The organism is Ruegeria sp. H4, from assembly GCF_056533065.1.
The window spans coordinates 389,850-446,362 of sequence record NZ_JBQFOC010000002.1 but is presented as its reverse complement, the minus strand read 5'-3'; the positions used below and the strand labels follow the sequence as shown (position 1 = coordinate 446,362).

Annotated in this window: 56 protein-coding genes and 1 riboswitch (2 of these 57 cut by a window edge); of the genes, 28 read left to right on the top strand and 28 right to left on the bottom strand. The window is 58.2% G+C overall.

The window, feature by feature from the left end; genetic code table 11:
* The 8 genes from ACR0KG_RS13685 to secG form a co-directional block, all read right to left on the bottom strand.
* Positions 1-676: the 5' portion of an ABC transporter ATP-binding protein gene (locus ACR0KG_RS13685; protein WP_480827591.1), read on the bottom strand. It extends 101 nt beyond the left edge of the window; the window shows 676 of its 777 coding nt (coding positions 1-676); it begins with the start codon at positions 674-676; its stop codon lies off the left edge, out of view.
* A 140-nt stretch (positions 677-816) separates the two neighbouring features.
* Positions 817-1,554 (bottom strand): phosphate/phosphite/phosphonate ABC transporter substrate-binding protein, encoded by a 738-nt coding sequence (locus ACR0KG_RS13680; RefSeq protein ID WP_480827590.1) that lies wholly within the window; start codon positions 1,552-1,554, stop codon positions 817-819.
* Positions 1,551-1,988 carry a tellurite resistance TerB family protein gene (locus ACR0KG_RS13675; RefSeq protein WP_480827589.1) on the bottom strand — a complete coding sequence of 146 codons (438 nt, stop codon included), beginning with the start codon at positions 1,986-1,988 and terminating at the stop codon, positions 1,551-1,553. The genes ACR0KG_RS13680 and ACR0KG_RS13675 overlap by 4 nt, the downstream gene beginning before the upstream one ends.
* A gap of 20 nt (positions 1,989-2,008) precedes the next feature.
* Positions 2,009-2,458, bottom strand: a complete 450-nt coding sequence (locus ACR0KG_RS13670; RefSeq protein WP_170532523.1) for a tellurite resistance TerB family protein — start codon at positions 2,456-2,458, stop codon at positions 2,009-2,011.
* Between the two features lie 42 nt (positions 2,459-2,500).
* Positions 2,501-2,794, bottom strand: a complete 294-nt coding sequence (locus tag ACR0KG_RS13665; RefSeq protein WP_353007966.1) for a DUF1330 domain-containing protein — start codon at positions 2,792-2,794, stop codon at positions 2,501-2,503.
* 74 nt (positions 2,795-2,868) lie between these two features.
* Positions 2,869-3,642 (bottom strand): isocitrate lyase/PEP mutase family protein, encoded by a 774-nt coding sequence (locus tag ACR0KG_RS13660; protein ID WP_480827588.1) that lies wholly within the window; start codon positions 3,640-3,642, stop codon positions 2,869-2,871.
* Positions 3,643-3,739: 97 nt separating this feature from the next.
* The gene (locus tag ACR0KG_RS13655; RefSeq protein ID WP_480827587.1) at positions 3,740-5,383 is read right to left on the bottom strand and encodes a CTP synthase; all 1,644 of its coding nucleotides are present in this window, start codon (positions 5,381-5,383) and stop codon (positions 3,740-3,742) included.
* A 159-nt stretch (positions 5,384-5,542) separates the two neighbouring features.
* Positions 5,543-5,908, bottom strand: coding sequence for a preprotein translocase subunit SecG (secG, locus tag ACR0KG_RS13650; RefSeq protein ID WP_170533101.1), 366 nt, complete (start codon positions 5,906-5,908; stop codon positions 5,543-5,545).
* A 151-nt stretch (positions 5,909-6,059) separates the two neighbouring features.
* On the opposite strand from secG, the gene nthA reads away from it, so the two are divergent.
* The 5 genes from nthA (at position 6,060) to ACR0KG_RS13625 (ending at position 9,429) form a co-directional block, all read left to right on the top strand.
* The gene (gene nthA, locus ACR0KG_RS13645; protein WP_480547852.1) at positions 6,060-6,674 is read left to right on the top strand and encodes a nitrile hydratase subunit alpha; all 615 of its coding nucleotides are present in this window, start codon (positions 6,060-6,062) and stop codon (positions 6,672-6,674) included.
* The gene (gene nthB, locus ACR0KG_RS13640) at positions 6,671-7,348 is read left to right on the top strand and encodes a nitrile hydratase subunit beta (protein ID WP_480547853.1); all 678 of its coding nucleotides are present in this window, start codon (positions 6,671-6,673) and stop codon (positions 7,346-7,348) included. The genes nthA and nthB overlap by 4 nt, the downstream gene beginning before the upstream one ends.
* Positions 7,345-7,683 (top strand): nitrile hydratase accessory protein, encoded by a 339-nt coding sequence (locus tag ACR0KG_RS13635; protein WP_480541017.1) that lies wholly within the window; start codon positions 7,345-7,347, stop codon positions 7,681-7,683. The genes nthB and ACR0KG_RS13635 overlap by 4 nt, the downstream gene beginning before the upstream one ends.
* A 214-nt stretch (positions 7,684-7,897) precedes the next feature.
* Positions 7,898-9,193 (top strand): adenylosuccinate synthase, encoded by a 1,296-nt coding sequence (locus ACR0KG_RS13630; protein WP_480541019.1) that lies wholly within the window; start codon positions 7,898-7,900, stop codon positions 9,191-9,193.
* A complete protein-coding gene (locus ACR0KG_RS13625) occupies positions 9,193-9,429 on the top strand; it encodes a DUF2842 domain-containing protein (RefSeq protein ID WP_480541021.1) in 237 nt (78 codons plus the stop codon). The genes ACR0KG_RS13630 and ACR0KG_RS13625 overlap by 1 nt, the downstream gene beginning before the upstream one ends.
* Positions 9,430-9,479: 50 nt before the next feature.
* Here the strand turns inward: ACR0KG_RS13625 and ACR0KG_RS13620 are convergent, their stop codons facing one another.
* Positions 9,480-11,003 (bottom strand): hypothetical protein, encoded by a 1,524-nt coding sequence (locus tag ACR0KG_RS13620; RefSeq protein ID WP_480547854.1) that lies wholly within the window; start codon positions 11,001-11,003, stop codon positions 9,480-9,482.
* Positions 11,004-11,154: 151 nt separating this feature from the next.
* Here ACR0KG_RS13620 and ACR0KG_RS13615 point away from each other — a divergent pair, with 151 nt between their 5' ends.
* Positions 11,155-11,832: a thiamine diphosphokinase gene (locus ACR0KG_RS13615; protein WP_480827586.1), complete on the top strand. Its 678-nt coding sequence runs from the start codon at positions 11,155-11,157 to the stop codon at positions 11,830-11,832.
* Here the strand turns inward: ACR0KG_RS13615 and ACR0KG_RS13610 are convergent.
* From ACR0KG_RS13610 to ACR0KG_RS13595, 4 genes are read right to left on the bottom strand one after another with little or no spacing between them, the layout of a single operon-like run.
* A complete protein-coding gene (locus ACR0KG_RS13610; protein ID WP_480827585.1) occupies positions 11,777-12,691 on the bottom strand; it encodes a DMT family transporter in 915 nt (304 codons plus the stop codon). The two genes, ACR0KG_RS13615 and ACR0KG_RS13610, sit on opposite strands and share 56 nt — an antisense overlap.
* A 44-nt stretch (positions 12,692-12,735) precedes the next feature.
* Positions 12,736-13,152 (bottom strand): GFA family protein, encoded by a 417-nt coding sequence (locus ACR0KG_RS13605; RefSeq protein WP_480547857.1) that lies wholly within the window; start codon positions 13,150-13,152, stop codon positions 12,736-12,738.
* A gap of 21 nt (positions 13,153-13,173) precedes the next feature.
* Complete coding sequence (locus tag ACR0KG_RS13600; RefSeq protein WP_480547858.1) at positions 13,174-14,550, bottom strand: L-serine ammonia-lyase; 1,377 nt, start codon at positions 14,548-14,550, stop codon at positions 13,174-13,176.
* Between the two features lies 1 nt (position 14,551).
* Complete coding sequence (locus ACR0KG_RS13595; protein ID WP_480547859.1) at positions 14,552-15,253, bottom strand: glutathione S-transferase family protein; 702 nt, start codon at positions 15,251-15,253, stop codon at positions 14,552-14,554.
* A 167-nt stretch (positions 15,254-15,420) separates the two neighbouring features.
* Here ACR0KG_RS13595 and rpiA point away from each other — a divergent pair, with 167 nt between their 5' ends.
* The 7 genes from rpiA to ACR0KG_RS13560 all read left to right on the top strand — a co-directional run bounded on the left by rpiA (position 15,421) and on the right by ACR0KG_RS13560 (position 22,789).
* Positions 15,421-16,209: a ribose-5-phosphate isomerase RpiA gene (rpiA, locus tag ACR0KG_RS13590; RefSeq protein WP_480547860.1), complete on the top strand. Its 789-nt coding sequence runs from the start codon at positions 15,421-15,423 to the stop codon at positions 16,207-16,209.
* A 126-nt stretch (positions 16,210-16,335) separates the two neighbouring features.
* Positions 16,336-17,694 (top strand): glutathione-disulfide reductase, encoded by a 1,359-nt coding sequence (gene gor, locus ACR0KG_RS13585; protein WP_480827584.1) that lies wholly within the window; start codon positions 16,336-16,338, stop codon positions 17,692-17,694.
* A gap of 72 nt (positions 17,695-17,766) precedes the next feature.
* Positions 17,767-18,912: an FtsH protease activity modulator HflK gene (gene hflK / locus ACR0KG_RS13580; protein ID WP_480827583.1), complete on the top strand. Its 1,146-nt coding sequence runs from the start codon at positions 17,767-17,769 to the stop codon at positions 18,910-18,912.
* Positions 18,912-19,808 (top strand): protease modulator HflC, encoded by an 897-nt coding sequence (gene hflC, locus ACR0KG_RS13575; protein ID WP_480827582.1) that lies wholly within the window; start codon positions 18,912-18,914, stop codon positions 19,806-19,808. Before hflK ends, hflC begins: the two co-directional genes overlap by 1 nt.
* The gene (locus ACR0KG_RS13570; protein ID WP_480541743.1) at positions 19,808-20,002 is read left to right on the top strand and encodes a DUF2065 domain-containing protein; all 195 of its coding nucleotides are present in this window, start codon (positions 19,808-19,810) and stop codon (positions 20,000-20,002) included. The genes hflC and ACR0KG_RS13570 overlap by 1 nt, the downstream gene beginning before the upstream one ends.
* A 150-nt stretch (positions 20,003-20,152) precedes the next feature.
* Positions 20,153-21,622 (top strand): Do family serine endopeptidase, encoded by a 1,470-nt coding sequence (locus ACR0KG_RS13565; protein WP_480827848.1) that lies wholly within the window; start codon positions 20,153-20,155, stop codon positions 21,620-21,622.
* Positions 21,623-21,802: 180 nt separating this feature from the next.
* Positions 21,803-22,789, top strand: coding sequence for a DMT family transporter (locus tag ACR0KG_RS13560; protein WP_480827581.1), 987 nt, complete (start codon positions 21,803-21,805; stop codon positions 22,787-22,789).
* Between the two features lie 195 nt (positions 22,790-22,984).
* Here ACR0KG_RS13560 and ACR0KG_RS13555 read toward each other — a convergent pair whose 3' ends face one another.
* From ACR0KG_RS13555 to ACR0KG_RS13535, 5 genes are all read right to left on the bottom strand, one after another.
* Positions 22,985-23,653: a Crp/Fnr family transcriptional regulator gene (locus ACR0KG_RS13555; RefSeq protein WP_480827580.1), complete on the bottom strand. Its 669-nt coding sequence runs from the start codon at positions 23,651-23,653 to the stop codon at positions 22,985-22,987.
* Between the two features lie 135 nt (positions 23,654-23,788).
* Positions 23,789-24,394, bottom strand: a complete 606-nt coding sequence (locus ACR0KG_RS13550; protein WP_480827579.1) for an inner membrane-spanning protein YciB — start codon at positions 24,392-24,394, stop codon at positions 23,789-23,791.
* A gap of 16 nt (positions 24,395-24,410) precedes the next feature.
* Positions 24,411-25,313: an EamA family transporter gene (locus ACR0KG_RS13545; protein ID WP_480827578.1), complete on the bottom strand. Its 903-nt coding sequence runs from the start codon at positions 25,311-25,313 to the stop codon at positions 24,411-24,413.
* An 87-nt stretch (positions 25,314-25,400) separates the two neighbouring features.
* Positions 25,401-26,540, bottom strand: coding sequence for a signal recognition particle-docking protein FtsY (ftsY, locus tag ACR0KG_RS13540; RefSeq protein ID WP_480827577.1), 1,140 nt, complete (start codon positions 26,538-26,540; stop codon positions 25,401-25,403).
* Between the two features lie 57 nt (positions 26,541-26,597).
* Positions 26,598-27,233: a lysoplasmalogenase gene (locus ACR0KG_RS13535; protein ID WP_480547868.1), complete on the bottom strand. Its 636-nt coding sequence runs from the start codon at positions 27,231-27,233 to the stop codon at positions 26,598-26,600.
* A 129-nt stretch (positions 27,234-27,362) separates the two neighbouring features.
* Between ACR0KG_RS13535 and ACR0KG_RS13530 the strand changes: the two genes are divergently transcribed.
* Positions 27,363-27,758 (top strand): hypothetical protein, encoded by a 396-nt coding sequence (locus ACR0KG_RS13530; protein ID WP_480827576.1) that lies wholly within the window; start codon positions 27,363-27,365, stop codon positions 27,756-27,758.
* 2 nt (positions 27,759-27,760) lie between these two features.
* Here the strand turns inward: ACR0KG_RS13530 and ACR0KG_RS13525 are convergent, their stop codons facing one another.
* On the bottom strand, positions 27,761-28,402 hold the full coding sequence (locus ACR0KG_RS13525) for a glutathione S-transferase family protein (protein ID WP_480547870.1): 642 nt from the start codon (positions 28,400-28,402) through the stop codon (positions 27,761-27,763).
* 3 nt (positions 28,403-28,405) lie between these two features.
* On the bottom strand, positions 28,406-29,890 hold the full coding sequence (gene xseA, locus ACR0KG_RS13520; RefSeq protein WP_480827575.1) for an exodeoxyribonuclease VII large subunit: 1,485 nt from the start codon (positions 29,888-29,890) through the stop codon (positions 28,406-28,408).
* 75 nt (positions 29,891-29,965) lie between these two features.
* On the opposite strand from xseA, the gene purD reads away from it, so the two are divergent.
* A complete protein-coding gene (purD, locus tag ACR0KG_RS13515) occupies positions 29,966-31,228 on the top strand; it encodes a phosphoribosylamine--glycine ligase (protein WP_480827574.1) in 1,263 nt (420 codons plus the stop codon).
* Positions 31,229-31,307: 79 nt separating this feature from the next.
* On the opposite strand, the gene ACR0KG_RS13510 is transcribed toward purD, so the two are convergent.
* From ACR0KG_RS13510 to ACR0KG_RS13490, 5 genes are all read right to left on the bottom strand, one after another.
* On the bottom strand, positions 31,308-31,931 hold the full coding sequence (locus ACR0KG_RS13510) for an FG-GAP repeat domain-containing protein (RefSeq protein WP_480827573.1): 624 nt from the start codon (positions 31,929-31,931) through the stop codon (positions 31,308-31,310).
* A gap of 131 nt (positions 31,932-32,062) precedes the next feature.
* Positions 32,063-32,386 carry a 2Fe-2S iron-sulfur cluster-binding protein gene (locus ACR0KG_RS13505; protein ID WP_039534845.1) on the bottom strand — a complete coding sequence of 108 codons (324 nt, stop codon included), beginning with the start codon at positions 32,384-32,386 and terminating at the stop codon, positions 32,063-32,065.
* A 195-nt stretch (positions 32,387-32,581) separates the two neighbouring features.
* The gene (locus ACR0KG_RS13500; protein ID WP_480827572.1) at positions 32,582-33,412 is read right to left on the bottom strand and encodes a TPM domain-containing protein; all 831 of its coding nucleotides are present in this window, start codon (positions 33,410-33,412) and stop codon (positions 32,582-32,584) included.
* A 115-nt stretch (positions 33,413-33,527) separates the two neighbouring features.
* Positions 33,528-34,217, bottom strand: coding sequence for a glutathione S-transferase N-terminal domain-containing protein (locus ACR0KG_RS13495; RefSeq protein WP_480827571.1), 690 nt, complete (start codon positions 34,215-34,217; stop codon positions 33,528-33,530).
* 23 nt (positions 34,218-34,240) lie between these two features.
* On the bottom strand, positions 34,241-35,176 hold the full coding sequence (locus ACR0KG_RS13490; RefSeq protein ID WP_480827570.1) for an alpha/beta hydrolase: 936 nt from the start codon (positions 35,174-35,176) through the stop codon (positions 34,241-34,243).
* Positions 35,177-35,308: 132 nt separating this feature from the next.
* Positions 35,309-35,386, top strand: a riboswitch (SAM riboswitch).
* Positions 35,387-35,451: 65 nt separating this feature from the next.
* On the opposite strand from ACR0KG_RS13490, the gene metZ reads away from it, so the two are divergent.
* Both metZ and folE2 read left to right on the top strand, forming a co-directional pair.
* Complete coding sequence (metZ, locus tag ACR0KG_RS13485) at positions 35,452-36,642, top strand: O-succinylhomoserine sulfhydrylase (protein WP_480827569.1); 1,191 nt, start codon at positions 35,452-35,454, stop codon at positions 36,640-36,642.
* A gap of 199 nt (positions 36,643-36,841) precedes the next feature.
* Positions 36,842-37,942, top strand: coding sequence for a GTP cyclohydrolase FolE2 (folE2, locus tag ACR0KG_RS13480; protein ID WP_480827568.1), 1,101 nt, complete (start codon positions 36,842-36,844; stop codon positions 37,940-37,942).
* Positions 37,943-38,357: 415 nt separating this feature from the next.
* Here folE2 and ACR0KG_RS13475 read toward each other — a convergent pair whose 3' ends face one another.
* Positions 38,358-38,786, bottom strand: a complete 429-nt coding sequence (locus ACR0KG_RS13475; protein WP_480827567.1) for a hypothetical protein — start codon at positions 38,784-38,786, stop codon at positions 38,358-38,360.
* A gap of 224 nt (positions 38,787-39,010) precedes the next feature.
* Here ACR0KG_RS13475 and ACR0KG_RS13470 point away from each other — a divergent pair, with 224 nt between their 5' ends.
* Positions 39,011-40,459 (top strand): TrkH family potassium uptake protein, encoded by a 1,449-nt coding sequence (locus ACR0KG_RS13470; protein WP_480827566.1) that lies wholly within the window; start codon positions 39,011-39,013, stop codon positions 40,457-40,459.
* The gene (locus tag ACR0KG_RS13465; RefSeq protein WP_480827565.1) at positions 40,459-42,033 is read left to right on the top strand and encodes a 5-guanidino-2-oxopentanoate decarboxylase; all 1,575 of its coding nucleotides are present in this window, start codon (positions 40,459-40,461) and stop codon (positions 42,031-42,033) included. Before ACR0KG_RS13470 ends, ACR0KG_RS13465 begins: the two co-directional genes overlap by 1 nt.
* Before the next feature lie 55 nt (positions 42,034-42,088).
* Here the strand turns inward: ACR0KG_RS13465 and ACR0KG_RS13460 are convergent, their stop codons facing one another.
* The gene (locus ACR0KG_RS13460; RefSeq protein WP_480827564.1) at positions 42,089-43,828 is read right to left on the bottom strand and encodes a serine protease; all 1,740 of its coding nucleotides are present in this window, start codon (positions 43,826-43,828) and stop codon (positions 42,089-42,091) included.
* Between the two features lie 207 nt (positions 43,829-44,035).
* Here ACR0KG_RS13460 and ACR0KG_RS13455 point away from each other — a divergent pair, with 207 nt between their 5' ends.
* Positions 44,036-44,965, top strand: a complete 930-nt coding sequence (locus ACR0KG_RS13455) for a glycine--tRNA ligase subunit alpha (RefSeq protein WP_480827563.1) — start codon at positions 44,036-44,038, stop codon at positions 44,963-44,965.
* Between the two features lie 8 nt (positions 44,966-44,973).
* Here the strand turns inward: ACR0KG_RS13455 and ACR0KG_RS13450 are convergent, their stop codons facing one another.
* Positions 44,974-45,606, bottom strand: coding sequence for a MarC family protein (locus ACR0KG_RS13450; RefSeq protein WP_480827562.1), 633 nt, complete (start codon positions 45,604-45,606; stop codon positions 44,974-44,976).
* 75 nt (positions 45,607-45,681) lie between these two features.
* Here ACR0KG_RS13450 and ACR0KG_RS13445 point away from each other — a divergent pair, with 75 nt between their 5' ends.
* From ACR0KG_RS13445 to folP, 8 genes are all read left to right on the top strand, one after another.
* A complete protein-coding gene (locus ACR0KG_RS13445) occupies positions 45,682-46,203 on the top strand; it encodes a DUF6446 family protein (RefSeq protein ID WP_480827561.1) in 522 nt (173 codons plus the stop codon).
* Between the two features lie 9 nt (positions 46,204-46,212).
* Positions 46,213-47,424: a sodium/glutamate symporter gene (gltS, locus tag ACR0KG_RS13440; protein WP_480827560.1), complete on the top strand. Its 1,212-nt coding sequence runs from the start codon at positions 46,213-46,215 to the stop codon at positions 47,422-47,424.
* 9 nt (positions 47,425-47,433) lie between these two features.
* A complete protein-coding gene (glyS, locus tag ACR0KG_RS13435; protein WP_480827559.1) occupies positions 47,434-49,653 on the top strand; it encodes a glycine--tRNA ligase subunit beta in 2,220 nt (739 codons plus the stop codon).
* A gap of 64 nt (positions 49,654-49,717) precedes the next feature.
* Positions 49,718-52,258, top strand: coding sequence for a putative PEP-binding protein (locus tag ACR0KG_RS13430; protein ID WP_480827558.1), 2,541 nt, complete (start codon positions 49,718-49,720; stop codon positions 52,256-52,258).
* A 186-nt stretch (positions 52,259-52,444) separates the two neighbouring features.
* A complete protein-coding gene (locus ACR0KG_RS13425; RefSeq protein ID WP_480547888.1) occupies positions 52,445-53,086 on the top strand; it encodes a cell wall hydrolase in 642 nt (213 codons plus the stop codon).
* A 73-nt stretch (positions 53,087-53,159) separates the two neighbouring features.
* Positions 53,160-54,530 (top strand): multicopper oxidase family protein, encoded by a 1,371-nt coding sequence (locus ACR0KG_RS13420; protein WP_480827557.1) that lies wholly within the window; start codon positions 53,160-53,162, stop codon positions 54,528-54,530.
* A gap of 101 nt (positions 54,531-54,631) precedes the next feature.
* On the top strand, positions 54,632-55,552 hold the full coding sequence (locus ACR0KG_RS13415; protein ID WP_480827556.1) for a dihydroneopterin aldolase: 921 nt from the start codon (positions 54,632-54,634) through the stop codon (positions 55,550-55,552).
* On the top strand, positions 55,549-56,513 hold the 5' portion of the coding sequence (gene folP / locus ACR0KG_RS13410; RefSeq protein ID WP_480827555.1) for a dihydropteroate synthase. It continues 34 nt past the right edge of the window; the window shows 965 of its 999 coding nt (coding positions 1-965); it begins with the start codon at positions 55,549-55,551; its stop codon lies off the right edge, out of view. The genes ACR0KG_RS13415 and folP overlap by 4 nt, the downstream gene beginning before the upstream one ends.

Here is a 56,513-nt window from a genome sequence, read left to right as displayed (position 1 = left end):
GCAGGAATACGACATGGCTTGAGATATCGGCGGCCATCTGCATGTCATGGGTCACGATGATCATGGTCCGGCCTTCTGCGGCCAGGTCCTTGATCACTTTGATCACTTCCTGTTCCAGCTCGGGATCCAGGGCCGAGGTCGGCTCGTCAAACAACAGTGCTTCGGGCTCCATGCACAATCCACGCGCTATGGCGGCGCGCTGTTGCTGACCACCAGACAGTTGCGCGGGGTAGACGTCGCATTTGTCGCCAATGCCAACCTTATCAAGATACTTGCGGGCGCTGTCTTCCACTTCGGCCTTGTCACGGCCCAAAACGGTGACCGGAGCCTCCATTACATTCTGCAAGATGGTCATATGTGCCCAAAGGTTGAATTGTTGGAACACCATAGACAGGTTAGTCCGAATGCGCAGAACCTGCTTGGGGTCCGCGGGGTGGCGGCCATGACCTTTGCCAGCCCATTGTACGGGTTCGCCTTTGAATAGGATCTCGCCTTGCTGGCTGTCTTCCAGCAGGTTGCAGCAACGCAGCAGGGTTGATTTTCCCGATCCGGATGATCCTATGAGCGACACCACATCCCCGCGCCTTGCAGTGATGTCGACACCCTTGAGCACCTCGAGATTGCCGAAGCTTTTGTGAAGGTTCTTGATCTCGATGACGGCTGATGGGTCTGACACGAAGGATCCCGTTGTTGCTGGTATTGATGCGCTAATAGGACGGAAAATCCGGCACAATGCAATGCGCAAATCACAGAATCAGGGATCGAATCTGCCGAATTGACCAGAGGTTATTGTCAAAATGAGTAGAGACTGTGCAATCAGGCTGCAGGTGGAGGGGGTGTGGGAACGGCCAGATATTCTTCGGCGGGAATATTGATCAACCCACGGATGTGAAGGAGGCGCTGGTCTTCTTCTGAGAGAGCGATGATGGCTGCGCGAACGGCATCTGCAATCTGATCCGGGTCCTGGGTAAGCGATGTTATGTAGGGCAGCGCGGGGGTTGGTGATGTGTGGACAACGTCGCGCAGATACCGGCCCAGATCCGTATGCTTCTTCAACAGCGCCCATGTCAGTGCATCCAAGGCGGCAAAATCTGCGTCGTGGTCGGCAACGGCTTGGGCGGACAGGGCGTGCCCGCCGGTTTGGATGAGCTCGGCGGGTTTCAAACCCAAATCATCCAGATGGGTGATCGGCGCAGCCCAACCGGATTGCGACAGCGCCTCGTTATAGGCGAACCGTCCCATCACTAGGTCGGCAAGGTCGCGCGGATCGTCGCATCGCGCCACAAAGACCGAGCAATAGTGACCAGCCGGACAGCCCGGCAATCCATAGTCCGGCGTTCCGACCAGTTGAACGTGGCCATGAAGGCGGGTGCGGTAGGGCATGCCGCAGGTCTGGGCGAATACCAGATCAGGGTCCTGCCAGATCTCCCAAACATCTCTATGTCGATCCAGTTGCGCCGGGCCAAATCCAAGATGGGTGCGGATCAGTGACCAGAATCGATCATTAGCGGCCTGCAGGGCAGGCATGTCATACATGCCCAGCATCGCTGTCACGATTGTGCAGCCTTTTGCCGGGCCAGCGCCGAATCCACATCGCTAACGCCCAGCAAGCTAACCACAAGGCGCAGCAGGGAATCTTCTTCGCCTGTGCGCTGCCCATCAGCCAAGGCGACTGACCACATGGCCTGCACGACGGCCAGCCGATCCTGGTAGGCAACGGCCTCCTTAATGGCACGGGTAAAGCGAACGGTATCGGGGGCTTCAGCCTCAAGATCTTCGGCACGTGCGCGCAGTCCGGCCGCTTCGAACGGGGACAGACCATAGCGTTGGGTCGAGATCTTATCGATCCGTGCCATCTCGGAATCGGCATAATCATTGTCGGACCGGGCGATGCGCACCAGCAAAGCCGTTAGCGCAAGACGGGCATCATGATCGGGAAGCGGGTCGGGAGCGGGCTGTGTCAGCCGGGACAGGAAATCACTAAACATGACACAGATATAGACGCGGGTTAGCTGGCTTCCAAGCGGCTTTGCACCCGTTCACGCGCAGCCTTGCTGTCATTGAAGCTAAGGCCCATCGCAGCGCGCGCCTCTTCAACGATCTTAATCTCACCCTCATCCGAGTCGCCATCGGCCAGAACGACCTCCCACAACGCATCCAACGCGGCAAGGCGTTCCTGAAGGTCAGTGGTTTCTCGGATCAGTTTGCCAAACGTATCCGTTTCTGGCGCGGCGGCATGGAGTTTTTCGCAGGTGGCGCGCACTTTGGCGGCCTCAATAGCATTATGCTCGTACAAACGTGCCAAAATCCGGTCGATCAGGCTGATTTCTTCCAGCTTATAGTCCCGATCCGCCTGCGCCACGCGGACCATCAAAGCGCCCAACGCCAGTTCGGCATCAGGATCGGGCAAATGCTCGGTCTGTGGCGGTCGAAACGCCTGAAAGAACTTCTTCAACATAAGGGCAGATTACCCCATATTTTGTGGTGCGCCAAGCGGCGACTACCCGTCATAGCCCTGAATGATCACAAGATCGCCGTTGGATACTGGATCACGCAGGCTTTTGGCGTATTGATAGCCCTCACTTTCATAGCAGGCGAGCGCGTCTTCGTAGCTGGGAAATTCGATTACCACTGTGCGGGCGCGTGCGGCGCCTTCCTTAAGCTCGCGCGTGCCACCGCGCACCAGAAAGCGAGCGCCAAAGGCGGCGAATGCCTCACCGTTGGCTGCGATATAGTCTTTGTACCTCTCCATGTCGTCTACATCGACATGGGCAACCCAATAGCCTTTGCTCATCAATACCTCCTGCCCAGTTTCCTGGGCAAGGTGCTTAGAATTGACGAAAATAGCAATCCCGATCCGCTAGGGTATCAGCCGTAGTTGATTGCTGCGCGCGCCTGTTCTGTCAGCCAGGCAATCATCTGCCGGTAGGGCACGGGCCCATAGCTGACCCGCGCGACCCCAAGCTCTGCTAGGCGCGGGGTATCCGGCGTGCCGGGCAGGGCGATGATGTTGACGGGCAGGTCGGTTGCTTCGCAAAGTTGACCGATCATCGCCTCATCCTTCAGGCCGGGAGCAAAGAAGCCGCTTGCCCCTGCGGATTGATACGCGGCGGCTCGTGCAATCGCATCGTCTAGCATGGCTGCGTCATGAGTGTCAGCCGGGGCTTTCAGGAAGATATCGGTGCGGGCGTTGATATAGGCCGGAATACCAGCTCCGTCGCAGGCTTTGCGTACAGCTTCGACCCGAGCGGTTTGGTCTGCGATGGGGTAAAGACCATCTCCGCCAATGATTTGATCCTCGAAGTTGAACCCGACCACGCCGCAGTCCAGCGCGCGGGCAACGTTGTCTGAAATTGCTTCCGCATCAACGGCATAGCCGGATTCGAAATCCAGCGTCACGGGCAGGTCAACCGCACTGACAATGCGTCTGACATTATCCAAGGCAGCTTCCATAGGGAAATCCTGCCCATCGGAATAGCCTCGCGCCATAGCGACAGGCGCGCTACCTGTTGCGATCGCTTGCGCACCGGCGTCACGCACCGCACCGGCGCTGCCGGCATCCCAGATGTTGAACAGGATGACGGGATCACCCTTTTTGTGCAGGCTGGAAAAAGTTTCGGCGCGTTGGGATTGGGTGGTCATGGGAGTTCTCCTGTCGAAGCTTGTTCAACAGTTAACCCCATGCCGGGCAATCGCTAAGCGCTTAATTGTGTCAATACATCACTTTGCAACGGCCGCATCAGACCAGGCGTGAGGTGTCCTTGGCCGCGCGTACAAAGTCGCGGAACAGCGGATGCGGATCAAAGGGTTTGGACTTTAGTTCAGGGTGATACTGAACCCCGATGAACCACGGGTGATCTGTCCATTCAACGATTTCCGGCAGACGTCCATCCGGCGACATGCCCGAGAAGTTCAGGCCAGCACCTTCAAGCTGTTTGCGATATTTTATGTCCACCTCATAGCGGTGACGATGACGCTCTTCGATCTGAGTGCCGCCATAAACCTCAGCCACTTTCGAGCCTTCGGCCAGAACCGCATTGTAAGCACCCAAACGCATGGTGCCGCCTTTGTCGTCGCCGACTTTGCGCTCCACCTTGTGGTTTCCCTGAACCCATTCTTTCAGGTGATAAACCACCGGCTCAAAACGCTTTTTCCCGGCCTCGTGGTCAAACTCCTCAGAACCTGCCTCTTTGATGCCCGCAGCATTCCGCGCGGCTTCGATCACTGCCATCTGCATGCCGAGGCAGATACCCAGATAGGGTACTTTGTGCTCACGCGCATATTGCGCCGCCTTGATCTTGCCTTCGGTGCCACGCTCGCCAAATCCTCCGGGGACGAGGATTGCGTGGAAGCCTTCCAGATGGGGCGCTGCGTCTTCAGTGTCGAAAATCTCGGCATCCACCCACTCAACCTTGACCTTGACCCGGTTGGCCATGCCGCCATGAGTCAGAGCCTCAGCAATCGACTTATAGGCGTCTTCCAACTGCGTGTATTTGCCCACGATGGCGACTTTCACCTCGCCTTCGGCATTGTGGATACGGTCGCTGACGTCTTCCCACTTCGCCAGATCGGGTTTCGGGGCAGGGCTGATCTGGAACGCGTCCAGAACTGCCTGATCCAGACCTTCACGGTGATAGGCCAGCGGGGCGTCGTAGATTGTGGACAGGTCTTGGGCCGCTATCACGCTATCGGGGCGGACGTTACAGAACAGCGCCAGTTTCTCGCGTTCCTTGGTCGGGATCGGCCCTTCGGACCGGCAAACCAGAATGTCAGGTGCCAAGCCGATTGAGCGCAGCTCTTTCACCGAGTGCTGGGTTGGTTTGGTTTTCAATTCACCCGAGGCCTTGATGTAGGGCAGCAATGTCAGGTGCATGAAAATACACTGGCCGCGCGGCTTATCCTGGCTGAACTGACGGATGGCTTCAAAGAACGGCAGGCCTTCGATGTCACCCACGGTGCCGCCGATTTCGCACAGCATGAAATCAACCTCATCCTCACCAATGGCGATGAAGTCCTTGATCTCGTTGGTGACGTGCGGGATCACCTGAATGGTCTTGCCCAGATAGTCGCCGCGACGCTCTTTCTCCAGCACGTTGGAGTAAATCCGCCCGGAACTGACCGAGTCGGTCTTGCGGGCAGCCACTCCGGTGAAGCGTTCGTAATGACCGAGGTCCAAATCGGTTTCGGCGCCATCATCCGTGACGAAAACCTCGCCATGCTCGAACGGAGACATCGTGCCCGGATCGACGTTCAGATAAGGGTCCAGCTTACGCAGACGCACCGAATACCCGCGAGCCTGCAACAAAGCACCCAAAGCCGCCGAAGCCAGCCCTTTGCCCAAGGATGAAACCACACCACCAGTGATGAAAATAAATCGCGCCATGTTTTTCGGCTGCTCCCGTGAGACGTCATTATCAGCTGCCCGGCGGTTTGAAAAAACCGCAGCACCACGGGACTTCACATATAAAGGATTCGCGCCCATAGCGCAAGAGAACCGCAAGATGCTGTTGCAGTTCTCTTTCAGATTTCTAGGTTTTGTGTATCAGTCGGCTTGCGGGATCAACGGTGCGTTGTCGCCCTGCGCCGGAGGCAGCAGGTCATCCGCCGACGGAACGGCCGGTGTGCTTTCTTCGGTCGCGGCCGGTGCCGGAACACCCAAACGGTCAATCACCGAGCTGCCTGAAGACTTCTGCGCTGCTAGAATCGTCAGCGTGATCGAGGTCACGATAAAGCACGCGGCCAGAATCCAGGTCAGTTTACCCAGCGCCGTTGCCGCTGCGCGCCCGGTCATAGCGCCACCACCGCCGCCGCCCATCCCAAGGCCACCGCCTTCGGACCGCTGCATCAGCACAACGGCGATCAGGCCCAAAGCCAGAAGAAGATGGATGATGAGAACGACGTTTTCCATGGTGGTCCCGAACAGCGTAGCGTGTATCGCGTGGTACTTATGCAAGTTTGTCAGCGGGGGCAAGTCAGGAGTTCGCATCACCCTGCGTGATGTCTCATATCACAGCAAAGGGACTGGACAGAACGCCAATACGTGACGCAGGCTGCGGCCTATGCCTCATGACGATCCTGACCACCCGCATGCTTTGCTCCCGCCTGAACCCGCATTGCGCGTCAAAGCGCTGGAAACGATTCTGACCCGTAAGGGGCTGATAGATCCGGCTGCGCTGGATGAGATCATTGATACATATCAGAATAAAATCGGTCCCCAGAACGGTGCGCATGTTGTGGCGAAAGCCTGGAGCGACCCGGCATTCAAGACAGCACTTCTTGCGGATGCAACGTCGGTCGTTGCGGATCTCGGTTACTATGGGCGGCAGGGCGAACATATTGTCGTGGTCGAAAATACGCCCGAGCGGCACAACATGGTCGTGTGCACCTTATGCAGTTGTTATCCATGGCCGTTGCTTGGCATTCCGCCGGGTTGGTACAAATCCGACGCCTATCGTGCTCGCGCCGTACGCGAACCCCGTAAAGTGTTAGCTGAGTTCGGTGTTGCCTTACCTAAAGACACCGCAGTGCGGGTCTGGGATTCAACCGCCGAGATTCGCTATCTCGTGCTGCCCATGCAGCCCGAAGGTTCGGATGGTTTGGAGGAACAGGAACTGGCGGCGCTGGTCACACGCGACAGCATGATCGGCACAGGATTGCCCAAGGTGCCATCATGACCCGTGTTCACGATATGGGCGGGCGCTTCGGCGACGGCCCTGTACAGCCTGAAGGTGAAGACGCGCCGGTATTTGCTGAAGACTGGCACGCACGGGCCTTGGCGGTCACTTTGGCGGCAGGGTTTCTGGGGCAGTGGAACATAGATATCTCGCGCCACGCGCGTGAGCGGCTCTCGCCCAAGGACTACGCGCGGTTTTCTTACTATGAGAAATGGATATCCGGCCTGACCGATCTGTTGGTTGAACAAGGCGTGCTATCCTTGGACGATCTGAAAAGCGCGAGCGAAGACCAACCGCATTCTCTTGCCTCGAAATGCCTGCGGGCGGACGCCGTCGCAGAGGCGCTCGCCAAGGGCGGGCCCGCGGACCGCCCTTCGACCATCGCCCCCCGCTTTGCGCTGGGGCAGGATGTTGTCACTGCGCATCCATTTGCGAATCGTCTGGTTGAAGGCGGCCATACCCGTCTGCCTGCCTACGCTACTGGAGCTCGGGGACGAATCCTGCGCCTGCACGGGGCCCATGTCCTGCCCGATTCAAATGCGCATGGGTTGGGTGAGGCACCAGAACCGCTTTATGCCGTTCTGTTTCCCGCATCAGAACTGTGGGCCAATCCAGAGCATCCCGAGGATGAGGTGGTGCTGGACCTCTGGCAAAGCTATCTGGAGCCCACATGAGCACATGTCTGGACGTCACGGCTCCCGAACCGGTCTTTGCGGAACCGTGGCACGCACAGGTCTTTGCGGTGACCGTGGCGCTGAATGAAGTCGGCTGGTTCGATTGGCCCGACTGGGCGGGGCGCTTTTCGGATACACTGAAACGCAACGGTCTGAGCCGCGAATTGGATGGTGGGGATGACTATTTTCACGCCTGGCTTGAAACACTTGAAGCTTTGCTGGCCGAACGCGGTGCTGCCACGCCAGATGTGGTGCAAACCCTTCAGCAGGAGTGGGAACAGGCCTTTCTGACCACACCCCATGGGCAGCCGGTGCATTTGCGACAAGGCGGGTAGGGGGCGCTGCCCCGCCGCCCGTTCCGGGCGACTCCCCCGGGATATGTCTGGCCAGATGAAGCAGGGGACCCGATCTTCATCTGGCTACAAATATCCCCGCCGGAGGCATCGCGCGGCAGCGCGATTTCCGTCTGCGGCGAAATACCAGTTTCCCTGCCGCCAGAGCCCCGCTATACGAGCCGAGTTTGATTACTCAGCACGAAAAGGACCGGATATGGCCAACGTGGTTGTTGTCGGCGCCCAGTGGGGTGACGAAGGAAAAGGCAAGATTGTCGACTGGCTCAGTGAACGAGCGGACGTCATCGCGCGTTTTCAGGGCGGGCACAATGCCGGGCATACTCTGGTCATTGATGGTGAAGTCTACAAACTGCATGCTCTGCCTTCGGGTGTCGTGCGTGGCGGCAAGCTGAGCGTCATTGGCAATGGCGTCGTGCTGGACCCCTGGCACCTGCTCAAGGAAATCGGGACGATCCGGGCACAAGGTGTTGAGATCACGCCAGAAACGCTGATGATCGCCGAGAATACGCCTCTGATCCTGCCGATCCACGGTGAATTGGACCGCGCGCGCGAGGAAGCGGCGAGCAAGGGCACCAAGATCGGGACCACCGGTCGAGGCATCGGTCCGGCGTATGAAGACAAGGTCGGACGGCGTTCTGTACGCGTCGCTGATTTGGCGGATGAAGCGACGCTAGAGGCTCGGGTAGATCGCGCGTTGCAGCATCATGATCCGCTGCGCAAAGGCTTGGGCATCGAACCTGTCGACCGTGATGCGCTGATTTCGCAACTGAAGGAGATCGCGCAGGAGATTCTGCCGTTTGCGGCACCAGTCTGGAAGGTGCTGAACGAAAAGCGCAAAGCGGGTAAGCGCATCCTGTTCGAAGGCGCCCAAGGCGCCTTGCTGGATATTGACTTCGGGACCTATCCGTTTGTGACCTCATCGAATGTGATCGCAGGGCAGGCGGCCACGGGTGTGGGCATCGGGCCGGGTTCGATTGATTTTGTGCTTGGGATTGTCAAAGCCTACACCACCCGTGTTGGCGAAGGCCCGTTCCCGACCGAGCTCGAAGATTCAGATGGGCAACGCTTGGGTGAACGTGGTCATGAATTCGGAACGACCACAGGCCGCAAGCGCCGTTGCGGTTGGTTCGACGCCTGTTTGGTGCGTCAGACCTGCGCTACCAGTGGGGTCAATGGTATCTCGCTGACCAAACTGGATGTTCTTGACGGGTTCGAGACGCTGAAGATTTGCACCGGCTATGAGTTGGACGGTGAGCACTTGGATTATCTGCCAACTGCGGCCGATCAGCAGGCCCGCTGCAAACCGATCTACGAAGAAGTGCCGGGATGGAGCGAATCCACCGAAGGTGCGCGCAGCTGGGCGGATTTGCCCGCCAATGCCATCAAATATGTGCGTCGCGTTGAAGAACTGATCGAATGCCCTGTGGCCCTTTTGTCCACAAGCCCGGAGCGGGATGACACCATTCTGGTGACCGACCCGTTTGCAGATTGATGGGCGGCGACAAAAATACCGGCCTCAGCTACAAGGCCCGCCGCCGCTGGTCTCTGGTGATTCTACTGGTGGGATTGCCGCTTTACATCGTCGCGGTGGTGACCGTTGTGAACTGGCTGGATCGCCCCTCTATTCTGGTCGAGCTGCTGGTCTACATCGTCCTTGGCATCGTCTGGGCCTTGCCCTTCAAATTTGTCTTCCGAGGGGTCGGCAAAGAAGACACGCAAGATGACTAAAAAAAAAGGGCCGAGACATGTCTCGGCCCTTTGCGTCTATAGTTGATTGATCAGCCTGCCGCGCGTTCATTGTCGGGGCGGAACCCGATCAGGTTCGAGGCGGCAAATCGACCGCCACCGGCTTTCTGGATTTTACCATCGCGCAGCAACTGACCGAAGGAACGCAGGCTTTCTTCGCGATTGAACTCATCCTGTTTCAACGAACGGACCTTGTTCATCAATTGCGGGCGCGAGAACTGTTCCTGACCCTCGATGAAGGACAGATAAGATGCCGCAGCTTCGAGCAGGTCCAGAAGAGACTGTGCGCCTTGTTCCTGTGCGAACTGGGCGAACCCGCTTTCCTCTGCCGCGCTATCCTCTTGATCAGTTTTGACTCGGCGGGGGGCAATCGGGCCTGAAATCGCGTCGCTCTGATCGACGCGCTGTTCAGCAACAAGCTTCAAAGGCGCCGCCGCATCGGATTCGGGGCGCATGCTGGTGACCTGAATTTCAGGGCGGCGTGGGCTGACAGCCGAGGCCAGATCACCGCGATAGGGCTGATCCACCGAGGCAGTGTCGGTCTTGCCATCAACTTCGGCAGCCGCAACAGCATTGCGCAGATGCGAATAGGTTTCGCGCGTGTCGCTGGCCGAAGGATCGCCCATCTGCTGGTCGGCTTTTTCCATCAGGCGAAGTACGTCCTGATCCAAGGTGCTTGCTTCGTTGGGCGTTTCATCAGTGCCGCCAGCCATCTCGGCTTCGACACTTGAGATATCATCCAGAAGGTTCTTTTCATCCTCGGCGGACAGAACACCCAGCGCAATCGACTCGTCTGCTTGCTCCGACGCACCCTCATCTTTCATGATGTTCAGGATGCCATCGGAGACTGTGTCGTCCTGGACGGTGGTTTCGGGTTCGGTTGGCAAGGCGTCATCGGGCTGAATATCTGCTTCTGCCTCATCTTCGAAGAACTCAGCAACCGTGGAAAGACTATCTTCTTTCGCCTCAGGTTGTGCTTTCTCTGGCGCTGGATTCAGATCTTCCGCCTTCAGCGCACCGGCTTCAAACGCAGCTGCGACTGCATCGATAGGGGCCGGTTTTGCACCAAGCAGAGAGGTATCTTCATCTTCCGCGTCGGTGATCGGAGCCGTGTTCGAATGCGTGACCACCGCGCGAATGCGCTGCAGCTTGGCTGAGATGCTGTCAGCCGCAAGTGGCTCGGCTTTAGCTGCGGGAGGTTCAACCGAAGAGGGGGTGGCAACGGTCGAAGGGGATGGGGGGCGGTGCGAGGACATGGCTGCATCCTTTGTGGCAGTCTCGGGCGCGGTGTCCGGCGCGGTTCTTGTCGCACGCAGCAGCAGACCGGATTCGTCTTGCCGGGCCTCTACGTGTTGGGCGTTGTCGCCCTGGGCAATGCGCGACAGCATTTCAGCATCCAGTCGAGGGGGTTCAGAACCGAAGTACCGATCATCTGCTGCGATTTCGCGGAAGTAGTCTGCAATGGCTTTGAGTGTTTCAAACGAGTTGTCGAACCCTTCTAATGTGCAGGAAAAGGCCCCATAAGAAACAGTTAACACCTTCTTATTCTGTACCATCAGACACACGTCCTCTACAAACTAACAAAGCCAACTTACCCAGAATCGAGCGCACACATTGGCCTACAGCTCTACATGAACCTATCAATTTGTGGTCTCAATGTGTCCAAACCCAGAAAAAATGATCAATCTGAGAAAAAATGAGCCAATTGTGCGTTCAAACGGCCCAATTGGGCTGGTCGGAGGGGGGAAAATTGGGGTTTCCGACCTGAATTTGGTGCTGAATCGTGTCAATTCAGTGGTTGCGGCGGATCGCGGTGCAACGATTCTGGTTGATTCGGGTGTTGTTCCCGAGGCGGTGATCGGTGATTTCGATTCACTAGATGCTGCGACGCGCAGGTGCATAGCTGAGGATCGTCTGTTTCAGATCGATGAACAAGACAGCACGGATTTTGACAAGGCCCTACGCAGTATCGACGCCCCGCTTGTGCTCGGGGCTGGTTTTCTGGGCGGTCGACTGGATCATCAACTGGCGGTGCTCAATACTCTGGTCACGCGTTTGAATCCTGTCTGCATCTTATTGGGCGCGCACGAGGTGGTGTTTCACGCACCACCATCGATTGTTCTGGACCTGGCACCGGGCGAAATTGTCTCTCTGTTTCCGCTGCGGCGTGTGACAGGGCGAAGTCACGGGCTTGAATGGTCCATCGACAAATTGGTTTTCGAACCAGATGGACAAGTCGGAACCTCGAACAGGGCAGTGTCACAGGTTCAACTACATCTGGATGGGCCGGGGCTGCTGGTCATGGTGCCGCGGGGCGCATTGGATCAGGTCATGCAGGCGTTTCTGTCGGGGCAGACCGGGCGGTGGCCCTCTCTCGCAGTATGACATACAGCCCGGCAGCCATGGTGATCAGGATGCCAAGCGCTGCGATCCCGTTGGGCAGATCGTGAAAGATCAACCAGCCAAACAGGGTTGCCACCGGGATCTCCAAGTATTGCATTGGGGCCAGCGTCGCTGATGGTGCATAGCGCAGAGACCATGTCATCAACAGATGGGCGACGGTTCCTAAAATACCGATGGCCAGTAGAAGCCAATGCGCGTTGCCGGTTGGCATGATCAAGGACAGCTCCCAGATTCCAGATTGGTTTCCCCACAGAATGAGGGGGAGCAGAAAGATCGTGGCCATCACTCCGGACACCGCCTGCAAGGATACCGGATCGGTTTCCTTGGCGATCTGTCGGGTGACCAGCATAAACAGCGCAAAAACCACGGCAACGATCAGTGGTAGCAGGGCAGGCAATCCTACTTCGGCAAAGCTGGGCTGGATCACCAGCAAAGTGCCAGCAAATCCGACAACACATGCGATCAGACGCCGGTGGCCGACCTCTTCATTCAACACATACTTTCCAAGCAGCAGCATGATGAAGGGCATCACGAATGCTATAGCGACCGCATCTGCCAGTGGCAGGAATTGCAGCGCGCTGAACATCGCTGTGATGCCGATGATATGAAGACCGGTGCGGAACACGGTCAGACGAAGCACGCGCCCCCGCATGCGCCAGGGTCGTCCCGTTGCGGCCACCAGCGGGATCAGGATCACCGCTTGAATCGCAAAGCGGACCAGCACCAGCAGCCCCAGCGGAGTGGATTCGCCCAGCAGCTTGGCGATTGAATCGCCAAGCGGTGCGAGCACGCAGAAACCAAGCATCAGAACGATGCCGAAAACGGGGCGATCCTGTGTCATGGGGCGACGCTAACCGTTTCGGATCACGGTGGAAAGCGCTGTTCTCAGCTGTCGGGCAGCGGCTGAACTTTTGTGTAATCCGGTCCGATGCAGGTGGGCAGATCATCACCAAGCTTGAGCCAGCTCAGCTTTTCCTCATGCGCGACATGCAGGGTCGGCTGCAATGCCTCGGGGTTGTCCAGGGTTGCAACATATAGATGCAGCACGTCTGACATCTTGTTTGACCGAAACGAGATCGGGGTTCCGCAATGGGGGCAAAAGCTGCGCTCGACTCCGGGAGAAGAGTTAAAGCGTTTGGGCTCTTCACCGGTCCATCGCCACTGCCCGTCGCGGACCCCGAAATAAGTGGTCATCGGCGCAGCGCATTGACGGCGGCAGCTGTCGCAATGGCAAGTGACGCAGGACAGAACCGGAGGATCGACGTGGTAGCTGATTTTGCCGCACAAGCACTGTCCGCGCATAGTGTCCCCTCCGATAATCTGTCAGCAGTTTGGCACGTTGACGGCCAGGCCACCAAGCGATGTTTCCTTATACTTTTCGTGCATATCCTGGCCGGTCTGGCGCATCGTTTCGATCACCGAGTCCAGCGGTACAAAATGCTGCCCATCACCGCGTAGCGCCAGAGAGGCGGCCGAAACCGCTTTGATTGCACCCAAGCCGTTGCGCTCGATACAGGGGACCTGCACAAGGCCAGCGACCGGGTCACAGGTCATACCCAGATGATGTTCCAATGCGATCTCAGCCGCGTTTTCCACCTGCTCGGGTGTGCCACCCATCACTGCGCATAGCCCGGCAGCTGCCATGGCGGAGGCGCTGCCGACCTCGGCCTGACAGCCCGCTTCCGCGCCCGAGATCGAGGCGTTGAACTTGACCAATCCACCGATCGCGGCGGCGGTCAGTAGGAAATCCTGGATATGGCTTTCCGATGCGCCCGGCACATGGTCAAGATAGTAGCGTATGACCGCAGGCAGCACGCCTGCCGCACCGTTGGTGGGTGCGGTAACAACCTGGCCACCGGCGGCGTTTTCCTCGTTCACCGCCATAGCGTAAACGCTCATCCAGTCATTGATCGTATGCGGCGCGGTCAGGTTCATGCCACGCTCGGCCATGAGCGCATCATAGATGCCTTTGGCACGTCTTCGTACCTTAAGGCCGCCGGGAAGAATGCCATCGGTCGTCAGGCCGCGCTCGATGCAGTCGTTCATGACCTGCCACAACCGGGCGGATCCCTTGGCAAAGCTGTCTGGACATCCGCGCGCGACTTCGTTGTCGCGCTTCATCTGCGCGATGGTTTTCCCACTGGTCTTCGACATCTCCAGCATTTCAGCGGCGGATTTGAAGGGGAAGGGAACGGGCGGGGCACCCTCATCCGTGGCCTTGCCTTCGGCCAGTTCCTCCTCGGTTAGAACAAAGCCACCGCCGATGGAATAAAACACCTGCCGCAAGATCACGTCGCCTTGCGCATCGGTGGCCATCAGGATCATTCCATTGGCGTGGCCGGGCAGGGTGTGGTCATAGTCAAAGACCAGATCAGCCTTGGGGTCGAACGCCAGGGGCGGCAGGCCGTCAGGCGAAACCGTATGGGTTTCGGCAATTGAGGCGAGTGCAGCTTCTGCTTTTTCATTGTCATAGGTCTCGGGTACGAACCCTGCAAGACCCAGAATGGTGGCGCGGTCCGTGGCGTGGCCAACCCCGGTAAAGGCCAGTGACCCGTGCAGTGACCCGCGCAGGCCGGAGAATTCGAAGGGCGATGCGCGCATCATGTCCAGAAAACGCGCCGCGGCCACCATCGGGCCCATCGTGTGCGAAGAAGACGGGCCAATGCCCACCTTGAACATATCAAAAACCGAGAGGAACATGTCAGACAGCTGAGCCTTCTGGAGGAGTGGCATAGGTGGGCGAGGTAAACGGATTAGCCCCAAGCCCTTCGGCGGCGATGGCGGTGCGGGCTGCAGGGCGCGATTCCAACTGCATCAGTATCCTCTGCAAATAGGGCGTATCTGCCAGCTGATACCAGCTGCGATCCGCTTGTGCAGGATAAATCGCCATCCAGCGCATCATGCATCCCACGTAATATGTCAGGACCGAGGGTTTATCTGCGTTCAGCCAATCGGGGGCTTCTTTTGCGACAGCATCCAGCTTTTGCAGATGCATCCGCAAGCGAGGCCGCATCCCGGCACGCAGGGCCTCGGCCTGCGACGGGTCGATGTATTTCTCGGCATAGAACAGAATGCGCAGATCAGCGTGCAATGTGTTCGACGCAAAAAACAACCATTTCAGAAATGGCGCGCGATCCGGATGATCGGCGGCTGGGGCAAGGTGGGCGTGGGTATCGGCAAGCCACAGCAGAATGGCGGCGGTTTCGAAAATAGCCCCCTGCGGTGTTTCCAGAACCGGTATCAAACCGTTTGGGTTCAGCGCACGATAGGCAGCGCTGTCCTGTTCGTTCTGGCTGCGATCGACCAGCACGGTTTCATAGGGCAAGCCCATCTCTTCCAACACCAACCGGATCACCAGTGAGGCGTTGTCGGGGGCGTAGTGCAGGCGATAGGGCTGTGTCATGGCGCGTACTTATGATGCGAGGTCAAATTGGGAAGGCAAGATTGCGACGTATCCGACGGGAAACGCGTAGTCTAAGCGACTTTCATAGCGGTCTCGCATGAATTGGGTCTCGCCGTTGCGTTTTGCATTCCGTATAACTCAGAAAAACCATTCCGGGAAAGCTGCCGATGACCACAGAGATGTCGCCAATCGATACCGCAAAATATGTCGCGGCAAGGCGCGCCGCTGAAATGGTCGAAGATGGAATGCGCGTTGGATTGGGAACCGGTTCAACCGCCGCCTGGCTGGTGCGTCGATTGGGCGAGCGGGTGGCGCAGGAGGGTTTGCGGATCAAGGGTGTTCCAACCTCGACCCGCACGGCGCAGCTGGCACGCGAGGTCGGGATCGAGGTCGTCTCGCTGGATCAGGCCGGATGGCTCGACCTTACGATTGACGGGGCGGATGAGTTCGACGGTGATCTGAACCTGATAAAAGGCGGTGGTGGGGCGCATCTTCAGGAAAAGATCGTCGCAACGGCCAGCGATCAAATGGTAGTGATTGCCGATGCAGGCAAAGAGGTCGAAACCCTAGGCGCGTTTCCCCTGCCGGTCGAAGTGATCCCCTTTGGCTGGCAGACCACGCGCACCCTGATCGAAGAGGTTCTGGATACGATGGATGTGCTGGGCACCAATTGTGCGCTGCGTATGAATGGAGAGGCCCCCTATGTGACCGATGAGGGCAACCATGTCCTGGATCTGCACCTGCAACGGATCGGCAATGCCCGCCAGATGGCGCTGGTGCTCAATCAGGTGCCCGGTGTTGTCGAGAATGGTCTGTTTATCGATATCTGCGATAAGGTCGTCGTTGGCCATGGGGATGGCCGGGTCGAGTTGCGGGACATCAACGCAGGCACGATCGAGATGGATCAGCTGTCGAGTGGCGCGCGCGAGAACCTGTTTTCGGATCTGACGGATTGATCCGAACCCTTACGAAACTTGGCCCTATGAATGAAAAAACCGAGATTTGCGCGGCAAGGGGTTGGCAGCTGACTTTTTGCGCCCAGATATCCAAAGACTTTTTTAGACCGAACGAAGGAACCCGGCATGAGCTTTGACTATGATCTGTTTGTCATCGGAGGCGGCTCTGGCGGGGTGCGCGCGGCGCGCGTGGCAGCAGGAGAAACCGGCGCCAAGGTGGCGCTGGCCGAAGAGGATCGCTATGGCGGCACCTGCGTGATCCGCGGCTGTGTGCCGAAAAAGCTGATGGTCTTTGCCAGCGAATATTCGGGCATGGTCGGGGATGCGCAGGCTTATGGCTGGGACATTCAGCCGGGTGCCTTCGAATGGAACACCTTCCATAGCAAGCTGGTTACCGAACTGGATCGACTGGAAGGCATCTACCGCAACATCCTCAAGAACAACGGCGTCGAAAGCTTTGATCAGCGCGCGCATGTGGTCGACGCGCACACGGTTGAGCTGGCCGATGGGACCCGCAAAACCGCAAAGCACATTCTGATTGCAACAGGCGGTCGTCCGGTAGTGCCGGACTTCCCGGGCTCGGAACTGGCGATCACGTCGAACGAGATTTTTCATCTGCCGAAACTACCCGAAAGCATTCTGATCGTCGGTGGCGGCTACATCGCCAGTGAGTTCGCCGGGATCATGAACGGTTTTGGGGTCAAGACCACGCAGTTCTATCGCGGCGCGCAAATCCTGCGCGGGTTCGACGAAGAAGCGCGCGGGTTGATTTGTGAAGAGATGCGCCAGAACGGCATCGACGTGCGTCTGGGCACCAATGTGCTGGAGATGACGAAAGAGGGCGACAAAATCCGCGTCAAGGCTACGGATGGCACTGAGGATCAGTTTGACGTCGTGATGTACGCCACCGGTCGTGCGCCGAACGCGGACAATCTGGGTTTGGAAGCCGTAGGTGTCGAGCGCGGCCGCAAAGGTGAGATCATCGTGGATGAATACAGCCAGACCGGTGTGCCCTCGATTTACGCGATTGGCGACGTGACCGACCGGGTGAACCTGACCCCGGTAGCCATTCGCGAGGGCATGGCCTTTGTTGAAACCGTGTTCAAGGGTAACCCGACACCGGTGGATCACGACCTTATTCCCACTGCGATCTTTACGCAGCCTGAATTCGGAACGGTCGGTCTGAGCGAGGAAGAAGCGTCGGCTCAGGAACCAATTGAGGTATATGCGACCTCGTTCAAACCGATGCAGAAGGCGTTCGCTGGTGGCACTCAGCGGGTTCTGATGAAGTTGATCGTCAGCCAGGCGTCGCGCAAGGTGCTAGGATGTCATATCGTCGCCCCCAGCGCGGGTGAGATGATTCAGCTGGCAGGGATCGCCGTGAAAATGGGCGCCACGAAGGAAGATTTTGACCGCACGGTTGCAGTTCATCCGGTGATGGCCGAGGAATTGGTGACAATGCGGCAACCTGTACGCACGGCTTGATTTGCAACCGGGCGCACACAAGTTACAAGGGACCCCGTGATCACACGGGCCTAAACGAAGGAATCGAAAAATATGGCGGGCAACAGCGGTGGCCCCTGGGGGGGCGGAGGCTCATCCGGAGGCGGAGGAAATCGGGGTAACAACGGGGACGGGCGTAAGCCTCCCGAAGGTGACGGCCCGCAGATCCCCGAGATCGATGAGCTGATGAAAAAAGGCCAGGAACAGCTGCGCGTTCTGATGGGCGGTCGTGGCGGCGGTGGTCGTGGCACAAACGGTTCAGGCGGTGGTGGCGGTGGTCCGTTGTTCACCAAAGGGACTGTGGCGATTGGCGCTTTGGTTGCCATTGGCCTTTGGGCGGCTGCCAGTTTTTACACCGTGAAACCCGAAGAACAGTCTGTTGAGCTGTTTCTGGGTGAGTTTTCCGCTGTTGGGAACCCGGGTCTGAACTTTGCACCTTGGCCGTTGGTAACCGCCGAAGTCATTCCGGTCACACGTGAACAGAATGAAGACATGGGCGGTGCGCGCGGCAGTGATGATGGTTTGATGCTGACCGGCGACGAAAACGTGGTCGATATTGATTATCAGGTTGTCTGGAACATCAACGATCCGGCCAAATACCTGTTTAACCTGCGTGACCCGCGCCAGACGATCCGCGCCGTGTCGGAATCGGCGATGCGTGAGATCATAGCCCAAAGCGAACTGGCACCGATTCTGAACCGGGATCGCGGGATCATTGCTGATCGTTTGCAAGAGCTGATCCAGTCCACAATGGACAGTTATGATTCCGGTGTAAACATCGTCCGTGTTAACTTCGACAAGGCTGACCCGCCGCAGGACGTTATCGCAGCCTTCCGCGATGTTCAGGCCGCCGCGCAGGAGCGTGACCGTCTGCAAAACGTCGCTGACGCTTATGCCAACCGGGTTCTCGCTGAGGCGCGTGGTGAAGCCGCGCAGGTTCTGGAAGAGGCCGAAGGCTATCGCGCCCAGCAGATCAACAGCGCGCAGGGTGAAGCCAGCCGTTTCAGCGCGGTTTTGGAAGAATATAGCAAAGCCCCTGATGTGACACGAAAACGTCTGTATCTGGAACGTATGGAGCAGGTACTGGGCGATGTTGACAAGATCATCCTTGACGAGAACTCGACCGGCTCAGGGCAGGGCGTTGTGCCTTATCTGCCGCTGAACGAACTGCGTCGCAGCCCTGCAGGGGAGAGCAACTGATGCGTAAGTCACCTATAATCCTGATCATCGTTGCTATTCTGGCCGTTGCCGGTTTGTCATCGATTTTTATCGTGGACGAGCGTGAACGGGCGCTGGTTCTGCAATTCGGCCGCGTTGTTACGGTGAAAGAAGAACCGGGCCTTGCGTTCAAAATCCCCCTTATTCAAGAAGTCGTGCGTTACGACAACCGCATCCTTTCGATCGACGTGCAACCGCTTGAAGTGACACCTCTGGATGACCGTCGTCTTGTTGTCGACGCTTTCGCGCGCTACCGGATTTCGGATCTGGAGCAGTTCCGTCAGGCCGTTGGTGTCGGTGGTATCCCCGTGGCCGAGGATCGTCTGGATCGCATCCTGCGGGCCGAAACCCGCGAAGTGCTGGGTTCGGTTTCGTCGCGTGATATCCTGAGTTCGGATCGTGCGGCACTGATGCTGCGTATCCGCAACAGCGCGATTGCCGAAGCGCAGGCGTTGGGTGTCAGCGTGATCGACGTCCGCTTGAAAGCCACCGATCTGCCGCAGGCCAACCTTGAGGCCACATTTGACCGGATGAAGGCCGAGCGGGAACGTGAAGCCACCGACGAACGTGCACGCGGTAACGAAGCGGCGCAGCGAGTTCGTGCGCAGGCCGACCGGACCGTGGTGGAACTGGTCTCGGACGCCAACCGTGAGGCCGAGATCATTCGCGGTGAGGCAGATGCGGAACGCAATGCAATCTTTGCCGAAGCCTATGGCGCGGACCCGGAGTTCTTTGAGTTCTACCGCTCTCTGACGGCCTATGAGAATGCACTTCAAGGCAGCAACAGTTCGTTGATCCTGAGCCCGGATTCCGAGTTCTTCAATTACCTGGCCTCGCCCACCGGACGTGCTGCACCGGCTGCTGCGGCCTCTGAGTAATGGGTATGATCCTTCTGGCCTTCGGGCTGGTACTGATTGTCGAGGGGCTGGCCTATGCGCTGGCCCCTTCGCTTATTGAACGGATGCTGGAGGCACTCCGATCCCTTCCAGAACAGGCGCGACGGTTATCCGGATTGCTCTGTGTGGTCAGTGGGCTGGTCCTGATTTGGGGTGCCTATCAGGTCGGGTTTTGACTTCAGGGCTTCACGTGGCGGTGATTTCCCCGCGATCCTGAGTTGCGGGTTGCAGCAAACCGACTACATTGGTTGCCTAGAGGGCGGCTTAAGGGCGGTCCGTAGATAGTGACGACAAGGAGTTCCCAAGTGCAGGCACAAGCACGCAGTATGTCCGTTCGGCAGAACGAAGGGTTTGGTTTTATGCGGCTGATGTGGCTGGCATTTGCGGGAATGGTTCTGATCGCTGCGCAGACGGTGGCGGCGTATGCGCGTGGCGAAAGCTTGGCACCGCTTGCGGAACAGATCAGCCCGGCTGTGGTGAACATCACCACATCGACCCTGATCGAAGGACAAACCGGCCCGCAGGGCATCGTGCCCGAAGGATCACCGTTCGAGGATTTCTTTCGTGAGTTCCAGGACCGTGGGGACAACGGCGAAAACGTTCCGCGTCGCAGCAATGCGCTGGGCTCGGGGTTTGTGATCTCGGAAGACGGGTTCATCGTGACCAACAATCACGTCATTGCCGAAGCGGACGAAATCCTGGTGGAGTTCTTCCCGGGCGATGGTCAGCCTAAGAAAGAGCTACCCGCCAAAGTGATCGGCACCGATGAAAAAACCGACATTGCTCTGCTCAAAGTCGAAGCTTCTGGCCCGCTAAAATACGTCCAATTCGGCGACAGCGATATTGCGCGCGTCGGGGATTGGGTGATTGCCATGGGCAACCCGCTGGGGCAGGGATTCTCGGTCTCGGCTGGGATCGTATCTGCGCGCAACCGCGCGCTGAGCGGGTCTTATGATGACTACATCCAGACCGACGCGGCGATCAACCGGGGCAACTCGGGCGGTCCGCTGTTCAACATGGAAGGCCAGGTGATTGGCGTAAACACCGCGATCCTTTCGCCCAATGGTGGGTCGATCGGGATTGGTTTTTCGATGGCTTCGAACGTAGTTGTCAAAGTTGTCGATCAGCTGCGCGAGTTCGGGGAAACCCGCCGAGGCTGGCTGGGTGTCCGTATTCAGGATGTGACCGAAGACATGGCCGAAGCCATGGGCCTTGAAAAACCCGGTGGTGCGCTGATCAGCGATGTGCCCGAAGGTCCTGCGAAAGAGGCTGGCCTGCTGGCGGGTGACGTCATTCTCAGCTTTGACGGCGTCGATGTCGAGGATACGCGCGGCCTTGTCCGTCAGGTCGGTGAAACAAAGGTCGGCAAAGCCGTCCGCGTCGTGGTCAGCCGGGATGGTAGCACCCAGACCGTCTTGGTCACGCTGGGCCGCCGTGAGGATGCGGAGCGCGCCGAGAATGGCGAAGAAGAAGCTGAAGACACGCCTGCTGATGAAAACACGGATATTCTGGGTCTGACTATTTCACCGCTCACCGACACGCTGCGCGAAGAACTTGGTCTGGACGCGGATGCCGAAGGGCTGGTGGTTTCGGATGTGGATCAGGCTTCGGAAGCCTATGCCAAGGGCCTGCGTGCTGGTGATTTGATCACCGAAGCGGGCCAACAGAAGGTTGCCACAATCGAAGACCTGGAAGACCGGATGGAAGAGGCAACAGTGGCTGGGCGCAAGTCTCTGCTGTTGCTGGTGCGTCGTGGCGGTGACCCACGGTTTGTAGCGCTCAGCCTGGAAGAATAGCACCGGTTTTGAACTTCCAAGCACTGATCTAAGAGGCTCCGATCCGGAGCCTCTTTTTTTGTCTGCTAAGCGGTGGTCAATCTTTCTGAACCGGGGCTGTAATCAATGTCTAACATCATGTCGCAAACAGAGCGGACCTGATCCGAAACCCGTGTTAGGGGCCGGATGAAAGGGAATATTGTGTCAGAAAACAAGATTTTACAAAACCCTACATTGGCTATCGTCTTTATCCTGATCGGAATGCTGGGGATTTCTCTCAATGACATGCTGATCAAGTTTCTGTCGGGCGGGTATCCTTTGCACCAAATGGTATTCACCCGTTCTCTGATTGGGATCGGCTTTAGCCTTGCTCTGGTTCAGTTGGAGGGGGGATGGAGTATCCTGAAAACCGATCAGCCGGGCCTGCATGTTCTGCGGGCGACGTTTCTGGTGATTGCAAACCTGACATTTTTCACCGCGCTTGCGGTTATGCCTCTGGCCGAAGCGACGGCTGTGTTTTTCGTGGCCCCTTTGATGATCACCTTGCTCAGCATCCCGATCCTGGGCGAAAAGGTCGGACCGATGCGCATTGGCGCGGTTCTGGTTGGGTTTGCAGGGGTGATCATCATGACGCGCCCCTGGGAAAGCGGGGCAGAGCGCACGATCAGCCTGTGGATCTATGTCCTGCCCATTGCCGCCGCTTTCACCTATGCGCTGAACAACGTAATGACGCGGTATCTGGGCGCCAAATCCAAGGCGTCTGCCATGGCGGTCTATATTCAATCCGCCTTCATTGTTGTCAGCATTGTCTTCTGGCTGGTCGCCGGAGATGGGCGACTTGCCGAGGGTGTCGAGAATGAAAGCCTGTTGTTTCTGTTCCGCGCTTGGGTCTGGCCCGAAGGTCATGACCTTTGGTTGTTCGCAGGGTTGGGGCTGAACGCAGCCCTTATCGGATATTGCCTGGGACAGGCCTATCGCATCGCAGATGCGGCCACCGTGGCCCCGTTTGAATATGTGGGCCTGCCTTTGGCGATTTTTTGGGGCTGGGTGATCTGGGGCGAGCTACCGGGCCTACCGGTTGTTTTGGGGATACTCTTGATCCTGGGGTCGGGTTTGTTTGTCTTCCTGCGGGAAAAACAAAAGAACCGAATGGTTGTACGTGGCAAACACGTGCATCGCAGGTACTGACACGCTTGGGTATGCAGAGTCTGAGTTTGCAAAGAAAATGAGCCATATGCCGGGACGACATATGGCTCAGATACAGGGAGAGATCAGTGGACAGATATCGGGGATGATTCTCTGACCTCCTACGGTAACAAGCTCACCTTAGGTCAGGTTCGACCCGTCGTTCTGTGAACCAGATCACACCAAACTACGAAATCGTCAGATCAGATCGGATTCGGCCAATTCGCGCAGGGCTTCGAAATCCTGAATCAGCAAACCTCCGCGCGAGGCTTCAACCACATTGTCGCGTTTCCAGGTCGAGATGGTTTTTGACACCGCCTCGCGCGTGGCGCCGACAAATTCGGCTAATTCGCTTTGCGACAGCGTGATTCGTTCCGATGGGTCATCCTGCAGGTTGGACAGATGAAGCAGTTTGCGCGCCAGCCGGATCGGCATAGGCAGAAAGACCTGCTCGTTCAGCTGTGATCCCATCCAGCGCATGCGCAAACCGGCCAGACGGACCATATCAACGGCCAGATCGGGATGTTCGCGGATTTGGCCCATCACATCGCGGCGGCGCACACGCAGAACGCGCGATGGCTCGGCAGCGGCGACTGTCGCTGTGCGTGGGCCGCTGTCAAACAGGGCAATCTCGCCAAAAACTTCGCCGGGCCGCATGAGGGTCAGCGTCAGCTTTCGCCCGCTCATGGCCAGAAACGACACTTCGAGCGTGCCTGAGAGTATCGCGTAGAGCGCGTCGCCCTCGTCGCCCTGTTCAAACAGGGTTTCCCCCTGTTCAAGGGTCAGTTCGGACGCAAGATCAGAGAGCATCTCTCGAAGCTCGTCAGAGGCTTCTGATAGAAAGCCACTAGAAGGAAAGGCCGTCATACGGGCGGTGAACTCCGGATTTAGGTGCTGAGTGGTGCCTTAACCTTTCATAGCTTCGGGCTTAAGCCAAGTTCTTTTGCAGCTTACGGATTACTTACGCGGTGTGATGGTGGTGCATCAACGCAGCGTTGGCGCTCATTGCTGATCCGGATCTTCCATATAGTTTTGCAGCAGGCTGAATTGCAGCATCAAAAACGCCATCAGGGCGATCGGGAAAGCGAAGGTTTCGATCTTCACCCATAAATCGGTCGACATGGTGCGCCAGACGAGCTCATTGGCGATGGCCAGAACGGCAAAACAGGCACAGAGCCGGCGTGTGAGGATCATCCAGCCTTCGTGTTTCATGGGCAGCATCTCATCCAGTACATAGGCCAGATAGGATTTTCCCTGAAGCAGACCGATCCCCAGGATGGTCGAAAAGACGCCGTAGACCAGAGTGGTCTTCATCTTGAAGAACCGTTCATCATTGAACCAGGCGGTCAGGCCACCGAAGAAGATGACCATGAAGGCGGTAAAAATCTGCAATCTGCTGAGTTTACCGGTCAGAAACCACAGGATGCCCATCGCGGCCAGCATCAGGGGCACAAAGATGATCGTCGCGATGATAAAGCCGGAGTATTCTGTACCGGCGATCAGAAAGCTGTCATCGCGCAGGCGCAGATAGATGAAGAAAAAGGCCAGTGGGGGGCCGAGTTCGAGCACCTGTTTCAGAAACGGGTTGATGTCTTTTTTGCCTGTCATCGTATCTTCCTGCTGCTTACCCGCCCATTTCAACGATTACGGCGCCCAATGCAATCAATGCCATCAAAGCAATGCGTCTGGGGCCGACCGTTTCTTTCAAAACAAGCCAACCGATCAGGGCCGCAAAGACTGTTGAGGTCTCGCGCAGAACGGCGGCTTCGCCCACCTTGTCGAGCCGTGTGGCCAGCATGATCGCCCCGAAAGACATGGGCGCGATGATGCCGCCTGCAAGACCACGCAGCATGAGGGGACCAATGGCCGGGCGGGTGATCATGGCGCGCCATCTGAGGAAGGCGTAGATCGGCATGGCCGCGCCATCGATCATGAAAAACCACGCCAGAAAGGTGAACGGATCGGCGGTGGTACGGATGCCATAGGCATCATACGTGGTGTAGAGCGCCACGAAGAGGCCGGTAGCAACGGCCAGCGCCAGCGCGATCCCAAGCGTTTCCCGGTTGGTTTCCAGAAAACGCAGGTTGTAGAGGGCGAGGCCGAATATCCCGGCTAGCAGGACCGCAACACCGAACCACTGAGGGCCGCTGAAAGTCTCGCCGAACAACAGATAGGCGCCAATCACTGTGAACAGCGGGCCGGTGCCCCGCACAACGGGGTAAACGACCGTATAAGACCCTTTGGTGTAGGCCATGGCCTGAAGCGTTTTGTAGGCGATGTGGATCAGCCAGACGACGGCAAAGATCGGCCACATATAGGGTTCGGGCCAGGGCACGACGAAGAACGCAAAAGGGGCGGCCATTAGGCAATAGCAGGCGTCGATCGCTCCGCGCGAAAGCCAAGGATCGTGGCGGCCTTTCTGAAGTGCCCCGAAGACCGCGTGCAAAAAGGCGGCCATGAGAGCCAGTCCAAGGGCAAGCTGGTGGCCCGCTTCGGTGCCTTCAAGTGAGATCAGCCAGTCGCTCAAGTATCAGATCTTTTCGCTGGAGGGAGAGGCTGGGGGCTGTCTGCCCCCAGACCCCCGAGGATATTTATGGCCAGATGAAGGTTTGGATCAGCTTTGGTCCAGGCCGGTCAGGGCGGCGGCGAATTCTTCGGGGTCGAAGGGGGCGAGGTCATCAATTTGTTCGCCGACGCCGATGGCGTGGATCGGCAGGCCAAACTTGTCCGCAAGCGCCACCAGAACGCCGCCCTTGGCGGTGCCGTCAAGTTTGGTCATCACAAGGCCTGACACATCGGCGAGATTGCGGAAGGTTTCCACCTGGCTGAGCGCGTTCTGACCCGTGGTAGCGTCAAGCACAAGCAGGGTGTTGTGCGGGGCCGTGTCGTCGACCTTGCGAATAACGCGGACGATCTTGGCCAGTTCCTCCATCAGATCTGCTCGGTTTTGAAGGCGGCCTGCCGTGTCGATCATCAACAGATCGGCGCCATCTTCCTGGGCTTTGGAGAGGGCATCGAAGGCGAGGCTTGCGGGGTCCGAACCTTCTGGCGCGGTTAAAACCGGGACACCGGCGCGCTCGCCCCAGACCTGGAGTTGTTCAACGGCGGCGGCGCGGAAGGTGTCGCCGGCGGCGATGACAACCCGCTTGCCTGCGGCTTTGAACTGGCTGGCGAGCTTACCGATGGTCGTTGTTTTGCCCGAGCCGTTAACGCCGACGACCAGAACCACCTGCGGGCGTTTGGCATAAATCGGTAATGGGCGGGCCACAGGCTCCATGACGCGGGCGACTTCCTGTGCCAGCAATTGTTTGATTTCGCTCGTCGAGAGTTTGCGGCCAAAGCGACCCTCGGCCATGTTTGCGGTTACGCGCAGGGCGGTGTCGACGCCCATATCCGAGGCGATCAGCAGCTCTTCAAGCTGTTCCAGCATGTCGTCATCCAGCGTGCGGCGGACTACGGTTTGGGCATCGCCGCGGCTGAACAATCGGCCCAGCAGGCCTTTTGACTCCGGCACCTCCGGCGGCGTTGGTTCAGGCGTGGGGTCTGCAGGTGTAGGAGCAGGAGGCTCGGATGGCACGGGGATGGGGGCCGGGCTGGGTACCTCTGGAACGGGTTGCGTTTCGGGCTCGGGCTGCGGGATCACCGGGTCGGGTGCGGTTTCCTCGCCGCCATCCTCGACAATCGCATCCAACCCCTCTTCGAGGCGCGAGGAGGATTTGAACAGCTTGTCCTTGAGCTTTGAAAAAAACGCCATTTTGGTCTCCGCAGGTGATCCTTTCACCTAATGCGGATTTAAGGCAGTTGCAAAGGGTCAGGTAAAGGCGATCAGGAACCCGGCTTGTGCGCCCCAATAGAGCGGCCAGATCAGATAGGGCGTGAGTTTCAGAGCCGGGTGGTTGGCAGGTAACAGGAATTTTTCAGTTGCGAGGATCAGATCTGAGGCGATGAAGGCCATCGCAGCGGGCATGGCCCAACGAAGGGCGCCTGTATCGGGCAGAGCGAGGACTGTGATGCCCATGCCGAGGATGATGGGGATATAAGCCAGCACCGGCACCTTGAGGTCTTCGGCGCGGGGGGCAAGGAGGGTGGCGGCGACAATGCCCAGCAAAATGAGGGGCCAGACATATCCGGGATGGTCGAAGATAAGTGTCGCATCGCTGCTGGGATGAGACAGGAAGAGAGCGACATAGGCAAGGTGGCCTGCCGCAAATGCGCCAACACCGGCCATAAAGCTGGTCTCGGACTCGCGGGAAAGTAGTGCGTCCCCGATAGCGCAAAGGGCCAAAGCAAGGATCAACAGGGTTGCGGACCCGCTGAGAGCCGCGAACAGGGCCAATAGGGCGACAGAGGCAGTTTTAAGCGCAGTGCGTATTGTGCTGGCCGGGCGTGGGGACAGGGGCAGATAGGCCAGGGCGCATGTGGCTGCGATCCAAATCAGGCTGTTCACTCTGGTTTCCTCCCACTCTCGTGGGTTTACTGTCGTTCGAAATCAGCAATTGGCACAACAGGTGACGTGGAGGCATGCGAACGTGCAGCACGCATAGCTTTGACCGCATGTATCTGACACTATGGCGCCATGCTGAGGTTCTTTGCGATTCTTCTTGTGCTTTCGGCCCATCCTGTGGGGGCGCAAACGGCGTTATCTGGGGCGGAATTCGATGACTATACGCGCGGAAAAACCCTGTTTTACGGCTATAGCGGCGAGGTCTACGGGGTAGAACGCTATTTGCCCAATCGTCGCGTGATCTGGTCGTTTCTTGATGGCAACTGCAAGGAAGGTGTGTGGTATCAGCGCGAAGATCAGATTTGCTTTGTCTACGAAGACAGGTCAGACCCGCAATGCTGGGTTTTCACGCGAATGGGCGGTGGTTTGGTTGCCCAGTTCGAAGGCGACCCACAGGCGACGCAGTTGTATGAGGCCGAAGATCTGGGTGAAGAGATGATCTGCCTTGGGCCAGAGGTTGGGGTTTGATCTCAGCTCACCCTTAGGTCTTCGTAGCTGATCATGACATGCTGTCTGAACGCGGGTCTTGCTGTGAGTTGAGTATAGTAGCGTTTAAGATTGGGGAACTGCGCGTGCGAAATCTCGATGTCGTAGTATCGGTACAGGATGTGGCCGAACTGGATGTCGGCCAGGGTCAGGTCAGGGCCGGTGAGGAATTCGCGGCTCTCCAAACGTCGATCTGAAATTTCTAGTTTTGTTTCAAGCTGTTCAATGGCGTTCCTGATGTTAACCTTGTCTCTATCGGCAGGTGCGGTTCGAACCACATGCCAGAACACCGGGACCGTGAAACCCATTGCAACATTGATCTTCGCCCATTCAGCCCATTTGTCCACGTCGGCGCGCTGAACCGGGTCTTTGGGCCAAAACGTGTCGGGCCCGTAGCGGTCGGCGAGATAGCGCAGAATGGCCCCTGTTTCCCATAAGGGTGGGTTGGTGCCATCCTGCAGGACGGGGATGGTGCGGTTTGGGTTCAGCTTGCCGAAGGCTTGCGTGTCCAAACCGCCAAAGTGATGGCCAACATCATGGCGGTGATACTCCAGTCCCAACTCTCCGACACACCACATGAGGGCTTGCACATTCGATGATGTTTTGCGCCCCCAAATCGTCAGCATGGTTTAGAAGAGAGAGCCCTGATCGGGAGCATCTGTCTTAGCCTTTTTGGGGGGCGATTTGCTGGAACCTCCGGTCGTCAGGCGACCATCGGTGAACTCGATTTCCAGCACCAGGTGCTTGGAGGCTTGTGACTTGGTGGTAATCACGTCGCCCTCGGCCCGCACAACGGCATAGCCGCGTTCCAGCGTGGCTTTGTAGCTAAGCGTTTCGCGCAGGCGGTCTGTGGCATCCAGCTGTTGGCGCAGGCGATCCAATCGGGTGCTTTGAGCGGTGTCTAGTCGTTCGGCCAGTCTGTTGGTGGCTTGGCGCTGCTGGTCAATCTCGCGTTGGATCGGACGCACGGATAGGCGCGAAGACAGGTTGCGCAGGCTTTCCTGCCGAGATGCGACAACGCTGCGCAAGGTTGAGGGGCGCAGATGGGCCGACATCTCAACCAGTTGCAAGCGTCGGTTTTGCACGCCTCTGGTCAAAGCGGGTGTCAGTCGTTCTGCAATCAGATCAAGCCGTTGTCGGGGAGTGTTCAACAAACTATCCGGGCGCGGTAGGGCGCGGGCAATATCGCGCAAACGCTGGCTGCGGCGCTGGACCGCATCGCTGGCCGCACGGGACAGGCGTGCACCCTGTTCATTGGTCCAAGCCAGCAGCTCCATCCGGACGGGGACAGCCAGCTCAGCGGCAGCAGTCGGCGTGGGTGCCCGGCGGTCCGAGACAAAATCGATCAGCGTTGTATCCGTTTCGTGACCTACAGCCGAGATCAACGGGATGTCCGAGGCGGCAGCAGCACGCGCAACGCTTTCCTCATTGAAGCCCCACAGATCTTCGATCGACCCGCCGCCGCGCGCAACGATGATCAGATCAGGTCGAGGCAACGCGCCCCCGGGTGTGAGCGCGTTAAACCCTTCGATGGCGCGGGTCACTTCAGGCGCGCAATTGGCCCCTTGAACGGCAACCGGCCAGATCAGAACCTTACGAGGAAAGCGATCCCGTAGCCGGTGCAGGATATCGCGGATTACTGCGCCGGAAGGTGACGTCACCACGCCTATGATCTGAGGCAAATATGGCAGTTGCTTCTTGCGTTCGGGCGCGAACAGTCCTTCGGCTTCCAACTGCTTTTTGCGCTTTTCCAGCAGCGCCATCAAAGCACCTTGTCCGGCGACGGCGACCTCATCCACGTTCATGTTGTATTTGGACTGTGCGCCAAAAGCGGTTAGGCGGCCGGTCACGACAACCTCAAGCCCTTCTTCGGGCACAACCGACAAGCCCGAGATCTGACCTTTCCATGTCGTGCAGGCCAGCACGTTCCGATCATCCTTGATGTCGTAGTACAGATGCCCCGAGCGCGCTTTGAACACCCGACCGACTTCGCCGCGGACGCGGATTCGTCCGAATGTTCCTTCGAGCGTGCGTTTCACCTCGCCAGAAAGCTCGGAAACCGAATATTCGGGAGTGTTTTGGCCGGGAATCGGGTCATCGAGCAGGTCGGACATTTCAGCGCCTTGTGTCAAATGCCCACCCAGCTTAGAACGCCGCGCAGGCAAGGCCAAGCAGATCGGAGAGCTTTCATGAACATCCTTATTCTCGGCAGCGGTGGGCGCGAGCACAGCCTGGCCTGGGCGGTGATGCAGAACCCCAAATGCGACCGCTTGATTGTTGCGCCGGGAAATGCCGGGATCGCTCAGATTGCCGATTGTGCTGCACTAGATATCGAGGATGGTGGCGCAGTGGTCAGCTTCGCCGAAGAAAACGCGATTGATTTCGTCATTGTCGGCCCCGAAGCGCCATTAGCCGCAGGCGTTGCAGATCGTTTGCGAGAGGCTGGCGTGCTGGTCTTTGGCCCTTCGGCCGCGGCGGCACAGCTTGAGGCCTCAAAAAGCTTTACCAAAGAGATTTGTGACGCGGCCGCCGCACCGACAGCAGCCTATGCAAGGTTCACTGAGGCGGAACCCGCCAAAACCTATATCCGCGAACAGGGCGCGCCCATCGTGGTCAAGGCCGACGGGCTGGCCGCAGGCAAGGGTGTGATCGTAGCGATGGATGCGCAAACCGCGTTGGAGGCCATCGATGACATGTTCGGCGGCGCCTTTGGCGGTGCGGGCGCCGAAGTTGTGATCGAGGAGTTCATGGAGGGAGAGGAAGCCTCTCTCTTCGTGTTGTGTGACGGAGAGAACATCTTGTCCATCGGCACAGCACAGGATCACAAGCGTGTGGGTGAAGGCGATACCGGGCTGAACACCGGTGGCATGGGCGCCTATTCGCCCGCTCCGGTGCTGAGCGCTGAGGTTGAAGCCCGTGCGATGGCTGAAATCATCCGCCCGACCATGGCCGAGATGAAGCGGCGCGGGATGCCGTTTCAGGGTGTGCTCTATGCCGGTTTGATGATCAAGGACGGGCAACCGCGTTTGGTGGAATACAATGTGCGGTTCGGCGACCCTGAATGTCAGGTGCTGATGATGCGGCTGGGCGCGCAAGCGATGGATTTGATGCATGCAGCGGCCGAGGGGCGGCTGGAGGATGCCCGTGTGAATTGGGCCGATGATCATGCGATGACGGTGGTCATGGCAGCGCAGGGGTATCCTGGAGTGTATGGGAAAGGCTCTGCCATCAAAGGTTTGGATGCTCTGCCCGAAGACAGCAGCAACATGGTGTTTCACGCAGGCACCAAGGCGGTTGAGGGCCAGATTCAGGCCTCAGGCGGGCGGGTGCTGAACGTCACTGCACGGGGTGAGACGCTGCAGGAAGCGCGGGATCGGGCCTATGCAATGGTCGATGGGGTGGACTGGCCGGAGGGGTTCTACCGGCGCGATATTGGCTGGCGAGCGCTTTGAGCACTGGTGGGTGAGGGGGCTTTGCCCCCTCGGCCTGCGGCCTCACCCCCAGGATATTTTGGGCCAGATGAAGTTTGGATCAGCATTTTAGGGCTTGGGTGAGGCTGTTGGGGCCGTTGAACGGGCCGAGAACGGTTTGGGTCCAATCGGATTGGTGCGAGACGCTGATGATCCGCGACCAATCGGCGTTGACAACGATCAGCTCCGCCTGGCCGTTGCAGAGGCGCAGGCCGCCCGAGATAAAATCCTCACCGATCTTGTGATTGGTCAGGCCCGGGATTGCGGCGATCTCGGTCAGCTGATCATCCTTGAAGCGCCAGATACGCAGGGTTTTTGCGAGGTGAGGGCGGTCGATATAGGCAACCTCGACATGGCCGTCGCCATCCAGATCAGCAGCTCCGATTGGGGCCAGCCAACGGAAGCGTGTACCGATATACGGGGTGGCGGCGATTTTTGTTCCGGTTGTATCGTAGATAGCGAGTTGAGCACCACGCTGGTTTTGAGATTCAACGACGACAGCTTCGAAATTGCCGTCGGAATCGACGTCCCAAAGCCGGGGCGCCAAGTCTTCGAAAACGTGATCTTCTGGCAGGGTGATGGTCGTGACCTTGGTGCCATCTTCACCTTTCACGCTTAATTCTAGCGCGCCGTATTCGATGTTGTCACCCAGGACCCCATGCGTATAGCGCGTGGTTGGTTCCATAAACCGGGCTGAGGTTATTGTGTCTGCGGTTACAAAGCTTGCTCCAGCAAGCCACATGCAACACGCTGACAGAGCGCCGCGGGCCCGAAAGTGCCAGAGGCGAGCGGGCGGGCGCGGCGCTTTGGTTGGCATCAGATCTGCTTTTCGGGCATTTGTACTACCAGACCATCTAGTGCATCCGTCACCTTGATCTGGCAGGTTAGGCGCGAACGGGCAGGGTCGGGCTCGTAGGCGAAGTCCAGCATGTCTTCTTCCATATCATCCTTTGCGGGGATTTTCTCGACCCAGTCAGGGTGGATATAGACATGGCAGGTTGAGCAGGCGCAGGCACCGCCGCAATCGGCCTCAATGCCTGGAATATTGTTGTCACGGGCCCCTTCCATGACCGTCAGTCCGTTGGCAACCTCGACTGTGTGTTCGGTACCGCCATGCTCGACATAGGTGATCTTTGCCATTGCGTGCGTCTTCCTTCTGCAAGTGTCGAATTCTTCATTAGTCAAGGGAGCTAAGCGTTTCCAGTGGCAATTGCGACGCATCGCGCCGCAGATCGGCACTAGATACCAAAGTTCAACTCGGATTTGAGGACGCCAACACGTGGGCGACCCAATTCAGATGAGTCAAAGAGCAAGCAAGGGCTTGCGCATCTGATGCTACCAGCGTCCGGATGCTCCGCCACCCCCGGATCGGCCCCCTCCGAAACTGCTGCTGGTGCCGCTGGATACTTTTGGAATAGTGTACGAAGTTTCTTCGGAATAGTCGCAATTAAGGCACTCAATCCGGCGAATTCCCGAACCGGGCATTGTGTTGTTTGCCGCGATTCTGACCCGACGGCTCTGCCTTAGGCTGCGTTTCCCACATTTTGGGCAGGTTTGAAATCGAGCCAAACCATCGCTTATTGTGCTGCGGAGATTGAACAAAAGCATCGCCAGCGCAAACGCTGCAAAAATCCAAAGACCGGGATCATCACTTGTTTTCTTGGTGGGCGCATCTTCTCCGGCGCGGAACGGGTATACCAGCTTTTCTATGATGGCTGTGGTTCCGAGTTTGATCCCGTTTGAATAGCTGCCTGCTTTGAAGGCCGGAATGAACTTGCTGTCGACAATTTGTTTCGCCCGGTCATCCCAAGCGCGCCCATATGCAGCCCCAAGCTCTATTCGCATTGCCCTATCGTCACGCAGGACCATTACAAGGACACCATCATTTCGCGATGAGGCGCCAATCCCCCAATGATTAAAAAGCCCTGTGGCAAATTGCTCGAGCGTCCGGTTGGGCGCATAGTTGTTTTGAGTGTGCAGAGTGAGAATAGTCATCTCAACCCCGGTCTCCCTTTTGAGTTTCTGCAGTTGTTGTGAAACAGCCTGCTCATCCAGCGGGCTAAGCAAATCAGCGAAGTCGTTGACGGTCGTGTTTTTGTATTCTGGATAGGTCTGTCCCAGTGCGGCACTGGCCCAAGCCATCAATAGGATAAAGGCAATTCTCATGGTTGCTCACAGGTTTTTGTGAATCCTACAGCAGGAAAATGGAACAGCAATTGCTAAATACTTAGTCCCCAATTTGGTGGGTTTATTACTGACTGATGTGGGTCTCTTGTCATGTTTATCGTTTGAACAAAACGCTTTGCGCTGTTTTGTCCTGATGGTCGCCTCGTAGCTCTGCATATAGGGCGCGACCTGCCTGTACCGCCGGGCGGGCACCGACTGCGTTGAGCCAGCGTGAGAAATGCGGTTTGTTTTCAAGCTGCTGCTGCTGGCCTTCCCATAGGCTGGCCCAACCCCAGATCGCCATATCGGCGATCGAGTAGAAGTCGCCCGCGACGTATTCGTTTTCGGCCAGTCGTCGATCGAGCACGCCGTAAAGGCGCCCAACCTCGGCGCGATAGCGATCCTTGGCATAGGGCAGGTCTTGGGGTGGGTCCATCTGAGGGGCATATTTCAGGAAGTGATGCGCTTGTCCGGCCATCGGGCCTACACCGCCCATCTGCCACATCAGCCACTCTTCGATGGCGATGCGGTCCCGTTCGGATTCGCCATAGAAACGCCCCGTCTTGCGCGCCAGATACATCAAGATCGCGCCACTTTCGAACACGGAAACGGGTGCGTCATTCGGGCCGTCAGGGTCGACGATGGCAGGCATACGATTGTTGGGTGAAAATTTCAGAAAGTCAGGATCAAACTGATCACCCTTGCCGATATTGATCAAATGGGTGGAGTAAGGCAGCTCCATCTCTTCCAAAGCGATAGAGACCTTCCAGCCATTTGGCGTGGGCCAGAAATACAGATCGATCATGATATCTCCTCAAGCTGAGGGGATCATGAAGCTTTCTGCGCAAACGGCAAGAGTGCCTGCGGCCGGGGCAGGGCAAAAAGCCGTGACCAGCGCCGGTGCGGCGTCTTGGGGATACCGCGCCTAAGCGTGTGCAGGCACAGGCGTTCGGGGTCGCGCAGCAGGGCGTTGTAGACGCGCAGCACGCCGGGGCGTGTGTAGCTGGACCAATGACAGATGCGTCGCTCGGGCGCAGCGAGTGGGAAGATCAGCGCCGACAGGTGATCCACCGTGTCCGGACAATCGATCTGCAATGTGACTGCGTTTGGTGCCGTCAGGCCCGCGCCAATGCTAAGATCCCCGCGGCGGGGCGGCTGAATGGCGGTTTCATACAGAAAGTCGAACAGATCGTTCTCGCGGCTGATGATATTGATGAACTCGGCCGCGCGCCCGGCGGGTGTGATCAGGGCGGCAATGGTGCGGGATTGATATGCGGCCCCGGTGAGCGATACGATGCGACTGAGTGCACCCGTTGGAATGTGATGCAACGCCTCAAGCGCCAGTTCGGTGCCCATCGAATGGCCGATGAAATGAATCGGACGCTGAGGATTCAAGTGATGCACTTGACGAATGACCTCCGCCAGAACCTTACCTGCTTCAACGGCGCGGCGCTGCGCTGACCAGAGCGGGCCGCGCGCGTCCCAGCCAAAGGCGATGGCCAAACCTTCGTCTTCAAACCCGCTGCCAAAGCCCAGATGTTGCGGCCAGCTGGGGCTGTACCAGGGCATCGCCTTGGGATGCAGCGACAGAATATGCCGGTGTGGGCAGGCATTGGCATCATCCGGCCGGTACTTGTACCCGTGGGTCATGATAATGACTGGACCGTCGGATTGCTGGGCCTCTTGCAAAGCCCCGAACAAGGGGCGGGAACTACCGTGCAATTCAGCACGCCCGTTGACAGCATTGATCCTGATCACTGGCATAGTTCTGCCTCATACAAGATGTTGTGGTGCCGCTTTGTCATGACGCTATGACGTTTCCATGAATGAACGATTACAGAACCGTGACGATGCAGGCGCCGGGCTTGACGAATTCGCGACTGCGGCGTAAGGGCAACAACACTACGTGGCGATTTGTTACCGGATTGCGGGCCACGCTAAACAACACCGCTAAAAGGTCAGGATGAAAGGCCCCTTTCGCTTGACCGCGTCTGGGGTTTTTTTGATGCGCTCCGGGGATCGGAGTCGAAAGGAATGACATGAGCGAGAGCTGGAACAAACGCACGCAGGCCGTCCATGGCGGCATTCGTCGCAGTCAGTATAATGAGGTAAGCGAGGCGATTTTCCTGACCCAGGGCTTTGTTTACGACAGTGCCGAGCAGGCCGAGGCCCGGTTTCTGGAATGCGGCCCTGATGAGTTTATCTATGCCCGTTACGGCAATCCGACTGTGTCCATGTTTGAACAGCGCATCGCCGCGCTGGAAGGGGCCGAGGATGCCTTTGCTACCGCGTCAGGGATGGCTGCTGTCAATGGTGCGCTGACCTCAATGCTGAAGGCTGGGGACCATATCGTTTCGGCCAAGGCGCTATTTGGGTCCTGTCTCTATATCGTTGAAAACATCCTGACCCGGTTCGGGGTTGAGGTGACATTTGTGGATGGCACAGATCTAGAGCAGTGGGAGGCAGCAATTCGGCCAGACACCAAGGCGGTGTTCTTCGAATCCATGTCGAACCCAACGCTTGAGGTAATCGATATCGAGGCGGTCGCCAAGCTGGCCCATGCGGCAGGTGCCTTGGTCGTGGTGGATAATGTATTCTCCACCCCCGTATTTTCGCGTGCGATCGAGCAGGGCGCGGATGTAGTTGTGTATTCGGCCACCAAACATATCGACGGGCAGGGACGCGCCTTGGGCGGTGTCATTATCGGCACGCGCGACTTCATTCGGGGCACGGTTGAGCCTTACCTAAAACACACCGGTGGTGCTTTGAGCCCATTCAATGCCTGGGTCATGCTGAAAGGTCTGGAAACCATGGCGTTGCGCGTGAATGCGCAAGCGGCCACGGCCCAGCATATCGCCGAAGCGCTGGAAGAACATCCTGCGCTGGAGCGGACGCTTTATCCGGGGCTGAAAACCCACGCGCAGAATGCTCTGGTACAGTCGCAACTGGGCGGAAAAGGCGGCACCGTTCTGTCGCTGGATATCAAAGGGGGCAAGGACGCTGCGTTTAAGTTTCTCAATGCCATGACGATTCCTGTGATCTCGAACAATCTGGGCGATGCGAAATCCATTGCGACACATCCGGCGACGACCACACATCAGCGCCTGAGTGATGAGCAGAAGGATGAGCTGGGCATTACCCCCGGATTGATCCGGTTTTCTGTGGGGCTTGAGGATGCAGATGATCTGCTGACGGATATCCGCAACGCTTTGCAGGCGTCACAAACCTGAGTAGATTGGGGGCGGGAATGCCCCCATTATCATGATGAAACGCGGCCTATCCCTGTGCTCGCTGTCAGTATCGGCCTAAAAGCGCCGGTATTTTTCATTTCATTTCAATCCGGAATGGTATCGCGTCCGTAAAACGCTACACTGGCAAATGAACTGCAGTCATCTATATCAAGGATGACCAATTGAGGACCCTCAGCCAATGAACGTTCATCCGCGCGATATTGATACTCCGGACCGTGACGAGGCCGCCGCCGCCCTGAAGCTGCTGCGCAAATGGGCCGAAACTGCATCGTCTCTTGAGATTTCGCAGCTTGATCCGGCTGTGGCGCGGCTGATCCCGGGGTTCAATGCACAGAATTATCCGGCGCTCGCGCGGGAGTATCCCGAAGAATTTGCGGTGGATGCCGCCTATCGCGCCTCGCTACCCGATCTGCAAAACGGTCCCTCTAGTTTGATCCGTGGTGCAAGGCAGCAGATCCAGCACGTCGGAATTTCCAACTTCCGCCTGCCAATCCGCTTTCATCGCAAGGGCGGGGACGACCTGACGCTTGAGACCTCGATCACAGGCACCGTAAGCCTTGAGGCCGAGAAGAAGGGCATCAACATGTCCCGGATCATGCGCTCCTTCTATAAGCATGCGGAACGGACGTTCAGCTTTGAGGTGATTGAGGCCGCGCTGAGCGACTATCTGACCGATCTCGACAGTTTCGATGCCCGCATCCAGATGCGGTTTTCCTATCCGGCGAAGGTCAAAAGCCTGCGCTCGGGGCTGGAAGGATATCAGTATTATGACATCGCGCTGGAACTGGTCGAACAGAACGGTGTGCGTCAAAAGATCATGCATCTGGACTATGTTTATTCTTCGACCTGCCCCTGTTCACTGGAACTGAGCGAGCATGCCCGGTCGCAGCGGGGGCAGCTTGCAACGCCGCACTCTCAGCGTTCGGTCGCGCGGATTTCCGTTGTTGTGGATTGCGATGCAGATTGCCTGTGGTTCGAGGATTTGATCGAACTGTGCCGCCGAGCGGTGCCGACAGAAACGCAGGTCATGGTGAAACGTGAAGATGAACAGGCCTTTGCCGAATTGAACGCGGCCAATCCAATCTTCGTCGAAGACGCCGCGCGTCTGTTCTGTGCTGAACTGTTGGCCGACCATCACGTCGGTGACTTCCGTGTGATCGCAAGCCATCAGGAAAGCCTGCACAGCCACGACGCGGTTTCGGTTTTGACCGAGGGGCCCACCTTCGAGTCGGTCAGTCTGGACCCAAGACTGTTCACAACCCTGTTCCACGTCGGGTAACGACAGCGCCTAAGCGCCTGGATTTTCATCACAAAGAACGCGTATCAGCGCCCTATCGCCGCATTGCAGCAAAAATGCTGCACTTGCGTGATGTTGTAGTGTAAAAATGTTCGGGAATGCAGCTGCCGCATGACGGGCTTTGACCTGCGTGCTGCCCCGGAAGGACACCGAGACGTGCCACGCCCTGGACTGCAATACCCAAAGCTCTGCCCAGATGATCTGGGCGGACAGGGACACTTACCCTCAGATTTCAGGCTGCTTCGTTGCTACAGGAGAGACATGTAATGAATCCAATTACCCAACCGCTGGAGTTTCAGGCAGCGGCATTTCGCGTGGCTGGTTACGCCATGGTGAGCCAAATCAAGATCATGCAAATCGTTGCCCGCTCGGCAATGGAATTTCCATTGGCTCAGGTTCAGGCAGTGCAGACGACGGCACTGGGTTCGACCCCGGTAACCAAAACGCCTGCACCCAAGAAACCTGTCGCAAAACGCGCCAAAGCCACCCCGGCAAAAAAACCCGCTGCATCAAAGCCTAAGGCGGCAGCAACAGCGACGCCCAAAGCAGCAGCAACAGCGAAATTCAGGGCCAAACCGCGCACAGCAGCTAAACCTGCACCTGCAGCAAAGCCCACGCCAGTGGTCAAATCCGAGCCGGTGGCAAAGCCTACAGCTGTAGCCAAAGCGCCTGTCAAAGCGGAAGCTGCAGTCCCCAAACCTGCAGCGCCCGTAACAAAGACTGCAACGCCAAAGCCCGCCGCTGCCAAACCCGTCGCGGCGAAACCAGCGCCGAAAGCGCGGGCTTCAAAACCGGTTACTCCTAAGCCCGCGGTTGCAAATGCCACTGCAACAGCAGCAAAAACGGCAACTGTCCCTAAAGCTGCGTCCAAACCTCGCAAGGCGACTGCGGTGAAAACAGCGCAGGCCGCCGAAACACCGAAACCTCAAGCTCGCCGTACACGCGCGCCGTCAAAACCGCCTGCGATGCCCAAGGCAACCCAGAGTTCCGAAGAATAATCGCGGATCATCTGCTTGACACGGTCGGGTCGGCGCGCCAACGCTGCGCCTCATGATGGATCTTCGCCCGGTCGGATATGTGATTGGCTTGCTGGTCGCCATTCTGGGGGCGACCATGCTGCCGCCTATGGTTGCCGACCTGATCGAAGGGCGCGGCGAATGGCATGTCTTTCTGGAAAGCGCCATTATTACCATGCTGGCGGGTTCGGTTCTGGCCATCAGCTGCTCGAACGGGGTGGGTGAAGGTCTGACTATTCGTCAGACCTTTTTGTTAACCACGGGCGTCTGGGTTGCCTTGCCGGTCTTTGGGGCGATCCCGTTTCTATTTGGTGAAACCGAACTGCGCTTTGTCGATGCGTATTTCGAGGCGATGTCAGGGCTGACCACCACCGGTTCAACCGTCATTTCAGGCCTGGATGATCTGCCCCAAGGTTTGCTGCTTTGGCGTGGCATTTTGCAGTGGCTGGGCGGCATCGGTATCATCGTCGTTGCCATGGTGTTCTTGCCCGAGCTACGTGTGGGCGGGATGCAAATCTTCCGTTCGGAAGGGTTTGAAACCATGGGGAAAATCCTGCCGCGCGCTCAAGAGATTGCGGGCCAGATATCCCTGATCTACGTGTTCCTGACGGTTGTCTGCATGTTGGTCTACGCAGCACTGGGCATGGGTTTTTTTGATGCGCTGGTGCACGCCTTCACGACAATCTCGACGGGCGGGTTTTCGAATTATGATGCTTCATTTGGGACGTTTACAGGGCCGTCGGAATATGCCGCATCGGTTTTCATGATTTTGGCGGCACTGCCTTTTGTGCGCTACGTTCAGCTTGCCAACGGTCATACGCTTTCACTGTGGCGTGACAGTCAGATCAGAGCATTCATAGCCACGATATTGGTTCTGGTCGTCGCCATGTCAGTGTTCCTGACATCTGTGTTTCCACACCATTGGGAACAGGCCTTCCGGGAATCCCTGTTTAACATCACGTCGATCATTTCAGGGACAGGCTATGCCAGCGTTGACTATATGAACTGGGGCAGCTTTGCTATCATGTTGTTTTTCTTGATCGGCCTGATCGGCGGTTGCGCGGGCTCGACCGCCTGTTCGATCAAAGTGTTCCGATATCAACTTCTGTTTGCGTCGATCAAAACGCAAATCCGGCGCATTCGATCACCACATGGCGTGTTTGTACCCTTATATGACGGCCGCCCTGTCAGCCGGGATGTTCTGACCTCGGTCATGAGCTTTTTCATGTTCTTTGTGCTGTCTATGGGCGTACTGTCTTGGGCGCTGGCGTTGACAGGGTTGGATTTCATCACCTCGGTTTCTGGCGCGGCCACCGCTCTGGCCAATGTTGGTCCAGGGCTGGGTGATCAGATCGGGCCGGCAGGCAACTTTTCCGGGCTGAACGATACGGCGAAATGGTTGTTGATCATCGGCATGCTCGTGGGACGGCTTGAGCTGTTGGCCGTCTATGCAATCTTTACCGTTCAATTCTGGAGAAGCTGATGAAAAGACCCCTTGGCGCGCAACTCTCGCACATGCTCAGGGATCGAGGCGTCGATGTGATCTTTGGCATTCCGGGTGTGCACAATCAGGAACTGTATCGGGGTATCGAAGAGGCGGGGATCACCCATGTTCTGGCGCGGCACGAACAAGGCGCGGGGTTCATGGCGGATGGATATGCTCGAGCGACCGGTAGACCGGGTATGGCCTATGTGATCACCGGGCCGGGCTTGTGCAACATCATGACGCCCATGGGGCAGGCCTACAGCGACTCGGTGCCGATGCTGGTTCTTTCATCCTGTCTGGATGAGACGCATGAGTATCGCGGCCAGTTGCATCAGATGAAGGATCAGCAAGCGGCTGCGGGAGCTGTCGCAGACTGGTCCGCGCAGGCGAATACGTCACAGGCTGCCTATGGTTTGGTGGAACGTGCATTTGAGGAGTTTGAACTCAACCGCCCCCGGCCCAAGCATATTCAGGTGCCCATTGCGCAGCTGGAAGCGGATGCTGATCCAGCCCCGTTTCCGAACCAACCCGCGCTGCGCACCAAGGCGCAGCCGCCCGATGTCGCACCGGCTGTCTCGCTGCTGAACCTTGCCAAACGACCGTTGTTCATTCTGGGGGGCGGTTGCCGGTCGAACGAATGGCGGCAAATCCTGACACAGTTGGGCGCGGCCTGTTTCACCACCTATGCCGGACGCGGGATGGCTGGGGTGAATTATCCGCTGGATTTCGGGGCAATGCTGCCCCGACCCGGCAGCGCCGAGGTCATCGCCTCTGCCGATCTGGTGATCGCGGTTGGTGCAGAGCTGGGAGAGGTCGATCTGTGGCGGCGCGAGCTGGGGCACAAAGCCACCCTGATCCGCGTTGATCTGGACCCCGAGGTTCTGTCAGATCATCACCGGGCCGCCGTCAAAATTCAGGCGGATAGTGCAAGTTTCGCGCGGGCGCTATGGGCGGTCACCGAAGATGCCAAACCCGCCACGGGATGGACCGCGGAGGAGGTCGCCGAAACGCGCGCCCGCTGGCGGGCTGAGGTGGATGCCGAACGACCAGGCATTGTGCCGGTCGTCGACGCCCTGCGCGCCGCGATGCCTGCCGATACGATGATCTATTCTGACATGACCCAGTTCGCCTATGTCGCGAAAGAGGTCTGGGATATGGCTTATCCTCACCATTGGCACCACCCCACAGGCTTTGGCACGTTGGGATATGCTTTGCCTGCCGGGATTGGCGGGGCGATTGGGCGCAGGGGCAAACCAACCGCTGTGATCGCCGGAGACTACGGGTTCCACTACACGATGCAGGAACTGGGGGTTGCGGTAGAACTGGGTCTGCCTCTGCCCATCATCCTGTGGGACAATGGAAGGCTGAAAGAGATCGAGGACAGCATGGTCCGCAGCCAGATCGCGCCAAACGCAGTTGAGGCGCGCAATCCCGTTTTTTGCAAACTGGCCGAGGCGTTTGGCGCGCGGTCTGCTGCGCCCGCTACGCTGGATGCGCTGCAGGATTCTGTGCGCGCTGCGTTTCAGGCGGACGGGCCAACATTGATCTGCGCCACACCTGATATTCTGTGAAACAAAAAGCGCCGCAGAAACTTGCGGCGCTTTCAGATTTACCAATGCGGTAAGCTTAGTCCCAGCAATGTACCAGAACTGTCATGCCAGTCGCCCGGCGGTTCAACTCATTGGGTGAGATTTGTGTGCTTTCCTGACTGGGCTGCCCGGACACACCGGCCTGGGTCAACACATCTGTCAAACGCGCGGCGGTTGCGGCCAGGCTGACCGAGGCGGGCAGGGTGCGCCCTTCGGTCGGGGTTGGCAGCAACATGCCCACCACATTACCGCTGTCGTTGAAGACAGGGCCGCCCGCGTCACCGGGCTGGGCGTTCAGGGCCAGACGTTTCACGCCTTCTTCTCCGTTCAGGCCACGGATATCCGCGATCTGACCATAGGTCAGGGTCGGGGCACCAAGCGCACCCTGATAGGAAAAGCCGGATACCGCGACCTCGGATTGAATGCGCGGCGTGTCCGCGCTGAACGCGGCCACACTTATGGGCGCAAGGTTCTGGCTGGGGCGCAGGACCGAGACACCCAGATCGGCATCGGTCCAGGCCACCTGAACCTCCTGATCGCCGTCCAGCGTGATCCGGGTGCAGTTATCTGCCGCCTCGGATACGGTCAGAACCGCCCCGCTGGTATCGGCAAAGAAACCTGACCGCGACAGGCGCGGTTTGCGCACTTGCAGGCCCGAGATCAGGTCGATCCGCTGATCCGCCGATGCGCCTGCTGCTGAGTCCAGAACCGCATCGGTGGTCGCAAAGCTCTGCGCCATGGCGGCCAGAACGCGCAGGCGGCGCGCCTCGTCCCCTTCGGGCCAGACCAGAGTGAACCCTTTGATCTGCCCATCTTTCAGTGTCGCCTGTGTGAACGAGACAACGCCGTTGCCGCGCCCTTCCAACGAGAACCGATCACCGCGCAGTTCGCGCGGGCCATCAAGTGGTACGATTTCCAGTGACTGCATCACTTCATACAGCGCGCGCAGGGTGGATTTGTCGCCTTCCTGCGAGATCAACAGCGCCTGAGCCCCGATATCATCACTTGATTTGAAATGGACAAACGGCGCCTCGTAGCGGTCAAATTCCAGGGCACCCAGCGGCATGTCCAAAGACACGCCCGCCTGATCGTCAGTATACGATCCCATCCCGACACTGATCAGCGGCGCGTTATAGTCATCCATCAGGGCCTTGCGCTGCAATGTTGTCAGAACGCCCGTCGGCTCATAGCCGTTGAAACGCTGCCAATCGCCCATCGAGCGGCGGGTTCCCTGACCAAATGCGCCATCGATGGACGAGTTATAGAACCCAGCGGCCTGCAAAGCGGTTTGCAGGTCTTTACGTTCCTGTGCAGTTAGCAATCGTTCGGACTGTAGCGCTTCGGCGCGTGTTTCGTCTGCGTCCTGCGGGGTGACCTCTGACAGGTTCTGTTCCGGCTGTGGTTCCGGTTCAACCGGGGGCGCAACTATCCCGCGATCCAGAAGATTAACGCCAATGGGCCAAAACTGCTGACCAAGATCGTTGGAGAATGCAATGAAGCTGTCGCGCGGGATTTGCCCCTCGGCGCGATAGACCCGAAGAACCTGTTCCGCGTCGCTGCGGGCATAGGGGCCGATCACAATGGCGTACCAGCCACTGTTCAGGCGGAACCCGTTCACATCGGGCAGGGCGCTGGCATAGGCCTGCGCACGATCCTGTGCTTCACGCAAGGAAGGCTGGGCTTCAACCTGTACCCAGACGCCTTGGTCTTGCTGTGCAGATGCGGTGTGCACTCCCAATAGAAGAAACAAAAGAAATGCCGTCAAAACTCGTGTCATATTCTGCCCGTTTTATGCAGTGTTGAACATTTCGCGCAGAATACGCGATTTCGCGGTCTAAATACCATGGCGCGAATACGCAGATTTCACTGTGTGGCTGTGCAGATACAGGATGTGCCGATTGGCCCGTTGACGCCCCTTGGCCCCTTGCATAGGAAGGGCGAAACCGACCGGAACCGGGTGCATGTAGCGCCCAAAGGGAATGTCATGACCGAACCGTCCAGCGCACCGCGTTCTTTTCAGGAAATAATCCTGCGGCTTCAGACCTATTGGGCCTCGAAGGGCTGCGCGATTCTGCAGCCTTATGACATGGAAGTCGGGGCAGGGACGTTCCACCCTGCGACCACATTGCGTGCGCTGGGCTCCAAACCCTGGGCTGCAGCCTATGTTCAACCCTCGCGTCGCCCGACGGATGGGCGTTACGGTGAAAACCCCAACCGGCTGCAGCATTACTATCAGTATCAGGTTCTGATCAAACCCAGCCCGCCCGATCTGCAAGAGCTATATCTGGGCAGCTTGCAGGCCATCGGGATCGACATGGAGCTGCACGACATCCGTTTTGTTGAGGACGACTGGGAAAGTCCGACCCTTGGTGCCTGGGGCCTTGGGTGGGAGGTCTGGTGCGACGGTATGGAAGTCAGCCAGTTCACCTATTTCCAACAGGTGGGTGGCCATGACTGCGCGCCGGTCTCGGGCGAGCTGACCTATGGTCTTGAACGACTTGCGATGTATGTGCTGGGCATCGACCACGTGATGGACATGCCGTTCAATGACCCTCAGTCGCCCAGCCCGCTGACCTATGGCGATATCTTCAAGCAAACCGAAGAAGAATATGCCCGTTGGAACTTTGACGTGGCCAATACCGAGGTTTTGCTGCGCCACTTCGAAGAGGCCGAGGCAGAATGCGCCACTATTCTGGCGCAGGAACACGATGATCCCAAGACCGGCAAGCGCATCGTCATGGCACATCCAGCCTATGACCAGTGCATCAAGGCCAGCCACATCTTCAACCTGTTGGACGCACGGGGGGTGATCTCGGTCACGGAACGCCAGGCCTATATCGGCCGGGTTCGTGCGTTGGCTAAGCAATGTGCTGATGCTTTTGTCCAGACCGAGGCCGCCGGGTTCGGGGCCTGATGCGCGGCTTAGGCCAATCCAGGCAACAACACCTTAAGACCGTCGGCGATCATGCTGATGGCGATGGCCGACAGGATCATGCCCATGAAACGGCTCATGATCACCCGGGCATTTTCGGACAGGCGCTTGGCCAGCGCCGATGCGTTCCAAAACGTTATGAACAACATCGCGACGACAACCAGAAATACACCAGCATAAGCAATGGCTTCAACGGGTTTCTTTATGTGGCTTGCATACAGGATCAGTGTGGTGATCGTGCCTGGGCCAACCAAAATTGGAAAGGCCAGCGGATAAAACGCCACCGTCTCGGGTGCCGGGTAAGACTTCTTCTCCCCTTCGGTTCCGTGATGCGAACTGCTTTCGTTCCCATTCAGCATGTTCAGCCCGATCATCAGAACAACCAGACCACCTGCCACCCGCAGGTCATCGACGCTGATGCCAAACAGTCCCAGCGCCTGATTGCCGATCAGCGCAAAGGCCGACCCAAGGATCAGGCAGTAGGTCGCTGTTTTCACAGCGACTTTGCGCTGATCCGCAACGGGAAGATCCTGTGTGACACTCAGAAACACGGGCAGATTTGTGACCGGGTTCATGATCGCAAACAGCGCGCCAAAAAATCCGATGACAAGGGTGGTATCCATGCGTATTGCCTCGTTTCATCCTGTACAGCTGCGGACCCTGTCCTATTTTCTGCCAATATGAAAGAGGCGTCATAGATGACCGGAAAATTGCTCGCTCTGATCCTGTTGTTGTCGGCCGTTTTGGCGGGCGGAGGGATGTATTATCTGCAGGTCTATGGCTTCTATTACGAGGTTGAGCCGCAGCCCGGGCAGGATGTGCTGTTGCTGGCGACGGGGGCGGATCAGCCCCAAGCGATTACCTATACTGCGTTTCAGGCAATCGATGCCGATAGCTCTCCGATTCGCTACCGGGCGTGTTTCGAGACGGACCTGACGCTAGATCAGATGACCGCTTTCACTCCGGTAGAAGACCCCGAGCCCCTGACTGCGCCAGGTTGGTTCGATTGCTATGACGCGCCCGCCTTGGCGGATGCGCTAAAAGGCGGGCAGGCGCAGGCGTTCATGGGCACCAAGAATATTCACTATGGCGTTGATCGCATCGTGGCCGTGACGCAGGACGGCAAGGGCTATGTCTGGCACGCGCTCAACAATTGCGGCGAAAAGGCTTATGACGGTACCGTGGTGGGTGAAGAATGCCCGCCCCGACCGCAGGAATAGGGGAACGCAGTGAGCCATGTCGTCGAAATCCCCGATTTTCTGACGGCCACGTTGGGCTTTGCCGTCTATCTGATCGGGGCCGAGATCAACGCACGGGTTTCTGCGTTGCGCAGCTTCAACATCCCTGAGCCGGTGACAGGGGGGCTGCTGGCATCAATTGTCGTTCTGCTGCTCTACCTGCTGTTTGGCATTGAGCTGTCATTTGGCCTGACAGCCCGTGATTTCCTGCTGGTTCTGTTTTTCGCCGGGATTGGTCTGAACGCGCGCCTGTCGGATCTGATCGCAGGGGGCAAGCCTTTGCTTTTGTTGTTGATCCTGACATTGGCGACCATCGTGTTTCAGAACGTTATCGGTGCTGCGGGTGCGGCGCTGTTTGGCTATCCTGCGCAGGCGGGGGTTCTGTTCGGTTCCGCCGCGCTGATCGGGGGGCATGGAACAGCGATTGCCTGGGCGCCCGAAGTGGCTGCGGCGACAGGGCTGGACGGTGCGACCGAACTAGGCGTTGCTGTTGCGACTTTGGGCTTGGTTCTGGCCGCACTTGTGGGTGGCCCCATTGCACGCCTGCTGATCGAAGGTCGCAACCTCAGCCCCAGTAGGCCCGAGGAAGAACACAGCGTCGGCCTTCCCGAAGACACCACGGAAGCAAAAACCCAGATCAACCACCTGACGATCATGCGGGTATTGCTGTATCTGAACTTGGCAATCATCACGGGATATGGGCTGGATCAGGTGATCAGTGCTACGGGTCTGAAACTGCCCCTGTTCGTGCCCTGCCTGATCATGGGCATTCTCATTTCTAATCTTCGCACGGCCGTCTTTCCGGGCGCGCCCAAAGTGTCACGGACCCCGTCGCTGGCACTGATCTCGGAATTCGCGCTGGGGGCCTTTCTGGCCATGTCGCTCATGAGCCTGCAACTCTGGACAATCGCCGAACTGGGGTTGGCCATTGCAGTGATCATGACGGCGCAGACCCTGTTTGCGGTTCTCTTTGTGCTTTGGGTTCTGTTCCCGGTGATGGGCTCGAACTACCGCGCCGCAGTTCTGGCCGCGGGGTTCGGTGGCTTCGCCCTGGGCGCAACCCCGACCGCAATTGCAAATATGACAGCCGTAACCAAGCGATATGGTCCGTCGCCTATTGCCTTTATCGTGCTGCCCCTTGTATCCGCCTTCTTTGTGGATATCGCCAATGCCATCGTCATTCAGACGATTGTGAATTTCTAAGGACCGACTATGCCCGACCTGTTGATCGAACTGTTCTCTGAAGAGATCCCCGCGCGCATGCAGACCCGCGCTGGAGAGGAGCTGAAAAAGCGGATCACTGATGGTTTGGTCGAGGCCGGTCTGACCTATGCCGGGGCCGCTGCGCTCACCACGCCGCGCCGTCTGACACTGGCGGTCGAAGGGCTGCTGTCCGAGAGCCCGACAATCCGTGAGGAACGCAAGGGCCCCAAGGTCGGTGCCCCTGACAAAGCCATCGAAGGCTTCCTGCGCGGCGCGGGCCTGACCCGCGACCAGCTTGAGGAACGCGACACGCCCAAAGGCGCGGTCTATTTCGCCACAATCGAAAAAGCCGGCCGTCCCGCGGCCGAGATTGTGGCCGAAGTGCTCGACACAACTATCCGCAACTTCCCATGGCTCAAATCAATGCGCTGGGGCGCAGGTTCGATGCGTTGGGTGCGGCCCTTGCACTCGATCCTGTGCATCCTCAGCGATGAGGCGGGCGCGCAGGTTGTGCCTTTGGAGATCGAGGGGATCAAAGCCGGAGATACCACCGAAGGCCACCGCTTCATGGCTCCGGCCCGGTTTTCGGTCACATCGTTCGAGGATTACGCAGCCCAGCTGAAACGCGCCTTTGTGGTGCTGTCGCCTGAGGAACGCGCCGAACATATCTGGAACGACGCGCAGAACATGGGTTTTGCCGCCGGTCTGGAGGTAGTCGAGGACAAGGGCTTGCTGGCCGAGGTCGCCGGTCTGGTCGAATGGCCTGTGGTGCTGATGGGGCAGATCGATGACGAATTCCTGGAACTGCCGCCCGAGGTGCTGCAGACGTCGATGAAAGAGCATCAGAAGTTCTTTTCCGTAAAGAACCCCAAAACGGGCCGGATCGAACGGTTCATCACCGTCGCCAACCGTGAAACTGCCGACAATGGCGCGACCATTCTGGCGGGGAACCAAAAGGTGCTGTCGGCCCGTCTGGCCGATGCGAAATTCTTCTGGGAGAACGACCTGCGCGTTGCCAAGTCAGACATCGCCCAATGGACCCGCGCGTTGGAGAATGTGACTTTCCACAACAAGCTGGGCACGCAGGCGGAACGGATCGATCGCATCGCCGCATTGACCCGTGAACTGGCCCCGGTGGCCGGAGCGGATGCCGATCAGGCCGAGAAAGCCGCACGTCTGGCCAAGGCTGATCTGAGCTCCGAGATGGTCTATGAATTCCCCGAACTTCAGGGGCTTATGGGCCGATATTACATCGAAGCCGCGGGCGAAGATGCCGCCGTGGCCGCCGTGGCGCAGGAGCATTACTCGCCATTGGGGCCGTCGGATGACGTGCCCGCTGCGCCGCTTTCGGTGACCGTGGCGCTGGCAGATAAGTTGGACACGCTGACCGGGTTCTGGGCGATTGATGAGAAGCCGACCGGGTCGAAAGACCCGTTTGCGCTGCGCCGTGCGGCGTTGGGGGTTATTCGACTGATCTTGGACAACAATCTGCGTATCAGATTGGACCGCTTCTTTGATAGCCAGTTGGTTCGCGCGGAGAGTGCTGTTAATGAGGCGCTTCCGGATGCGAGTGTCCGCGACCTTTTGGAAGAAATCGCGGATCATGGCGTCTTTGGCGCTGCATTCCAGACAGTTAGGGACAAAATTGTAGGATTGCCTGCGGCTGCTTTTCTGGAGCTCGAGAATAAGGTTCCTGACGCATCCGACGATCTCCTCTCGTTCTTCCACGACCGCCTTAAGGTCTTCCTCCGCGATGAGGGCATCCGGCATGACATCATCGACGCCTGTATCGCGATGGACGGCAATGATGACCTTAACCTGCTCGTCAAACGCGCCCGTGCTCTGAATGCGGTGATCTCGACCGAGGATGGGGAAAACCTTGTGCAAGGGTTCAAGCGGGCCAACAACATTCTGACGCAGGCCGAGGAGAAAGACGGGGTCGAATACTCCTACGGCGCGGATGTGAAATTTGCCGAGACGGATAGCGAAAAGGCGCTGTTTGCCGCCTTGGATCAGGCGCAGGCGCAGATTGATCCTGCGTTGAAAACCGAGGATTTCCCGACCGCCATGGCCGCCATGGCAAGCTTGCGCGGGCCGGTGGATGCGTTCTTTGAGGATGTGCAGGTCAACACCGACAATGACATTCTGCGCCGCAACCGCCTGAACCTGCTGAGCCAAATCCGCACGATCTGTTCCAGCGTTGCTGATCTGACCAAGATCGAAGGATAAGCCAGATCGCCCTTGCGCCGTTGGTGCAAGGGCTTATGCTGCGGCGAAGCTAAAAGGTGCCGCAGTGCAGAATAACCCGCATACCACGCTCATCACGTCCCAAGCACCCGTTGCCGCCAGCACCCACGGCGGGCGGGCCAAATGTTTGCAACGCCTTGTCCGGCTGGACCTGCCAGTGCCGCGCACTGTGGCGCTGTCCTTTGATCTTGTGCAACAGATTGCCGATGGTCAGGTGCCTGATATTACCGCGATTTTGGAACAGTTTGACGACACGGCGTTGCTGTGTGTGCGACCCAGTTCCGAAGACCCCGATTGGGGCGGGCCGGGTGCGGTTCTGAACATCGGGATGAACGATGCGCGCTATGTGGACCTGTCTGATCAGATGGGGGCCGAAGCCGCCGCCGCGCTGTATCTGAGATTTGTTCAAAGCTACGCCATCCATGTCGCGCGGCTGGATGCGGATGTGTTTGATGACATCGAAGCCGATGGCAGCGAAGGGTTAAAACTGTCTCTGCGCGCCTATGAGGAAGAGACCGACGAGGCCTTTCCCCAGGATCGCGGAGAGCAGTTGGTCGGTGTCTTGCGATCTATGGCGCGGGCGTGGGATGGTACGTCGGCTCGATTGCTGCGTCAGGCTAAAGGGGCCCCTGCAGATGCGGGGCTTGGGTTGGTCATTCAGGAAATGATACCCGGTGTCGGGCAGGGCGAATGCGGCTCGGGTGTATTGCAACTGGTTGATATCACAACCGGAATGCCACAGATCACCGGGCGGTATCTGAGCCAGAGCCAGGGGCGCGATGCGTTGGGCGAAGGTGTTGCGGCGCTGTACTTGGAAAAAGATCCGCGCGGGCAGTCGCTGGAAGAACTGGCACCCAAAGCCTTTGCCGATCTCAAAGCGCAGGCCGCGCTGATGCGCGAGAAACTACGCGAGGAAATGCAGGTCGAGTTCGTGATCGAAAACGGCCATGTGCATATTCTGGATGGCGTGCGGGTGCAGCGGTCCGCCCGCGCGGCGATGCGGATTGCGGTGCGGTTGGCCGAAGACGAAATCATCCCGCCGCAAGAGGCGGTGATGCGCGTCGATCCGCACGCGTTGAACGAGCTGTTGCACCGTCAGGTCCACCCAGATGCAAAGCGCGATATCCTGACGACGGGTATCGCGGCCAGCCCAGGAGCGTCAACGGGCAAGATTGTGTTCACCGCGGCTGAGGCACAGGCCAGCGCCGCGCGGGGCGAGGCTTGTATCCTGGTCCGCCGCGAAACCTCGCCTGAGGACGTGCGGGGCATGCATGCGGCAGTCGCGGTTCTGACGGAAAAGGGCGGTATGACGAGCCACGCGGCGGTGATCGGGCGCGGGTTGGGCCTGCCTTGCATCGTCGGGGCGTCGGGGATGCGCTTCCAGACCAAGAAAAAGCTTCTGACTGCGCCGGATGGACGGATGTTCAAAACCGGGGATGTTCTGACCATCGATGGGACGTCAGGACAGGTTCTGGCAGGGCAGCCCGCGATGCTGGAAGCGGCTTTGGACGATTGTTTTCAGACGCTTATGGGCTGGGCAGACGCCGAGCGGGATATAGCGATCCGGGCCAATGCGGATACACCGGCAGACGCCCAGACCGCGCGCAATTTCGAGGCGCAAGGAATCGGACTGTGCCGGACCGAGCATATGTTCTTTGACCCCGGCCGCCTGATCGTCATGCGTGAGATGATCTTTGCGCAGACCCCATCGGGGCGGTCTGCGGTACTAGAACGACTGCTGCCCATGCAGCGCGAGGATTTCATCCAGCTGTTCCGGATCATGGAAGGCCAGCCGGTTTGCATCCGCCTGTTCGACCCTCCGTTGCACGAGTTTCTGCCGACGACCCGCAGCGGCCAACGCGAACTGGCCGAAGCCTTGGACTTACCTGTTTCTGACGTCGAACGCAGAGTCGAGGCGATGTCGGAATACAATCCGATGCTGGGCATGCGCGGCGTGCGGCTTGGGGTGACCGTACCTGAGATATACGACATGCAGGCCCGCGCGATCTTTGAAGCCACGTTGGAGGCCAGCAAAAACGGCGCGCCGGTGGTGCCCGAGGTGATGATCCCGCTGGTCTCGGCCAAGCGCGAGGTTGAGCTGGTCAAATCCCGCATCGACTCGGTGGCTGCGGCAGTCGCGTCCGAAAAAAGCCACGAGTTTGAGTATCGGCTTGGGGTGATGGTTGAAACGCCGCGCGCCTGTTTGCGGGCGGAAGAGATTGCGCCACATACGTCTTTCCTGAGCTTCGGAACCAATGACCTGACCCAGATGACCTATGGCCTATCGCGCGATGATGCGGGCCGGTTTATGTCGGCCTATGTTCGGCAGGGGGTGTTTACCGAAGACCCATTCCATGTTCTTGACCCGGATGGGGTAGGCGAATTGCTGAAACTTGGCGCTGAACGCGGGCGTCTGGCCAAGCCTGATGTCACCCTATCGGTCTGCGGTGAACATGGGGGTAACCCCGAATCAATCGCCATTTGCCGTGATCTTGGGTTTGACTATGTTTCCTGCTCGCCGTTCCGGGTGCCCGTCGCTCGGCTGGCTGCCGCTCAACTGGCGATTTCGTCCAGACTTGGGGGTTGACAGCGGGCTGAAACCCAAGAAATGGTGGGTTACAGGCACTCTTGTGGAGAATTTTTTCTTCTCCACGAGCGATTTTCCACTTGCTTTTTCTTCTGATCTGGACGTTTGCGCCAGACTGCGCTAAATGCCTCGTCGCGCCCGCCGGGGGAGGGTTTGGCGCGTTAAGTGCCTGTGCGAGGTTATCTGATGCTACGTTACATAATGGCTGTTGCCACATTGGCAGCAACCATGCTGCCAAGTGCTTCCTTCGCCGAGAGGGAAGCTACCGATTCTGCTAAGCAAGAACTTGTCGCCCGCAATGAATTGCCGGCGCAAAGTTTCCGTGACTATTTCAAATTGTTCAAGCCGCGCAAGTCGGCCGAACCAATTCAAGTCTCCTATTCCAAGGACTGGCTGGACCAGCAACCGAAAGCCACCGGGGATGAAAATTGGCAGTGCCTGGCTGAGGCGCTGTATTTCGAAGCCCGTGGTGAAAGCGTGCGCGGTCAGTTTGCCGTGGCCGAAGTGATCCTGAACCGGGTCAAAAGCAGCCGCTTTCCTGACAGCCTGTGCGGTGTGATCCGCCAGGGCACGGGCAAAAAATACCAGTGTCAGTTCACCTATACCTGTGATGGCCGCAAAGAGGTGATCCACGAACAGAAAGCGTTCGAACGTGTATCAAAAGTGGCGCGCGCGGCCATTGACGGGATCTCGAAGGAATTGACCGAAGGGGCGACCCATTATCACACAACCGCTGTGCGTCCGTCCTGGGCGCGGGTCTACAAACAGACGGCCAAGATCGGTGTGCATATCTTCTATCGCCACAACTACCGGACGGCGAGCAACTGATTGACGCACCCGCGCTGGAAGCTTGATGGCGCGGGGCATGTTGCGGTCTATATTGCGGGTCAGGAGGCCCGCAATGCCATTCAATCGAAGACAATTCCTGCAAGCCGCGGCAGCAGTGTCGTTGCTGCCCGTTGCGGCGAAGGCCGAGTTCCCGCAGCTTGAGGCGCGTGTTGCCCGTCAGCGCCTTGCGCCAGAAGGGTTTCCTGAAACGGAAATCTGGGGCTTTGAGGGTGCGGTTCCGGGCCAAACGCTGAAGTTCCGGCAAGGAGATCGAGTTCAACGCCGCTTTGTAAACAAGCTTCCTCAACCGACGTCGATCCATTGGCATGGTATTCGTATAAACAATGCGATGGACGGGGTGCCGGGCTTGACGCAAGAGGCTGTCGCGCCCGATGGAACCTTTGACTATGACTTTGTCGTCCCTGACGCTGGCACCTATTGGTATCATGCGCATAATCGCTCGGTTGAACAGGTTGCGCGCGGGCTCTATGGGCCCCTGATCGTCGAGGAAGCCGCCGGCCCCAAAGTAGATCAGGACTTAATCCTGATGCTGGATGATTGGCGTCTGGACCCGGAAACAGCGCAAATTACCGATGATTTCAACAATGGCCATGATCTGAGCCATGCGGGCCGTCTTGGGAACATCGTCACCGTCAATGGCGTGTTTGATCCGGCCTTCTCGGTGGGCCGAAACCAGCGCCTCAGGCTCCGCCTGATCAATGCATCAAACGCCCGGATATACGATCTGGACATCGACGGCCTGGCCGGATGGATCGTGGCGCTGGATGGGATGCCTCTGGAATTCCCGCTGAGGGTCGCGGACACTTTCCCGTTGGCCCCCGCGCAAAGGGTTGATTTGATTGTCGATGTACTTGCCGCGACCACAGCAAGTCTGGTCAGTGTCGAGCGAGACGGCGGCTTTGGTCTGGTGCGGTTCGATGTGAAAGAAAGCGCGGCCCGTGCCCCGCGCGATGGCATAGCATCCCTTCCACCCAATCCCGTGCCTGAGGTGACGCAGATCAGCACTGCCCCGTTGCACCAGATGGTTTTACAGGGCGGGGCGATGCGGTGGTTGCAAAGCGCGCAGCTTGGCGGTGCGGACTTGTCAGGGCGTGAACTGGCGCAGCTTGGGCGGTTCTGGGCGTTAAACGGTATCGCCGAGCGCCCATATGATCCGTTTCTGGATGCCGCGCGGGGCAGCATTCACCGGATTGCGTTCGTAAACGAAACCGCTTTCCCACATGCCATGCATCTGCATGGTCATCACTTCCGTCTGGTATTGGAGGATGGGTCGCTGGGTCCCTGGCGTGATACGGTTTTGATTGAACGAGGGCAGACCCGGCAGGTGGTAATAGTCGCGGATAATCCGGGGGATTGGTTGTTGCATTGCCACATGCTGGGTCATGCCGCTGCGGGAATGATGAGCTGGTTCCGCGTCACCTGACGCCGCAATCAGTGGTTGGAATGGCGTTTGCATGAATGTTATAGGCCCTCGCAACGCCTAAACTGGGCGAACTGTCTCACAAGCCGGAAAAGGCCTGATCCATGAGTTCTGAAATCCGCCTTGCCTTTGCGCACCCGTCTGAACGGTCCGAGGCGACCTCGCCCCGAGGGCCGCTGGATCGCATCTCACTTCGCGATCACACCGTCGAAGTTGAGATCGGAGCTTTTCAGGCCGAGCGCGGCACGACCCAGCGCATCTGCTTTAACATCGTTGTCGAAGTCCGCCCGCTGACGGCGGATATTGACGATGATGTGGATCGTATCCTGTCGTATGACCGAGTGACCGAAGCGATTGCCTATGAGCTGGCCGCAGAGCGTCTGAACCTTCTGGAAACGCTCGCCGAACGAGTGGCCGAGCGTATCTTGTTGGAACCGCAGGCGGTGCGCGTGTTTGTCCGGATCGAGAAACTGGATCGCGGACCCGGAGCGCTGGGGGTCGAGATCGTGCGCGGCAAGGATGCGATTCACCACGATGTGGTCGAAGAAGAACGCCCGCATCCGCGTCTTGTTTTCCTGTCCAATGACGCCATTGCATCTGGCAACCTGAAAGGCTGGATTGATCAGTTGGAAAACCGCCAGCGGCCATTGATCCTGTGTGTTGGCGCCTCTGATCTGGAAGTGCCGCAAACCGGCCACGCCATGACTCAGCGCCGGATCGACCTGCTGTCCATCGAACAAAACGCATGGGTTTTGGCCGCACGGGATCACCGCTGTGTCGTTGTTTCAACTCGAACCGAGTTGGATTGGGCGATGAAAAACGGCCAAATCTGCGTTTGGGCCCCGTCCAAGATCGTGTTGGATGCGGTTGACGGTCCATCAGCTGCGCCTTCGGACGCGGTTGCACTAGCCGCGTGGTTTGCCGCGACATTCGAGGCCAGCGAGATGATGGTCATCGGAGGCGAGTTGCCGAAAGAACCCAAGACGCCGCTGTGCTCGGTTGCCGTCGATCAGGCACAATTGTGAGGGAATACTACCGCCCGCTCGTTCAACATGGCGCGGCCCGGCCCGAGGACGCTGTGCCGTTGGCGGGTCAGGCGCTCTGGTTTACCCATGTCGAGGTTCTGTCGTGGGGTCGCGAGCCAAGTGTCGTCATGGCGGCAGAGGTCCCGGCTGATCAGTTGGACCGCCTCAGCCGTCCGCGCGCAGCTATTGCGGGCCTCGACATGGCACAACCTCAGATCATGGGCATTCTGAACGCCACGCCAGACAGTTTCTCGGATGGGGGTGTACATAGCACCGTCGACGCGGCGCGGGCAGGCGCGGCTGAAATGGTCGCTCATGGCGCAACCATTCTGGACATCGGCGGCGAATCTACGCGACCCGGCGCAGATTTTATCCCTGAAGACGAAGAAATAGCCCGCACGCGCCCGCTGATTGAAGCGATCCGGGCAGAAACCGATGCTTTGATTTCAATCGACACCCGCAAGGCGGCTGTGGCCAAAGCGGCCTGTGCCGCCGGGGCGGGATTGGTCAACGATGTGTCTGGCTTCACCTTCGATCCCGCGCTTGCCCCGTTCTGCGCCGGGCTCGGCGCGCCGGTTTGCGTGATGCACATGCAGGGCGATCCGGCCACGATGCAGGACGATCCACAATACGATGACGTCGTGCTGGACGTTTACGATTTTCTGGAAAGCCAAATCGCTCGTCTAGAGGCGATGGGCTTGAGCCGCGACCTGGTCATCGTTGATCCCGGCATCGGTTTTGGCAAAACCGAGCAGCACAATCTGGCCCTTCTACGCAATCTCAGCGTGTTTCACGGGTTGGGCTGCCCGATTCTGTTGGGCGTGTCGCGCAAGGGCTTTATTGGATCAATCGGGAAAGAGCCGCAAAAAACCGCCCGCGCGCCGGGATCAATCGCCCTTGCTCTGGACGGATTGTCCCAAGGTGTGCAGATCATCCGGGTGCATGACGTGGCCGAAACTGC

Bases quoted from the DNA above. Each gene is read 5' to 3' on its own strand.
- ACR0KG_RS13445 (WP_480827561.1), top strand. From the start codon at position 45,682: ATGACCGGAAAATTGCTCGCTCTGATCCTGTTGTTGTCGGCCGTTTTG.
- ACR0KG_RS13675 (WP_480827589.1), bottom strand. From the start codon at position 1,988: ATGTTTAGTGATTTCCTGTCCCGGCTGACACAGCCCGCTCCCGACCCG.
- ACR0KG_RS13655 (WP_480827587.1), bottom strand. From the start codon at position 5,383: ATGGCGCGATTTATTTTCATCACTGGTGGTGTGGTTTCATCCTTGGGC.
- nthA (WP_480547852.1), top strand. From the start codon at position 6,060: ATGCCTCATGACGATCCTGACCACCCGCATGCTTTGCTCCCGCCTGAA.
- glyS (WP_480827559.1), top strand. From the start codon at position 47,434: ATGCCCGACCTGTTGATCGAACTGTTCTCTGAAGAGATCCCCGCGCGC.
- ACR0KG_RS13665 (WP_353007966.1), bottom strand. From the start codon at position 2,794: ATGAGCAAAGGCTATTGGGTTGCCCATGTCGATGTAGACGACATGGAG.
- ACR0KG_RS13500 (WP_480827572.1), bottom strand. From the start codon at position 33,412: ATGAGAATTGCCTTTATCCTATTGATGGCTTGGGCCAGTGCCGCACTG.
- ACR0KG_RS13555 (WP_480827580.1), bottom strand. From the start codon at position 23,653: ATGACGGCCTTTCCTTCTAGTGGCTTTCTATCAGAAGCCTCTGACGAG.
- hflC (WP_480827582.1), top strand. From the start codon at position 18,912: ATGCGTAAGTCACCTATAATCCTGATCATCGTTGCTATTCTGGCCGTT.
- ACR0KG_RS13625 (WP_480541021.1), top strand. From the start codon at position 9,193: ATGGGCGGCGACAAAAATACCGGCCTCAGCTACAAGGCCCGCCGCCGC.
- ACR0KG_RS13595 (WP_480547859.1), bottom strand. From the start codon at position 15,253: ATGACACAGCCCTATCGCCTGCACTACGCCCCCGACAACGCCTCACTG.
- ACR0KG_RS13425 (WP_480547888.1), top strand. From the start codon at position 52,445: ATGCTACGTTACATAATGGCTGTTGCCACATTGGCAGCAACCATGCTG.
- ACR0KG_RS13450 (WP_480827562.1), bottom strand. From the start codon at position 45,606: ATGGATACCACCCTTGTCATCGGATTTTTTGGCGCGCTGTTTGCGATC.
- ACR0KG_RS13605 (WP_480547857.1), bottom strand. From the start codon at position 13,152: ATGCGCGGACAGTGCTTGTGCGGCAAAATCAGCTACCACGTCGATCCT.
- ftsY (WP_480827577.1), bottom strand. From the start codon at position 26,540: ATGGCGTTTTTTTCAAAGCTCAAGGACAAGCTGTTCAAATCCTCCTCG.
- ACR0KG_RS13415 (WP_480827556.1), top strand. From the start codon at position 54,632: ATGAGTTCTGAAATCCGCCTTGCCTTTGCGCACCCGTCTGAACGGTCC.
- ACR0KG_RS13570 (WP_480541743.1), top strand. From the start codon at position 19,808: ATGGGTATGATCCTTCTGGCCTTCGGGCTGGTACTGATTGTCGAGGGG.
- ACR0KG_RS13525 (WP_480547870.1), bottom strand. From the start codon at position 28,402: ATGCTGACGATTTGGGGGCGCAAAACATCATCGAATGTGCAAGCCCTC.
- ACR0KG_RS13530 (WP_480827576.1), top strand. From the start codon at position 27,363: ATGCTGAGGTTCTTTGCGATTCTTCTTGTGCTTTCGGCCCATCCTGTG.
- metZ (WP_480827569.1), top strand. From the start codon at position 35,452: ATGAGCGAGAGCTGGAACAAACGCACGCAGGCCGTCCATGGCGGCATT.
- ACR0KG_RS13620 (WP_480547854.1), bottom strand. From the start codon at position 11,003: ATGGTACAGAATAAGAAGGTGTTAACTGTTTCTTATGGGGCCTTTTCC.
- ACR0KG_RS13495 (WP_480827571.1), bottom strand. From the start codon at position 34,217: ATGATCGATCTGTATTTCTGGCCCACGCCAAATGGCTGGAAGGTCTCT.
- ACR0KG_RS13670 (WP_170532523.1), bottom strand. From the start codon at position 2,458: ATGTTGAAGAAGTTCTTTCAGGCGTTTCGACCGCCACAGACCGAGCAT.
- gor (WP_480827584.1), top strand. From the start codon at position 16,336: ATGAGCTTTGACTATGATCTGTTTGTCATCGGAGGCGGCTCTGGCGGG.
- ACR0KG_RS13505 (WP_039534845.1), bottom strand. From the start codon at position 32,386: ATGGCAAAGATCACCTATGTCGAGCATGGCGGTACCGAACACACAGTC.
- purD (WP_480827574.1), top strand. From the start codon at position 29,966: ATGAACATCCTTATTCTCGGCAGCGGTGGGCGCGAGCACAGCCTGGCC.
- ACR0KG_RS13490 (WP_480827570.1), bottom strand. From the start codon at position 35,176: ATGCCAGTGATCAGGATCAATGCTGTCAACGGGCGTGCTGAATTGCAC.
- ACR0KG_RS13630 (WP_480541019.1), top strand. From the start codon at position 7,898: ATGGCCAACGTGGTTGTTGTCGGCGCCCAGTGGGGTGACGAAGGAAAA.
- ACR0KG_RS13470 (WP_480827566.1), top strand. From the start codon at position 39,011: ATGATGGATCTTCGCCCGGTCGGATATGTGATTGGCTTGCTGGTCGCC.
- ACR0KG_RS13465 (WP_480827565.1), top strand. From the start codon at position 40,459: ATGAAAAGACCCCTTGGCGCGCAACTCTCGCACATGCTCAGGGATCGA.
- ACR0KG_RS13550 (WP_480827579.1), bottom strand. From the start codon at position 24,394: ATGACAGGCAAAAAAGACATCAACCCGTTTCTGAAACAGGTGCTCGAA.
- ACR0KG_RS13660 (WP_480827588.1), bottom strand. From the start codon at position 3,642: ATGACCACCCAATCCCAACGCGCCGAAACTTTTTCCAGCCTGCACAAA.
- ACR0KG_RS13510 (WP_480827573.1), bottom strand. From the start codon at position 31,931: ATGGAACCAACCACGCGCTATACGCATGGGGTCCTGGGTGACAACATC.
- ACR0KG_RS13610 (WP_480827585.1), bottom strand. From the start codon at position 12,691: ATGACACAGGATCGCCCCGTTTTCGGCATCGTTCTGATGCTTGGTTTC.
- xseA (WP_480827575.1), bottom strand. From the start codon at position 29,890: ATGTCCGACCTGCTCGATGACCCGATTCCCGGCCAAAACACTCCCGAA.
- secG (WP_170533101.1), bottom strand. From the start codon at position 5,908: ATGGAAAACGTCGTTCTCATCATCCATCTTCTTCTGGCTTTGGGCCTG.
- rpiA (WP_480547860.1), top strand. From the start codon at position 15,421: ATGACCACAGAGATGTCGCCAATCGATACCGCAAAATATGTCGCGGCA.
- ACR0KG_RS13565 (WP_480827848.1), top strand. From the start codon at position 20,153: ATGTCCGTTCGGCAGAACGAAGGGTTTGGTTTTATGCGGCTGATGTGG.
- nthB (WP_480547853.1), top strand. From the start codon at position 6,671: ATGACCCGTGTTCACGATATGGGCGGGCGCTTCGGCGACGGCCCTGTA.
- ACR0KG_RS13600 (WP_480547858.1), bottom strand. From the start codon at position 14,550: ATGTTCCTCTCGGTTTTTGATATGTTCAAGGTGGGCATTGGCCCGTCT.
- ACR0KG_RS13635 (WP_480541017.1), top strand. From the start codon at position 7,345: ATGAGCACATGTCTGGACGTCACGGCTCCCGAACCGGTCTTTGCGGAA.
- hflK (WP_480827583.1), top strand. From the start codon at position 17,767: ATGGCGGGCAACAGCGGTGGCCCCTGGGGGGGCGGAGGCTCATCCGGA.
- ACR0KG_RS13420 (WP_480827557.1), top strand. From the start codon at position 53,160: ATGCCATTCAATCGAAGACAATTCCTGCAAGCCGCGGCAGCAGTGTCG.
- ACR0KG_RS13455 (WP_480827563.1), top strand. From the start codon at position 44,036: ATGACCGAACCGTCCAGCGCACCGCGTTCTTTTCAGGAAATAATCCTG.
- folE2 (WP_480827568.1), top strand. From the start codon at position 36,842: ATGAACGTTCATCCGCGCGATATTGATACTCCGGACCGTGACGAGGCC.
- ACR0KG_RS13460 (WP_480827564.1), bottom strand. From the start codon at position 43,828: ATGACACGAGTTTTGACGGCATTTCTTTTGTTTCTTCTATTGGGAGTG.